Annotated in this window: 48 protein-coding genes, 3 tRNA genes and 1 pseudogene (2 of these 52 cut by a window edge); 21 read left to right on the top strand and 31 right to left on the bottom strand. The window is 72.9% G+C overall.

The window, feature by feature from the left end; all coding sequences use genetic code 11:
• Both ABZ898_RS19145 and ABZ898_RS19140 read right to left on the bottom strand, forming a co-directional pair.
• A protein-coding gene (locus ABZ898_RS19145; RefSeq protein ID WP_361659834.1) for a M4 family metallopeptidase crosses the window boundary here: on the bottom strand, positions 1-1,462 show its 5' portion. Its footprint begins 185 nt before the window's first position; only the first 1,462 of its 1,647 coding nucleotides appear in the window; the start codon lies at positions 1,460-1,462; its stop codon lies beyond the left edge, outside the window.
• 130 nt (positions 1,463-1,592) lie between these two features.
• Positions 1,593-2,312 carry an ElyC/SanA/YdcF family protein gene (locus ABZ898_RS19140; RefSeq protein ID WP_361659831.1) on the bottom strand — a complete coding sequence of 240 codons (720 nt, stop codon included), beginning with the start codon at positions 2,310-2,312 and terminating at the stop codon, positions 1,593-1,595.
• A gap of 165 nt (positions 2,313-2,477) precedes the next feature.
• Here ABZ898_RS19140 and ABZ898_RS19135 point away from each other — a divergent pair, with 165 nt between their 5' ends.
• The 4 genes and pseudogenes from ABZ898_RS19135 to ABZ898_RS19120 form a co-directional block, all read left to right on the top strand.
• Entirely contained in the window at positions 2,478-3,752 is a 1,275-nt protein-coding gene (locus tag ABZ898_RS19135; protein WP_361659829.1) for a deoxyguanosinetriphosphate triphosphohydrolase, read from the top strand.
• Between the two features lie 105 nt (positions 3,753-3,857).
• Positions 3,858-5,123 (top strand): FAD-dependent oxidoreductase, encoded by a 1,266-nt coding sequence (locus ABZ898_RS19130; protein ID WP_361659826.1) that lies wholly within the window; start codon positions 3,858-3,860, stop codon positions 5,121-5,123.
• A gap of 47 nt (positions 5,124-5,170) precedes the next feature.
• The gene (gene dnaG, locus ABZ898_RS19125) at positions 5,171-7,078 is read left to right on the top strand and encodes a DNA primase (protein ID WP_361659823.1); all 1,908 of its coding nucleotides are present in this window, start codon (positions 5,171-5,173) and stop codon (positions 7,076-7,078) included.
• 173 nt (positions 7,079-7,251) lie between these two features.
• Positions 7,252-8,412, top strand: a pseudogene (locus ABZ898_RS19120) (RNA polymerase sigma factor); the annotation flags it as partial.
• 60 nt (positions 8,413-8,472) lie between these two features.
• Here the strand turns inward: ABZ898_RS19120 and ABZ898_RS19115 are convergent.
• The 4 genes from ABZ898_RS19115 to ABZ898_RS19100 all read right to left on the bottom strand — a co-directional run bounded on the left by ABZ898_RS19115 (position 8,473) and on the right by ABZ898_RS19100 (position 14,119).
• Positions 8,473-10,401, bottom strand: a complete 1,929-nt coding sequence (locus tag ABZ898_RS19115; RefSeq protein WP_361659820.1) for an ABC transporter ATP-binding protein — start codon at positions 10,399-10,401, stop codon at positions 8,473-8,475.
• Positions 10,401-12,134, bottom strand: a complete 1,734-nt coding sequence (locus tag ABZ898_RS19110) for an ABC transporter ATP-binding protein (protein ID WP_361659817.1) — start codon at positions 12,132-12,134, stop codon at positions 10,401-10,403. The genes ABZ898_RS19115 and ABZ898_RS19110 overlap by 1 nt, the downstream gene beginning before the upstream one ends.
• Before the next feature lie 127 nt (positions 12,135-12,261).
• Complete coding sequence (locus tag ABZ898_RS19105; RefSeq protein WP_361659815.1) at positions 12,262-13,713, bottom strand: FGGY family carbohydrate kinase; 1,452 nt, start codon at positions 13,711-13,713, stop codon at positions 12,262-12,264.
• 97 nt (positions 13,714-13,810) lie between these two features.
• Positions 13,811-14,119: a YtxH domain-containing protein gene (locus ABZ898_RS19100; RefSeq protein ID WP_361660112.1), complete on the bottom strand. Its 309-nt coding sequence runs from the start codon at positions 14,117-14,119 to the stop codon at positions 13,811-13,813.
• 170 nt (positions 14,120-14,289) lie between these two features.
• Here ABZ898_RS19100 and ABZ898_RS19095 point away from each other — a divergent pair.
• The 3 genes from ABZ898_RS19095 (at position 14,290) to ABZ898_RS19085 (ending at position 14,715) form a co-directional block, all read left to right on the top strand.
• Positions 14,290-14,362, top strand: a tRNA-Asn gene (locus ABZ898_RS19095).
• Between the two features lie 6 nt (positions 14,363-14,368).
• Positions 14,369-14,441 (top strand) — tRNA-Asn (locus ABZ898_RS19090).
• 200 nt (positions 14,442-14,641) lie between these two features.
• Positions 14,642-14,715, top strand: a tRNA-Ile gene (locus ABZ898_RS19085).
• A 49-nt stretch (positions 14,716-14,764) separates the two neighbouring features.
• Here ABZ898_RS19085 and ABZ898_RS19080 read toward each other — a convergent pair.
• Positions 14,765-15,763 (bottom strand): helix-turn-helix domain-containing protein, encoded by a 999-nt coding sequence (locus ABZ898_RS19080; protein WP_361659812.1) that lies wholly within the window; start codon positions 15,761-15,763, stop codon positions 14,765-14,767.
• Between the two features lie 166 nt (positions 15,764-15,929).
• Here ABZ898_RS19080 and ABZ898_RS19075 point away from each other — a divergent pair, with 166 nt between their 5' ends.
• From ABZ898_RS19075 to ABZ898_RS19055, 5 genes are all read left to right on the top strand, one after another.
• Complete coding sequence (locus ABZ898_RS19075) at positions 15,930-16,325, top strand: hypothetical protein (protein WP_361659810.1); 396 nt, start codon at positions 15,930-15,932, stop codon at positions 16,323-16,325.
• Positions 16,326-16,360: 35 nt separating this feature from the next.
• Positions 16,361-16,777 (top strand): hypothetical protein, encoded by a 417-nt coding sequence (locus tag ABZ898_RS19070; protein ID WP_361659807.1) that lies wholly within the window; start codon positions 16,361-16,363, stop codon positions 16,775-16,777.
• 24 nt (positions 16,778-16,801) lie between these two features.
• Positions 16,802-17,542, top strand: a complete 741-nt coding sequence (locus ABZ898_RS19065; RefSeq protein ID WP_361659804.1) for a D-Ala-D-Ala carboxypeptidase family metallohydrolase — start codon at positions 16,802-16,804, stop codon at positions 17,540-17,542.
• 87 nt (positions 17,543-17,629) lie between these two features.
• Positions 17,630-19,180 carry an N-acetylmuramoyl-L-alanine amidase gene (locus ABZ898_RS19060; protein WP_361659801.1) on the top strand — a complete coding sequence of 517 codons (1,551 nt, stop codon included), beginning with the start codon at positions 17,630-17,632 and terminating at the stop codon, positions 19,178-19,180.
• A 73-nt stretch (positions 19,181-19,253) separates the two neighbouring features.
• The gene (locus ABZ898_RS19055) at positions 19,254-19,790 is read left to right on the top strand and encodes a DoxX family protein (RefSeq protein WP_361659798.1); all 537 of its coding nucleotides are present in this window, start codon (positions 19,254-19,256) and stop codon (positions 19,788-19,790) included.
• Between the two features lie 243 nt (positions 19,791-20,033).
• Here the strand turns inward: ABZ898_RS19055 and ABZ898_RS19050 are convergent, their stop codons facing one another.
• From ABZ898_RS19050 to ABZ898_RS19040, 3 genes are all read right to left on the bottom strand, one after another.
• Positions 20,034-21,071: a rod shape-determining protein gene (locus ABZ898_RS19050; RefSeq protein ID WP_361659795.1), complete on the bottom strand. Its 1,038-nt coding sequence runs from the start codon at positions 21,069-21,071 to the stop codon at positions 20,034-20,036.
• Positions 21,072-21,211: 140 nt separating this feature from the next.
• Positions 21,212-22,681, bottom strand: a complete 1,470-nt coding sequence (locus ABZ898_RS19045; RefSeq protein WP_361659792.1) for an acyl-CoA synthetase — start codon at positions 22,679-22,681, stop codon at positions 21,212-21,214.
• Between the two features lie 38 nt (positions 22,682-22,719).
• Complete coding sequence (locus ABZ898_RS19040) at positions 22,720-23,766, bottom strand: MerR family transcriptional regulator (protein WP_361659789.1); 1,047 nt, start codon at positions 23,764-23,766, stop codon at positions 22,720-22,722.
• Positions 23,767-23,916: 150 nt separating this feature from the next.
• Between ABZ898_RS19040 and ABZ898_RS19035 the strand changes: the two genes are divergently transcribed.
• Positions 23,917-24,795 carry a hypothetical protein gene (locus ABZ898_RS19035; protein WP_361659786.1) on the top strand — a complete coding sequence of 293 codons (879 nt, stop codon included), beginning with the start codon at positions 23,917-23,919 and terminating at the stop codon, positions 24,793-24,795.
• Between the two features lie 3 nt (positions 24,796-24,798).
• On the opposite strand, the gene ABZ898_RS19030 is transcribed toward ABZ898_RS19035, so the two are convergent.
• Positions 24,799-25,356, bottom strand: coding sequence for a hypothetical protein (locus ABZ898_RS19030; protein ID WP_361659784.1), 558 nt, complete (start codon positions 25,354-25,356; stop codon positions 24,799-24,801).
• A gap of 145 nt (positions 25,357-25,501) precedes the next feature.
• Between ABZ898_RS19030 and ABZ898_RS19025 the strand changes: the two genes are divergently transcribed.
• Together ABZ898_RS19025 and ABZ898_RS19020 are read left to right on the top strand one after the other, a co-directional pair.
• Positions 25,502-26,275: an IclR family transcriptional regulator gene (locus tag ABZ898_RS19025; RefSeq protein ID WP_361659781.1), complete on the top strand. Its 774-nt coding sequence runs from the start codon at positions 25,502-25,504 to the stop codon at positions 26,273-26,275.
• The gene (locus ABZ898_RS19020) at positions 26,272-27,117 is read left to right on the top strand and encodes an SMP-30/gluconolactonase/LRE family protein (protein ID WP_361659778.1); all 846 of its coding nucleotides are present in this window, start codon (positions 26,272-26,274) and stop codon (positions 27,115-27,117) included. The genes ABZ898_RS19025 and ABZ898_RS19020 overlap by 4 nt, the downstream gene beginning before the upstream one ends.
• Here the strand turns inward: ABZ898_RS19020 and ABZ898_RS19015 are convergent.
• The 11 genes from ABZ898_RS19015 to ABZ898_RS18965 all read right to left on the bottom strand — a co-directional run bounded on the left by ABZ898_RS19015 (position 27,114) and on the right by ABZ898_RS18965 (position 42,722).
• The gene (locus ABZ898_RS19015; RefSeq protein WP_361659775.1) at positions 27,114-28,508 is read right to left on the bottom strand and encodes an FAD-dependent monooxygenase; all 1,395 of its coding nucleotides are present in this window, start codon (positions 28,506-28,508) and stop codon (positions 27,114-27,116) included. The genes ABZ898_RS19020 and ABZ898_RS19015 overlap by 4 nt on opposite strands.
• The gene (locus ABZ898_RS19010) at positions 28,501-29,718 is read right to left on the bottom strand and encodes an MAB_1171c family putative transporter (protein WP_361659773.1); all 1,218 of its coding nucleotides are present in this window, start codon (positions 29,716-29,718) and stop codon (positions 28,501-28,503) included. Before ABZ898_RS19010 ends, ABZ898_RS19015 begins: the two co-directional genes overlap by 8 nt.
• Before the next feature lie 11 nt (positions 29,719-29,729).
• Positions 29,730-30,326 carry a toxin-antitoxin system, toxin component family protein gene (locus ABZ898_RS19005; RefSeq protein WP_361659770.1) on the bottom strand — a complete coding sequence of 199 codons (597 nt, stop codon included), beginning with the start codon at positions 30,324-30,326 and terminating at the stop codon, positions 29,730-29,732.
• Between the two features lie 124 nt (positions 30,327-30,450).
• Positions 30,451-33,420, bottom strand: coding sequence for a beta-galactosidase (locus ABZ898_RS19000; protein WP_361659767.1), 2,970 nt, complete (start codon positions 33,418-33,420; stop codon positions 30,451-30,453).
• A gap of 247 nt (positions 33,421-33,667) precedes the next feature.
• Positions 33,668-35,431 (bottom strand): aminotransferase class I/II-fold pyridoxal phosphate-dependent enzyme, encoded by a 1,764-nt coding sequence (locus tag ABZ898_RS18995; protein ID WP_361659764.1) that lies wholly within the window; start codon positions 35,429-35,431, stop codon positions 33,668-33,670.
• Between the two features lie 118 nt (positions 35,432-35,549).
• Entirely contained in the window at positions 35,550-36,782 is a 1,233-nt protein-coding gene (mmsB, locus tag ABZ898_RS18990; RefSeq protein ID WP_361659761.1) for a multiple monosaccharide ABC transporter permease, read from the bottom strand.
• Positions 36,779-38,308, bottom strand: a complete 1,530-nt coding sequence (gene mmsA, locus ABZ898_RS18985; RefSeq protein WP_361660109.1) for a multiple monosaccharide ABC transporter ATP-binding protein — start codon at positions 38,306-38,308, stop codon at positions 36,779-36,781. The genes mmsB and mmsA overlap by 4 nt, the downstream gene beginning before the upstream one ends.
• Positions 38,309-38,346: 38 nt before the next feature.
• Positions 38,347-39,465: a multiple monosaccharide ABC transporter substrate-binding protein gene (gene chvE / locus ABZ898_RS18980; RefSeq protein ID WP_361659759.1), complete on the bottom strand. Its 1,119-nt coding sequence runs from the start codon at positions 39,463-39,465 to the stop codon at positions 38,347-38,349.
• Positions 39,466-39,524: 59 nt separating this feature from the next.
• Positions 39,525-40,493 (bottom strand): hypothetical protein, encoded by a 969-nt coding sequence (locus ABZ898_RS18975; RefSeq protein WP_361659756.1) that lies wholly within the window; start codon positions 40,491-40,493, stop codon positions 39,525-39,527.
• Positions 40,494-40,572: 79 nt separating this feature from the next.
• Positions 40,573-41,568 carry an alcohol dehydrogenase catalytic domain-containing protein gene (locus ABZ898_RS18970; RefSeq protein ID WP_361659753.1) on the bottom strand — a complete coding sequence of 332 codons (996 nt, stop codon included), beginning with the start codon at positions 41,566-41,568 and terminating at the stop codon, positions 40,573-40,575.
• Positions 41,565-42,722 (bottom strand): mandelate racemase/muconate lactonizing enzyme family protein, encoded by a 1,158-nt coding sequence (locus ABZ898_RS18965; protein ID WP_361659750.1) that lies wholly within the window; start codon positions 42,720-42,722, stop codon positions 41,565-41,567. The genes ABZ898_RS18970 and ABZ898_RS18965 overlap by 4 nt, the downstream gene beginning before the upstream one ends.
• A gap of 201 nt (positions 42,723-42,923) precedes the next feature.
• Here ABZ898_RS18965 and ABZ898_RS18960 point away from each other — a divergent pair, with 201 nt between their 5' ends.
• Both ABZ898_RS18960 and ABZ898_RS18955 read left to right on the top strand, forming a co-directional pair.
• Positions 42,924-43,796, top strand: coding sequence for a hypothetical protein (locus tag ABZ898_RS18960; RefSeq protein ID WP_361659747.1), 873 nt, complete (start codon positions 42,924-42,926; stop codon positions 43,794-43,796).
• 320 nt (positions 43,797-44,116) lie between these two features.
• Positions 44,117-45,274, top strand: a complete 1,158-nt coding sequence (locus ABZ898_RS18955) for a serine hydrolase domain-containing protein (RefSeq protein ID WP_361659744.1) — start codon at positions 44,117-44,119, stop codon at positions 45,272-45,274.
• A 127-nt stretch (positions 45,275-45,401) separates the two neighbouring features.
• On the opposite strand, the gene ABZ898_RS18950 is transcribed toward ABZ898_RS18955, so the two are convergent.
• The gene (locus ABZ898_RS18950; RefSeq protein WP_361659741.1) at positions 45,402-46,424 is read right to left on the bottom strand and encodes an NADP-dependent oxidoreductase; all 1,023 of its coding nucleotides are present in this window, start codon (positions 46,422-46,424) and stop codon (positions 45,402-45,404) included.
• A 94-nt stretch (positions 46,425-46,518) separates the two neighbouring features.
• Between ABZ898_RS18950 and ABZ898_RS18945 the strand changes: the two genes are divergently transcribed.
• Together ABZ898_RS18945 and ABZ898_RS18940 are read left to right on the top strand one after the other, a co-directional pair.
• On the top strand, positions 46,519-46,962 hold the full coding sequence (locus ABZ898_RS18945; protein WP_361659739.1) for a MarR family transcriptional regulator: 444 nt from the start codon (positions 46,519-46,521) through the stop codon (positions 46,960-46,962).
• Between the two features lie 51 nt (positions 46,963-47,013).
• Positions 47,014-47,802, top strand: coding sequence for an EI24 domain-containing protein (locus ABZ898_RS18940; RefSeq protein ID WP_361659736.1), 789 nt, complete (start codon positions 47,014-47,016; stop codon positions 47,800-47,802).
• Between the two features lie 188 nt (positions 47,803-47,990).
• Here the strand turns inward: ABZ898_RS18940 and ABZ898_RS18935 are convergent, their stop codons facing one another.
• Together ABZ898_RS18935 and ABZ898_RS18930 are read right to left on the bottom strand one after the other, a co-directional pair.
• The gene (locus ABZ898_RS18935) at positions 47,991-48,962 is read right to left on the bottom strand and encodes an aldose epimerase family protein (RefSeq protein WP_361659733.1); all 972 of its coding nucleotides are present in this window, start codon (positions 48,960-48,962) and stop codon (positions 47,991-47,993) included.
• 15 nt (positions 48,963-48,977) lie between these two features.
• On the bottom strand, positions 48,978-49,859 hold the full coding sequence (locus ABZ898_RS18930) for an SGNH/GDSL hydrolase family protein (protein ID WP_361659730.1): 882 nt from the start codon (positions 49,857-49,859) through the stop codon (positions 48,978-48,980).
• A 266-nt stretch (positions 49,860-50,125) separates the two neighbouring features.
• Here ABZ898_RS18930 and ABZ898_RS18925 point away from each other — a divergent pair, with 266 nt between their 5' ends.
• Positions 50,126-50,620, top strand: a complete 495-nt coding sequence (locus ABZ898_RS18925) for a DUF3145 domain-containing protein (protein ID WP_361659728.1) — start codon at positions 50,126-50,128, stop codon at positions 50,618-50,620.
• 160 nt (positions 50,621-50,780) lie between these two features.
• On the opposite strand, the gene fabF is transcribed toward ABZ898_RS18925, so the two are convergent.
• From fabF to ABZ898_RS18900, 5 genes are all read right to left on the bottom strand, one after another.
• Complete coding sequence (fabF, locus tag ABZ898_RS18920) at positions 50,781-52,043, bottom strand: beta-ketoacyl-ACP synthase II (protein WP_361659725.1); 1,263 nt, start codon at positions 52,041-52,043, stop codon at positions 50,781-50,783.
• Positions 52,044-52,141: 98 nt separating this feature from the next.
• Positions 52,142-52,390 (bottom strand): acyl carrier protein, encoded by a 249-nt coding sequence (locus ABZ898_RS18915; protein ID WP_030604530.1) that lies wholly within the window; start codon positions 52,388-52,390, stop codon positions 52,142-52,144.
• A gap of 83 nt (positions 52,391-52,473) precedes the next feature.
• Positions 52,474-53,505, bottom strand: a complete 1,032-nt coding sequence (locus tag ABZ898_RS18910) for a ketoacyl-ACP synthase III (RefSeq protein ID WP_361659722.1) — start codon at positions 53,503-53,505, stop codon at positions 52,474-52,476.
• 16 nt (positions 53,506-53,521) lie between these two features.
• Complete coding sequence (locus ABZ898_RS18905) at positions 53,522-54,460, bottom strand: ACP S-malonyltransferase (protein ID WP_361659720.1); 939 nt, start codon at positions 54,458-54,460, stop codon at positions 53,522-53,524.
• A gap of 89 nt (positions 54,461-54,549) precedes the next feature.
• Entirely contained in the window at positions 54,550-55,755 is a 1,206-nt protein-coding gene (locus ABZ898_RS18900) for a helix-turn-helix domain-containing protein (RefSeq protein WP_361659717.1), read from the bottom strand.
• Between the two features lie 118 nt (positions 55,756-55,873).
• Between ABZ898_RS18900 and ABZ898_RS18895 the strand changes: the two genes are divergently transcribed.
• Complete coding sequence (locus tag ABZ898_RS18895) at positions 55,874-56,527, top strand: pirin family protein (RefSeq protein ID WP_361660106.1); 654 nt, start codon at positions 55,874-55,876, stop codon at positions 56,525-56,527.
• On the opposite strand, the gene ABZ898_RS18890 is transcribed toward ABZ898_RS18895, so the two are convergent.
• Positions 56,524-56,932: the end of a serine hydrolase domain-containing protein gene (locus ABZ898_RS18890; RefSeq protein WP_361659714.1), read on the bottom strand. It continues 413 nt past the right edge of the window; the window shows 409 of its 822 coding nt (coding positions 414-822); its start codon lies beyond the right edge, outside the window — the gene reads right to left on this strand; the stop codon is at positions 56,524-56,526. The genes ABZ898_RS18895 and ABZ898_RS18890 overlap by 4 nt on opposite strands.

Here is a 56,932-nt window from a genome sequence, read left to right as displayed (position 1 = left end):
TCACGGTCTTGCCGTTCGCGGTCGGGGAGTCGTACGAGACGCCGTTGATCGTCTTCGCGCCGCTGCCCTCGGCGAGGAGGTACGCGAAGTGGTTGGCGACGCCGGAGGAGTAGTGCACGTCGAGGTCGCCGAGCGAACTGCTCCAGTAGTCGGCGGAGTTGCCGTCCTTCGAGGGCTTGTCCATGAAGCGCAGCGCGGCCTTGCCGAAGCCGGACTTCACGATGCGCTCACCGATGAGGTAGTCGCCCTTGTCGGTGGCGTTGCCCGCGTGCCACTCGACCATCGTGCCGAGGATGTCCGAGGTCGCCTCGTTCAGGCCGCCGGACTCGCCCGAGTACGTCAGCGCGGCCGTCTTGGAGGTGACGCCGTGGGTCATCTCGTGCCCGGCCACGTCGAGCGCGACCAGCGGGCCGAAGGTGGTGCCGTCACCGTCGCCGTAGGTCATGCAGAAGCAACTGTCGTCCCAGAAGGCGTTGTTGTACTTGCTGCCGTAGTGGACGCGGTTGTACGAGCCCTTGCCGTCGCCCGCGATGCCGTTGCGGCCGTGGACGTCCTTGTAGTAGTCCCAGGTCTGGTCGGTGCCGTACTGGGCGTCGACGGCCGCCGAGGCGCGGTCGGCGGTGGCGCCGGTGCCCCAGTGGTTGTCGGTGTCGGTGAACACCGTCGAGGGGGCCCGGCTCAGGCAGATCCCGAGGATGCACAGGTCGGTCTTGTTCGCCGCGTCACCGGTGTAGGTGTTGCCGCGCGTGGCGTCCTTGAGCTGGAACGACGAGCCCGACTGGGTCGTCTGGAGCGGAACCGTGCCGCTGTACAGGGACTTGCCGTCGCCGGCCGCCGTCTCGATGCTGTCCCAGGCGTCGATGCGGGCGCCGGTGCGGGCGTCGGTCAGCACGGTGCGGCCCACCGGGTTGCCGAGGGTGTCCAGGCCGACGGCGTTGGTGCGCCAGGCCAGTCTCGGCTTGCCGTGCAGGGCGTCGACGACCAGCTCCGGCTTGGCCTTGGCCCGCGTCACCTCGCGGGGGGTCGCGGAGCGCAGCGCGTCCACCGCGAGCCCGGCCGCCTTCGGTCCGGTCAGCTTCGGGGTGACCGTGGGCAGCGAGAGCAGGCCGGAAGTGGCCCGGTCGGTGCCGCGGTAGCCGCCTGTGGAGGTCAGGTGGACGACGAAGTCCCCGCCGATCACCGGGAGATGACGGTAGGTACGGTCGTAACGGACGTGCTGGGTGCCGTCCTTGTCGGTCACCACGTCCCGGACACTGGTGTCCTGGTCGGAGGTGAGGCCGAGGTTCGCGGCGTGCGCGACGAGGATCGAGGCCGCGTCGGCGAGGGTGGTGGCGCGGTCGGGCCCGGCGTCGGCCCGGGCGGCGGGGGAGAGGGCGGTGACCAGCAAAGTGGCCGCCGCCGCGGCGGTACCGGCGGTGGCGAGACGACGGGACCCTCGGACGTGCTGCCGTATCCGGCTCATCGGTCTCCTTGGGTGAGGCGCCTGTGCGGCGTGGGGGTGGCGCTGATGATGCCCCTGAGATTTAAGTGGGCATGACATGGCATGTCCATAGCGCCGTCAGGGGGCCCGATGGGGTTCTCGTGGAGATCCCCTACGGGGCGTGACGGCTCGTGGAGATCCCCTGGCGGACCGGTTCCCGGGGAGTGGCCAGCGCCCGCCGCAATCCCGGCTCACGGGGGCCCAGGAAGCGCGGATCGGGCCGGAACGCGGCGTCCAGCGCCGCCTTGCCGGCCGCGAAGACCTCGCGGGTGCCGCCGTAGTACCAGGTCACGTCGTGCTTCGCCCCGACCCCGAGGCCGTACGAGCTGACCCCCGCCGCCTCGCACAGGGCCACCGCCCGGCGGATGTGGAAGCCCTGGCTGATCAGGACCGCGCGGTGGACGCCGAAGACACGGCGGGCGCGGACGCAGGAGTCCCAGGTGTCCAGGCCCGCGTAGTCGCTGACGATCCGTGCGGCCGGGACCCCGTGCCGGCTCAGGTAGGCCCGCATGGCGCTCGGCTCGTCGTAGTCCGTGCGGCTGTTGTCGCCCGTGACCAGCACCGCCTCGATCCGGCCCGCGCGGTACAGCCCGGCCGCCGCGTCCAGCCGGTGCGCCAGGTAGGGGGAGGGCCGGCCGTCCCACAGTCCGGCGCCGAAGACGACGGCGACCTCGGTGTGCGGCACGTCCGCCGCCGTGCGCAGCCGGTCCGCCGTCGAGACGTACAGCCAGGTCGAGGGCAGCAGCGCCAGCACGCACCCCGCCACCACACCCCGCACCAGCCGCCGGCGCCCCCGTACGTCGCGCGGCAGCCGTGGTCGGCTGATCCTCATGCGGCCCCCCTGTGCCCGGTCCCGACCCGGGAGACGTGAAACGGGGACTCCCGGTTCAGCCGCACCCGCGACCGCACCCGCCGGACGGTGACGAACGGGACACCCGTTCCGCGATCACTCGCCCCGACGCCCCACGATGTCGGCACCGGCGCTTACTGTCGAGGCATGGAAGGCACCGCACACCCCTCGGCCTACGATCCGACCTCCGTCGAACGCTGGGCACCCGAACCCGACAAACGCCCCGGCCGCACCGCCTTCCAGCGCGACCGCGCCCGCATCCTGCACTCCGCCGCGCTGCGCCGCCTCGCCGGCAAGACCCAGGTCGTCACGCCGGGCACCCGCACCCAGGCATGGGACGCCAGCCCCCGCACCCGCCTCACCCACTCCCTGGAGTGCGCCCAGGTCGGCCGCGAGCTGGGCGCCGCCCTCGGCTGCGACCCCGACCTCGTGGAGGCCGCCTGCCTGGCGCACGATCTCGGCCATCCCCCCTTCGGGCACAACGGCGAACAGGCGCTGAACGAGTTCGCGGACGACATCGGCGGCTTCGAGGGCAACGCCCAGTCCCTGCGGCTCCTGACCCGCATCGAGCCCAAGCGCTTCACCCCCGAGGGCTCCGTCGGCCTCAACCTCACCCGCGCCACCCTCGACGCCGCGACCAAGTACCCCTGGCCGCGCGGCTCCCACCCCACCGACCCGGAGTCCTCCAAGTTCGGCGTCTACGACGACGACCGCCCGGTCTTCGACTGGTTCCGCAAGGAGGCGCCCGGCACCCGCACCTGCTTCGAGGCGCAGGTCATGGACTGGGCCGACGACGTGGCGTACTCGGTGCACGACATCGAGGACGGCCTGCACGCCGGGCACATCGACCCCAACTGCCTGCACGCCGAACCCGAACGCCGGGCCGTCTTCGATGTCGCCGTCGGCCGCTACGTCCCCGCGGACACCGACCCCGCCGAACTCGCCGCCGCCCTCGACCGGCTCCAGGACCAGGAGTGGTGGCCGCACGGCTACGACGGCACCGCCCACGCCCAGTCCCGGCTGAAGGACGCCACCAGCCAGCTCATCGGCCGCTTCTGCCTGGCCGCCGAGGGCGCCACCCGCGCCGCGCACGGCAACGGCCGCCTCTCCCGGTACGGCGCCGAACTCGTCGTACCCCGCGAGACCCGCATGGAGTGCGCGGTGCTCAAGGCGGTCGCCGACCGGTACGTGATGCAGCGCGCGGAGCAGGAGCTGCTCCGCGCCGACCAGCGCATCGTCGTCGCCGAACTGGCCGAGGCGCTCACCGCCCGTGCCCCCGACGGCCTGGAACCGCAGTTCAGGGCGCTGTTCGACGAGGCGGACGGCGACCACGCCCGCAAGCGGGTGATCGTCGACCAGATCGCCTCGCTGACCGACGCGTCCGCCCGCACGCTGCACGCGAGACTGACAGGGCATATGTAGCGGGAAAATGACCGAGGGCGGCCCGTTTCCGGGCACCCCCTCTTCCCGCACCACGCCGCGTGCGGGACGCTCGCCTGAAGGCGGCACCTTACGAGGAGGCATCAAGTGGTCGACGCGGATCAGACGTTCGTCATCGTCGGAGGCGGTCTCGCCGGGGCCAAGGCGGCCGAGACGCTCCGCGCGGAGGGCTTCACCGGCCGCGTGATACTGATCTGCGACGAACGGGACCACCCCTACGAGCGCCCGCCGCTGTCCAAGGGCCACCTGCTCGGCAAGGAGGAGCGCGACAGCGTCTTCGTCCACGAGCCCGCCTGGTATGCCCAGAGCGACATCGAGCTGCACCTCGGCCAGACCGTCGACGCCGTCGACCGCGAGGCCAGGACCGTCCGCCTCGGCGACGACGGCACGCTGATCCGCTACGACAAGCTGCTGCTCGTCACCGGCGCCGAGCCCCGCCGCCTCGACGTGCCCGGCACCGGCCTCGCCGGCGTGCACCACCTGCGCCGCCTCGCCCACGCAGAGCGCCTCAAGGGCGTGCTCGCCGCGCTCGGCCGGGACAACGGCCACCTGGTCGTCGCGGGCGCCGGCTGGATCGGCCTGGAGATCGCCGCGGCCGCCCGCGGATACGGCGCCGAGGTCACCGTCATCGAACCCGAACCGGCCCCGCTGTACGGCGCCCTCGGGCCCGAGCTGGGCAACCTCTTCGCCGAGCTGCACCGCGAGCACGGCGTCCGCTTCCACTTCGGCGTCCGGCTCACCGAGATCATCGGCCAGGACGGCATGGTGCTGGCCGCGCGCACCGACGACGGCGAGGAGCACCCCGCGCACGACGTGCTCGCCGCCATCGGGGCCGCCCCCCGCACGAGCCTCGCCGAGGCGGCCGGACTGGAACTGGCCGACCGCGCCTTCGGCGGCGGCATCGCCGTGGACGAGCACCTGCGCACCTCCGACCCCGACATCTTCGCCGCCGGGGACGTGGCGAACTTCCCGCTGCCGCTGTTCGGCACCCGGCTGCGCGTCGAGCACTGGGCCAACGCCCTCAACGGCGGCCCCGCCGCCGCCCGCGCCATGCTCGGCCAGGACGTCACCTACGACCGCATGCCGTACTTCTTCTCCGACCAGTACGACCTCGGGCTGGAGTACAGCGGCTGGGCGCCCCCCGGCTCCTACGACCAGGTCGTGCTGCGCGGCGACGCGGGAAAGCGCGAGTTCATCGCCTTCTGGGTGCGCGAGGGCCGGGTGCTGGCCGGGATGAACGTCAACGTGTGGGACGTCACAGAGGACATCCAGCGCCTCGTCCGTTCCGGCGCCGAGGTGGACGTGGAGGCGCTCGCCGACCCGCACGTCCCGCTCGCCGGCCTGGTGCCCTGAGCACCGCCCGAGCGGGGAGCGCCTCCGGACCCCCGTAGAATTCATCCGTGGCAGGACGGATCAACGACGAGGACGTGAAGGCGGTACGGGACGCGGTCCCGATCGACGCCGTGGTCTCCGAGTACCTCCAGCTGCGCAACGCGGGCGGCGGCAACCTCAAGGGCCTCTGCCCCTTCCACGACGAGAAGTCGCCGTCCTTCCAGGTCAGCCCGAGCAAGGGACTCTTCCACTGCTTCGGCTGCCAGGAGGGCGGGGACACCATCACCTTCGTCATGAAGGTGGACCACCTCTCCTTCTCCGAGGCCGTCGAGCGCCTCGCCGGCCAGGCCGGGATCACGCTGCGCTACGAGGAGGGCGGCTACAACCCAGCCCACCAGCGCGGCGAGCGCATCCGCCTGGTCGAGGCGCACAAGATCGCCGCCCAGTGGTACGCCGAGCAGCTCGCCACCAGCCCCGAGGCCGACACCGGCCGGATCTTCCTCGCCGAGCGCGGCTTCGACCAGGCCGCCGCCGTCCACTTCGGCGTCGGCTACAGCCCCCAGGGCTGGGACCACCTCACCCGCTACCTGCGCGGCAAGGGCTTCAGCGACAAGGAACTGATCCTCTCCGGCCTCGCCCAGGACGGCCGCCGCGGCCCCATCGACCGCTTCCGGGGCCGCCTGATGTGGCCCATCCGCGACATCGGCGGCGAGGTCGTCGGCTTCGGCGCCCGCAAGCTCTACGAGTCCGACAACGGACCCAAGTACCTCAACACCCCCGACACCGCGATCTACAAGAAGTCCCAGGTCCTGTACGGCATCGACCTGGCCAAGCAGCAGATCGCCAAGTCCAGCCGGGCCGTCGTCGTCGAGGGCTACACCGACGTCATGGCCTGCCACCTCGCGGGCGTCACCACCGCCATCGCCACCTGCGGCACCGCCTTCGGCGGCGACCACATCAAGATCCTGCGCCGGCTGCTGATGGACAACGGCTCGGCCCGCGTGATCTTCACCTTCGACGGCGACGCGGCCGGGCAGAAGGCCGCGCTGCGCGCCTTCGAGGACGACCAGAAGTTCGCCGCCGAGACCTACATCGCCGTCGCCCCCGACGGCATGGACCCCTGCGACCTGCGCCTGGCCAAGGGCGACGAGGCCGTGGCGGACCTGGTCGAACCCCGCACCCCGCTCTTCGAGTTCGCGCTGCGCCAGATCGTCGCCCGCTACGACCTCGACACCCCGGCGGGCCGAGCGGCCGCCCTGGACGAGGCCGCGCCGGTCGTCGCCCGGATCAAGAACAGCGGCGCCCAGCACGAGGTCGCCGTCGACCTCGCGGGCATGCTCGGCATCCTCGACACCCAGTTCGTCGTCAAGCGCGTCGCCCAGCTCGCGCGCTGGGCCCGCGAACGCGGCGGCAAGGGCGCCCCCGCCCCGCAGGAGCGGTCCCGCGCCCCCCAGCAGGGCTGGGAGGCCGCCCCCCGGCAGGCCGGCGGCCCCGCCCTCACCCTGCGCAACCCGGTCTTCGCGACCGAACGCGAGCTGCTCAAACTCGCGCTCCAGCGCCCGGAGCTGGTCTCGCCCGCCTTCGACGCCTACGGCCTCGACGAGTTCACCGCACCCCCCTACGCGGCCGTCCGCCAGACCATCGCCGAAGCCGGCGGCGCCGAGTTCGGCACTCAGGACCCCCAGGAGTACGTGGTCCGCGTCCGCGACGCCGCCCCCGACGACACCGTCCGGGCCATGGTGACCGAGCTGGCCGTGGAGACGATCATGCGCCGCACGGTCGACGAGACGTACGCGGGCATGGTCCTGGTGCAGATCAGGCGCCGCGCGGTCACCCGCCGCCTCACCGAGCTGCAGAGCACCCTCACCCGCCTCGGCCACTCCGATCCGGCCCAGTCGGCGGCCGTGCAGAACGAGATGATGGTCCTCACCCGCTACGACCGCGCCCTGCAGAACGAGGGCCCCTCGGCCCTGTAGGCCCCAGGACGCCCCGGGGATCACCACGCGGTCACGGACCGGACGCAAAAAGTCACCGCACGCCCCTCGTGGCGGAGATGTGTCGTACCCCACACTGGGTGCGGTGCCCGAGTCCCCGGAGCGCAGGCCGTCGATTCGCGCCCCGCCGCGCCGCTGCCGCACCCCCCCCCGGAGCAGCGATCATCCTGGAGGTCGCCCCCGTGCAGACCCACACCCTCACGCAGTCAGCCCGTGCCGCCCACGGTGGTGCCGAGCCGGGCCTGCTCAGGGCCGTACCCGCGCAGAGCCACGGCGGCGGGCACCCCAAGACGGCCCCGGAACCGGAGGAGACCCCCGAACCTCCCGCCGAGGCGCTGACCGGCGACGGCGACGGCGACGAGCCGGTGAAGCCCGTGCGCGGCGCCTCGCGCACCGAGAGCGGCGGCCCCTCCGCCGACCTGTTCCGCCAGTACCTCCGCGAGATCGGCCGAATCCCGCTGCTCAGCGCCGCAGAGGAGGTGGAACTCGCCCGCCGGGTGGAGGCGGGGCTGTTCGCCGAGGAGAAGCTCGGCAGCACCCCCGACCTCGACTCCGGGCTCGCCCTCGACCTCGACCGGCTCGTCGTCCTGGGGAGAATGGCCAAGCGCCGCCTGATAGAGGCCAATCTGCGCCTCGTCGTCTCCGTCGCCAAGCGGTACGTGGGCCGGGGCCTGACCATGCTCGACCTGGTCCAGGAGGGAAACCTCGGGCTGATCCGCGCGGTGGAGAAGTTCGACTACGCACGCGGCTACAAGTTCTCGACCTACGCCACCTGGTGGATACGGCAGGCCATGTCCCGCGCCCTCGCCGACCAGGCGCGCACCATCCGGGTGCCCGTGCACGTGGTGGAGCTGATCAACCGGGTCGTCCGGGTGCAGCGGCGGATGCTGCAGGAACGCGGGTACGAGCCGACGCCCGAGGAGGTCGGGGCCCACCTGGAGCTGCCGGCCGAGCGGGTGCGGGAGGTGCTGCGCCTCGCCCTCGAACCGGTCTCGCTGCACGCGCCGGTGGGGGAGGAGGACGATGTCGCCCTCGGTGATCTGATCGAGGACGGGGACGCGGCGAGCCCGGTCGAGTCGGCCGCGTTCCTGCTGCTGCGCCAGCACCTGGAGGCCGTGCTGTCGACCCTGGGCGAGCGCGAGCGCAAGGTGGTCCAGCTCAGGTACGGCCTGGCGGACGGCCGCCCCCGGACGCTGGAGGAGATAGGCCGCCTCTTCGGCGTCACCCGCGAGCGGATACGGCAGATCGAGTCGAAGACGCTGAGCAAGCTCCGGGACCACGCCTACGCGGACCAGCTCCGGGGCTATCTGGACTGATCACGCCCGCGCCCACCCGCGCCGCGGTCGGCACGGGTGGGCGCGGGGCGGCGTCCGGGGTCAGTCGACCTCGGCCACCGCCTGGGCGAACTGGGCCCGGTACAGCCGGGAGTAGGCACCCTCGGCCGCCAACAGGTCGGCGTGCGCGCCCTGTTCCACGATCGCGCCGTTCTCCATCACCAGGATCGTGTCCGCGTCCCGGATGGTGGAGAGGCGATGGGCGATGACGAACGAGGTGCGGCCGTCGGCCAGTTTGGCCATCGCCTTCTGGATCAGCACCTCGGTCCGGGTGTCCACCGAACTCGTCGCCTCGTCCAGCACCAGGATCACCGGCTCGGACAGGAACGCCCGGGCGATCGTGATGAGCTGCTTCTCGCCCGCGCTCACCCCGGTGCCCTCGTCGTCGATCACCGTGTCGTAGCCGTCGGGCAGCGTCCGGACGAACCGGTCCGCGTGGGCCGCCCGGGCCGCCTCCTCGATCTCGCCCCGGGTGACCTCGCGCGAGGAGCCGTACGCGATGTTCTCCGCGATGGTGCCGCCGAACAGCCAGGTGTCCTGGAGCACCATGCCGATACCGGCCCGCAGGTCGTCGCGGGACATCTCCCGGACGTCCACGCCGTCCAGGCGGATGCGGCCGCCCGTCACGTCGTAGAACCGCATCAGCAGGTTGACCAGCGTGGTCTTGCCCGCGCCGGTCGGGCCGACGATGGCCACCGTCTGGCCCGGCTCCACCTTCAGCGACAGATCCTCGATCAGCGGCTTCTGAGGGTCGTACCGGAACGACACGTGCTCCAGCTCCACCCGGCCGCGCCGTTCGGCGGGACGCGTGCCCGGCACCGGGTCCGCCTCCTGCTCCTCGGCGTCCAGCAGCTCGAACACCCGCTCCGCCGAGGCGACACCGGACTGCACCAGGTTCGCCATCGAGGCGACCTGCGTCAGCGGCATCGAGAACTGGCGGGAGTACTGGATGAACGCCTGCACGTCACCGATGGACAGCGAGCCCGAAGCCACCCGCAGACCACCGACGACGGCGACCAGCACGTAGTTCAGGTTCGACACGAACATCATCAGCGGCTGCATCACACCGCTGTGGAACTGCGCCTTGAACGCGGCCTCGTACAGCTCGTCGTTCTGCTCGGCGAACTGCTTCGCCGACTGCTCCTGCCGGCCGAACACCTTCACCAGGGTGTGCCCGGTGTACATCTCCTCGATGTGCGCGTTCAGCGTGCCGGTGGTGCGCCACTGCTGCACGAAGTGCGGCTGCGACCGCTTGCCGACCCGCGTCGCCACAACGAAGGACAGCGGCACCGTCACCAGCGCGACCAGCGCGAGGACCCACGAGACGTAGAACATCATCACCAGCACGCCGATGATGGTCAGCACCGCGTTGATCAGCTGGCCCATCGACTGCTGGAGCGTCTGCCCGATGTTGTCGATGTCGTTGGTGGCGCGGGAGAGCACCTCGCCGCGCTGCCGCTTGTCGAAGTAGGACAGCGGCAGCCGTGACAGCTTGGACTGCACCTGCTCGCGCATCCGGTACATCGTGCGGTTCACGGCCCGGTTCACCAGCCGGGTCGCCACCGCCATCAGCAGACCGGCGGCCAGGAAGACACCGAGCGCCAGCAGCAGCACCCGGCCCACCGCGTCGAAGTCGATGCCCTGGCCGGGCACGAAGTCGGTACCGCGCAGCATGTCCGCGACCGAGCCCTGGCCCCGCGCGCGCAGCGAGTCCAGCACCTGCTCCTTGGTCGCCCCGGCGGGCATCCTCCGGCCGACGATCCCGGCGAACACCAGGTCGGTGGCCTTGCCGAGGATCTTCGGGCCGATCACGCTCAGCGCCACGCTGACCACCACACAGGCCAGCAGGCCGTAGATGGTGACCCGCTCGGGCCGGAACTGGGTCACGAGCCGCTTGCCCGAGCCCTTGAAGTCCATCGACCGCTGGTCGGGGCCGCCCCCGGCCATCATGCGTCCCATGGGACCGGCCATCAGGCGGCCTCCGCTTCCGTCAGCTGGGAGAGCACGATCTCCCGGTAGGTCTCGTTGCCCGCCATCAGCTCGTGGTGGCGGCCGGAGCCCACCACCCGGCCCTCGTCCAGCACGACGATCCGGTCGGCGTCCCGGATGGTCGCCACCCGCTGGGCCACGATCACCACCGTGGCGTCGGCGGTCTCCCGGCCCAGCGCCGCGCGCAGCGCCGCGTCCGTGGCGTAGTCGAGCGCGGAGAAGGAGTCGTCGAAGAGGTAGATCTCCGGGCGCTGGACCAGCGTGCGGGCGATGGCCAGACGCTGGCGCTGACCGCCGGACACATTGGTGCCGCCCTGCGCGATCGGCGCCTCCAGGCCGCCCTCCAGACGCTCCACGAACTCCTTGGCCTGCGCGGTCTCCAGCGCCGCCCACAGCTCGTCGTCGGTGGCGTCCGGCTTGCCGTAGCGCAGATTGCTGCCGACGGTGCCCGCGAAGAGGTACGGCTTCTGCGGGACCAGGCCGACGGTACGGGCCAGCAGGGCCGGGTCGGCCTCGCGCACGTCGACGCCGTCCACCAGGACCTGGCCCTCGGTGGCGTCGAACAGCCGGGGCACCAGGCCCAGCAGGGTCGACTTGCCGCTGCCGGTCGAGCCGATCACCGCCGTGGTCTCGCCCGCGCGCGCCACCAGGTCGATGGAGCGCAGCACCGGCTCCTCGGCACCCGGATAGCGGAAGCCCGCGCCCCGGATCTCCAGATGCCCGTGCCCGTGCAGCTCGGTGACCGGCGCGAGCGGCGGCACGACGCTGGACTCGGTCCCCAGCACCTCCTGGATGCGCTCGGCGCAGACCTCGGCGCGCGGCACCATCATGAACATGAAGGTGGCCATCATCACGGACATGACTATCTGCATCAGATAGGCGAGGAACGCGGTCAGGTCGCCGATCTGCATCCCGCCGCTGTCGATGCGGTGCGCGCCGAACCACACCACGGCGATGGACGACACGTTCACCACGGTCATCACGATCGGGAACATCAGCGCCAGCATCCGGCCCGTGGCGAGCTGCATCTCGGTCAGCTCGCCGTTGGCCTGCCCGAACCGCCCGTGCTCGTACTCGTCGCGGACGAAGGCGCGGATGACGCGGTTGCCGGTGATCTGCTCGCGCAGCACCCGGTTCACCGTGTCCAGGCGGCTCTGCATCGATCGGAACAGCGGCCGCAGCCGGCGCACGATCAGCGCCACGCAGATGCCCAGCACCGGCACGACGGCCACGAGCACCGCGGACAGCGGGACGTCCAGCCCGAGCGCCAGCACGATGCCGCCGACGCACATGATGGGCGCCGACACCATCAGGGTGAACGTCATCAGGACCAGCATCTGGACCTGCTGCACGTCATTGGTCGTACGGGTGATCAGCGAGGGCGCGCCGAAGTGCCCCAGCTCCCGGGAGGAGAAGGACTGCACCCGGTCGAAGACCGCGGCGCGCAGGTCCCGGCCGAGGGCGGAGGCGGTACGGGCGCCGTAGTACACGGCACCGATGTTGCAGACGACCTGGACCAGCGAGATGCCGATCATCAGGCCGCCGAAGGACAGGATGTAACCCGTGTCACCCTTCACGACACCGTTGTCGATGATGTGCGCGTTGAGGTTCGGCAGGTAGAGCGTGGCGCTGGTCTGGAGGAGCTGGAGCACCACCAGCAGGGCGATGGGTTTCTTGTAGGGCCTGAGACAGGTCCGCAGAAGTCGTATGAGCACGCTTGTCTCTCGGAGTCGGCGGTCGGGCGATGGACTGCCCATGGCCCTATCGTCGGGCACTCCCCCCGTGTTACCTCAACCGATTAACCCATCGGTGCCCCGCCGGCGCGCCCCGCACGGGGCGCCGCTACCGGAGCGCGCCAGGGTGGGTCTGCTCCCGTACCGCCACGTACTGCTGGCGCACCGCCTGCCCCACGGCCAGGTCCTCGCCGGGCTCCAGCACCTGCGCGGCCGCGCCCTGCCAGGCCGGCGGGGTGCGGGGGTCCAGGGTGCCCCGGGCGGCGCCGAGGGCCCACGCCGCCTGGCGGGCGGCGCCGATCGCGGCGTAGTCCGCGGGCTGCGGCACGACCACCTGCACCCCGAACAGCGAGGGCGCCAACGCCTGTACGGCGGGCAGCTCGGCGGCCTGGCCCAGCAGGAAGATCCGCCGCACCGCCACGCCGCGCCCGCGCAGCACGTCCAGCGCGTCCGCGAGCCCGCACAGCATGCCCTCGAAGGAGGCGCGCGCCAGGTGCTGGGGCTTCATCGACTCCCGCCGCAGCCCGGAGAGGGTGCCCGCGGTGTGCGGCAGGTCGGGGATGCGCTCGCCCTCCAGGTAGGGGAGCAGGACCAGGCCGTGCGAGCCGGGGGTGGAACCGAGGGCCAGCTCGGACAGGGTCTTCAGGTCGGGCACGCCGAGCAGTTCGGCGGTGCCGCGCAGGGCGCGTACCGCGTTCAGGGTGGTCACGACCGGCAGGTGCATGCCGGTGGCGTCGGCGAGGGAGGTGATCATCCCGGACTGGTCGGCCAGCGCCTCGGTGTGCACGGCCATCACCGATCCGGACGCGCCCAGCGACACCACCGCGTCGCCCAGCCCGATGCCGAGGCCGAACGCGGCGGCCATCGTCTCGCCGGTACCGGCGGAGATCAGCAGCCCCTCCGGGGTGGTGCCGGCGGCCTCGGCCGGGCCGATCACCTCGGGCAGCGCCACCTGGTGGCCGAGCGCCATCTCGACGAGGTCGGGACGGTAGGCGCCGGTGGCGGCGGACCAGTACCCGGTGCCCGAGGCGCCGCCCCGGTCGGTGGTCCGGCGGGCCGGGCGGCCCAGCAACTGCCAGACCAGCCAGTCGTGGGCCTGGAGGAGCAGGGCGGTACGGCTCGCGTTCTCCGGCTCGTTCTTCGCCAGCCAGCGCAGCTTGGTCACCGGCCGGGCGGCCTGCGGGACACAGCCGACCGCGTGCGCCCACGCCTCCCGGCCGCCGAGCGCGTCGATCAGGTCGGCGGCGGCCACCTGGGCCCGCTTGTCCGTCCCGGCCATCGCGGGGCGCACGGTGTTGCCCTGCGCGTCCAGCGGGACCACGGCGTTCGCCTGGGTGGAGACGCCGATGGCCTGCACCCCCTCCAGCAGCCCGCCGCCGGCCGCCTCGCCCAGGGAGAGCAGCCATGCCTGCGGGTCGACGTCAGCGGTCCGCGGCGCGCCCTCTGGCACGTTCAGCGGATGCGGGGCGTACCCCTGACGCAGCACGGCCCCCGTGTCCGTGTCGCAGACCACGATGCGAGTGAATGCGGGCGAACTGTCCAGCCCGGCGACTATCCCCATGGCTCAAATTCTGCCGCAGCGCGGGGGCTGCTCCGGCCGGGTACGCCTGTGCCCCCTGAGGCCGCAGGTCAGGGGGCACATGGAGGGGGTGGCCGGTTCAGGGGTGGCTGGTGCCCCAGTCGTCCTCGGCCGGGCGCCCGTGTCCGTTGCGCCCGCGCAGCGAGCGGACCCGGTCGGCGAAGGACTCGGGGACGTGGTCGCCCACCTTCTCGCCGACCGTGTGCAGCGCCTTGCCCGCGTAGACCCGGCCCTGGTGGGCGGCCGTCTCGGCGGTGTTGCGCACGGCGGGGTTCTGCGCGACCCCGCGAGCGGCCTTCTTGAGCTGCTCGTAGCGCTGCTGACCGGCGCGTGCGCCGAGTACGTATCCGACGGCCAGTCCGGCGACGAACGTGAGCCGGTAGCGCATGTCGGCCACCCTTCCTCGATTGGTCCCTGACGGGGGTCTGTGGTGCCGGGCGGGGCCGGGAGGGCACCGATTGGCGGAGCACCCCCCTGCTTGCGCTAATGTATGTGTCGCAGCGACCGCCCGCCCCCTGGCGAATACCCAGGTGGATGCGTTCGATGCAGACGAAGCGATCCCCTGTAGCTCAATTGGCAGAGCAGCCGGCTGTTAACCGGCAGGTTACTGGTTCGAGTCCAGTCGGGGGAGCTTCGGTCCCCTGTAGCTCAATTGGCAGAGCAGCCGGCTGTTAACCGGCAGGTTACTGGTTCGAGTCCAGTCGGGGGAGCGCGTTGAACCAGGACCCTCCGGGGTCCTTTTTCATGTCCGGTTCCGCCTCCGGCCGCCGTGCGGGGGAACTGCCGGGGGCCCGGGGGAAGTCCTCCAGGTCAGGGAAGCAGCGCGGAAGCCGACCATCCGAAGCAGGAGATCGTATGAGCGGCTATGCTGCGGCAGACGGCGCGCACAGTTGTACGCGACACGCCGCGAGGGGCGGTAGCTCAGCCGGTTAGAGCAGCGGACTCATAATCCGTCGGCCGTGGGTTCGAGTCCCACCCGCCCCACCTCAGTCGGACCGCGAGGACACACACCCGCGGTGCCCGGCACGGAAGTTCAGTGGACCCTCGGCCGTCCGGGCCGGTCCGGATTCCGGTTCACCATCGTCGCCCCCAGCAGGGTCAGTGTGTGGATCACCGTGTTGCCGTGCCGGTGACTGGTGATGAGCCCCGCGTCCCGCAGCGCCGTGGTGTGGTGGGTCGCCGTGGCGGGGGTCACACCGGCCCGGTGGGCCGCCTCGGTGGTGGTGGCGCCCGCGGCGGTCGCGCGCAGGACCGCGGCCCGCGCACGGCCCAGCAAGACCTCCAGGGAAGGCGAGCCGGGAGCCGCGCGCGGCGGCTCGTGGTGGAGCGAGCAGGTGAGCACCGGGGGCAGGCCGGGATCGGCGAGCGTGACCGGGCCCTTCCAGCAGAAGTAGGACGGGATCAGGAGCAGCCCGCGCCCGGCCAGGCGGACTTCCTGGTGCGCCGGATAGGTGCCGATCTCCAGCCGCGGGTGCCGCCAGCGGACCGCCGGGCCCAGTCCGCCGAGCAGACCCTCGGTGCCGCCGTCGAGCAGGCGCCGGGCCAGCCGCACCCGTTCGGCGTGGACGCTCTCGTGCATCCAGTCCTCGTGGGGCTCGATCACCGCGCGGTGGTAGGCCCGCAGCACGCCGACCAGTTCGGTGCGGGCCGCCCGCTCCGGCAGCCGGGCGAGGTGGGGCGGTACGCGTCTGATCCGGGCCAGGGCCGCGAGTTCCGCCGTCACCCGGTCGGCGGGCGTCGCCAGGATCGCCTGCAGGCCCGCCTCCAGCCCGGCCGCGCCCTCCAGCGGGGTGAGGAAGTCCGGCCAGTAGGACGCGCGTGGATACAGCGGGAGCAGGACCTGCCGCACCGCGCTCTCCAGCCCCGCCTCCCGTAACCGCTCGCGGGCCGTGCGGTACCAGTGCGCGTAGGCCCAGCGGCCCGCGGGGGTCTGGAAGCGGTGGAGGCTGGCGGCGATCTCCCACAGGGCGTGCGGAGCGGCGGCGACCCGTGTCCTGGCCAGATCCTCAGCCGAGAAATGAAAGCGAAGCACGCTCAACACCCTCTCCACCGGCGTCATTTCACCTCGTTCGAATGAGCATGACAGCCGAAAGCGCACGCCGGACCATGAACTCGCTCCGCCGCACCGATCCCCGAGACATCACCCGCACCTTCCGCATGTCCCCGGTCATGGAACGAACGGACACCGAAGGAAACCGATGGCGAAGATCCTCACCCACCCGGCCGCCGCCGCGGCCCTGCTCGCCGCCCTCGCCGTGTCGGTGCCCACCACCGCGTCGGCCGCCCCCGCCCCCGTCGCGGCGGCCACCTGCTACGGCGGAGCCGTCACCGTGAACTACGGCGACGCCGCCGAGTTCGGGCCCTACACCACCACCTCCCGCTGCGCCGACATCAACCTCCGCATGACCGGCGGCGACGCCGAGTTTGTCTGGGCCTGCGTGAAGTTCGTCCGCGTCGGCGCCTGCAACTACTGGACCAAGGTCGGCCGGAGCTGGAAGACCATCGCCACCGACGTCAAGGACGGCAGCGCGTTCACCGTGCCCCTCGGCGTGGACCTCGAAGGCTCCTCCGCGCGCGTCCAGATCGCCTTCTGACATCCGTGACAGCCCCGCCCGCGAACGGAGTTCCGATGACCCGCACCCGGAGAACCGCGGCCGTCCTCGCCGCCGCCACCGCCCTCCTCGCCGCCGGCGCCACCGCGCCCGCCGCCGCCCAGCCGGAGCGGGCGGCCACCTCCTGCTACGGCGGAGCCAAGTCGCTCACCTACCGCTACTCCACCGCCGCGGTCGAGTTCGGCACCTACACCACCACCTCGCGCTGCGGCGACATCAACATCAAGCTCAGCAGCTCCGCCACCGGCTTCCTGGACGCCTGCATCGTCTTCGTGGACCACACCTCGCTGTGCAACCACGACAACACCTACTCGACGTTCGGCCCCCAGTGGGCCACCGTCGCCACCGACGTCAAGGACGGCACCCGCTTCAAGCTGCGGGTGCACGCCTACGACACCGACGCCCAGGTCGTGCCGTTCCAGCTCGCCTTCTGACCCCACCCACAAGGGAGTTCCCCCATGACCTTCTCTCCGGACCGCCGCACGATCCTGCGCGGCACCCTCGCCGCGACCGCCGGAATCTTCGCCGGGCCCGTGCTCCTGTCGGGCAGCGCCTCCGCCTACAACTGGACGCGCACCATGAACCAGGGCGCCACCGGCGCCGACGTGACGGAGCTCCAGATCCGGGTCGCCGGCTGGGCCGCCGACTCCGCCTCCCAGACGCGGGTGAGCATCGACGGCGACTTCGGACCGGGCACGGCGGCCGCGGTACGCCGCTTCCAGGCCGCCTACGGACTCTCGGCCGACGGCAGCGCCGGTCCCGCGACCCAGGCGCAGCTCAACGCCCTGGAGCAGTCGGACGGTTCGACCGCGCACTTCAACTGGAGCGAGTTCTACGACCGTTCCAGCGGCAACTTCAACGGCGGCAAGGTGAGCGCGGCGGCCGTCAAGGAGAACGCCCGCCGGGCCATGTACAAGCTGGAGGCGCTGCGCAAGAAGCTCGGCAACGTGCCGATCACCGTCAACTCCGGCTTCCGCAGCATCGCGCACAACGCCGAGATCGGCGGCGCCAGCGACAGCATGCACCTCTACGGCACCGCGGCCGACCTCGACGTGCCCGGCGTCGCCAACCGCACGGTCTACCAGAAGGCGGAGACCTGCGGCTTCTCCGGCCTGGAGCGGTACGACGTCGACCACCAGCACGTCGACAGCCGCGCCGACCTCGGCCGCTCCTGGTGGTGGGAGAGCGGCACCATCTGAGCCGCCGCGGCCCGGGGCCGGGGACGACCGCACGAGGTCCCCGGCCCCTCCCGCATCCACCACCCCCACCCGGAAGGCCACACCCCCATGCCCCGCACACCCCTGGGCCGCGCGGCCCTCGCCGGTCTCGGCACCCTGGCCGTGATCGCCGCCGCCGTGCAGCCCGTCAGCGCCGCACCCCGCACCGACAGATCCGAGGGCCCCGTCGCCCACGCCTTCAGCGGCGCGGCGGCCGAGTACGGCGTCCCGCGCGACCTCCTGATCGCCCTCGGCTACAGCGAGACCCACCTCGACGGCCACCACGGCCTGCCCAGCCAGGCGGGCGGCTACGGCGTGATGCACCTGGTCAGCAACCCCGACCAGCACACCCTGGAGCTGGCGTCCCGGCTGACCGGCGACACCGCCCGCGAACTGCGCACCGACACCGCCGCCAACATCCGCGGCGGCGCCGCCGTGCTGCGCTCCTACGCCGACCACGCCGGACTCAGCCGGGCCGAGCGGCGCGACACCGACACCTGGTACCCGCTCCTCGCCCGGTACGGCGGCGCCACCGACCCCGCCACCGCCCGGCTCTACGCCGACACCGTCTACACCTTCCTGGCCAAGGGCGTCACCGCCCGCGCCGAGGGCGGCGAGCGGCTGACCCTGCCCGCCCGGAAGGTCGCCCCCGAACGCGGCGCCTACGGATCGGCCCTGGCTCCGGCCGCGCAGAGCCCCGACTACCCCTCCGCCCTCTGGGTCCCGGCCAACTCCGCCAACTACGCGGTCGGCCGCACGGCCGCGATCAGCAAGGTCGTCATCCACGTCACCCAGGGCTCGTACGCCGGGACGATCAGCTGGTTCCAGAACCCCTCGGCGCAGGTCAGCGCGCACTACGTGGTGCGCTCCTCGGACGGCCAGATCACCCAGACGGTGCGCGAGAAGGACACCGCCTGGCACGCCCGCTCCGGGAACGCCTCCGGCGTCGGCATCGAGCACGAGGGGTACATAGACAACCCCAGCTGGTTCACCGACGCGATGTACCGCTCCTCCGCCGCGCTGACCGCCTCCATCTGCGCCCGCTACGGCATACCCAAGGACCGCGCCCACATCGTGGGCCACTCCGAGGTGCCGGGCAACGACCACACCGACCCCGGGCCGAACTGGAACTGGACCTACTACATGCAGTTGCTGGGCGGCAGCACCGGCGGCGGCGAGGTCCAGCTCAGCTTCCCGTCGTACGACACCCTGCGCTCGGGCTCCTCGGGCGCCCAGGTGTCGGCCGCGCAGTCGCTGCTCAACGCGCAGGGCTTCGACGCGGGCACCGTCGACGGCAGCTTCGGCACCAAGACGGCCTCCGCCGTGACCGCCTTCCAGAAGGCCCGCGGTCTCGGCGCCGACGGCGTGGTGGGCGCCCGCACCTGGACCGCGCTGCTCTCGGCCGGCACCACGCCCGCCCTCAGCCAGGGCAGCACCGGCGCCGCCGTCCAGCGCCTGCAGCGGGCCCTGACCGCGGCGCTCGGGCGGACCGTCTCGGCGGACGGCGACTTCGGCTCGGGCACCCAGCAGGCCGTACGCGACTACCAGACCAGCCGCTCGCTGGGCGTGGACGGCCAGGTCGGGCCCGCGACCTGGGGCGCGCTGCAGGCCGGACGCTAATAGCCTGGAAGGTGTGCAGGGGGGAGGCCCGTACCTTCCGATCGAAGCGGGGGGCTCTTCCGGAGCATCGCCCATGACGACAACGCGCACCTTCCGACCCGCCCGCACCGAGGACCGCGCCGTGTTCGGCTCCGCCGCCGACTGGGGGCTGCTGCTCATCAGAGTGACCTTCGGGCTGCTGATGGCGGCCCACGGGGCGCAGAAACTCTTCGGGATCTTCGGCGGCCAGGGGCTCACCGCGACCGGCAAGGGGTTCGAGGGCCTCGGCTACCGGCCGGGCAAGGTCTTCGCCACCATCGCGGGACTGTCCGAACTGCTCGGCGGCCTCGGCCTGGCCGTCGGCCTGCTGACGCCCCTGGCCTGCGCCGCGCTGCTCGGCGTCATGATCAACGCGATGGCGCTGGTCACGGCGCCGAACGGCCTGTGGGCCTCGGACGGCGGCCTCGAATACACCATGTGCATCGCCGCCGTCGCCGTGGGCGTCGCCGCCACCGGCCCCGGCCGGCTCGCCCTCGACCGGTTCTTCCCCTGGGGCCGGGGCGGCTGGTGGTCGGCCGCCGTGGCCCTCGGGCTCGGCGGCCTCGGCGCGGGGATCACCCTCAGTCTCTAGCCTTCAACCGACGGGCCGGGGAACGGGGTGATCGCATTCTTTTCGCCGTCCGGGCTTGGGGCGGCCGCGTTCTGGGCACCGTCCTCCTACCGGTGTTCGGTGTCGGCTGGGAGGAGGGTGACGTGGAGCGTCAACTTCGGGTACGGATCGTTCGGCGGCCCGCGGCTCCGCGGGGCCAGGAGATCGACCGCAGGACGCCCTCGGGGCGCGTCCTGCCCTACTGAGACCGGCGCGGGCCGTCCGTCAGGCGGCCAGCGGCGTCAGCACGAGCGGGGCGATCCGCCCCTCCAGCATGTCGCCCAGGCCCTGCACGGCGCACACGTCGGGCCGTTCCGCGATGTGCACCGGCATGCCGGTGGCCTCGCCGAGCATCTGGTCCAGGCCCGGCAGCAGGGCCGTGCCGCCGACCATCATGATGCCGCGGTCCACCAGGTCGGCGACCAGGTCCGGCGGGCATTCCCGCAGCACCTTGCCGATGCCGTCGAGGACGGCCAGCAGCGGGGTGTGGATCGCCTCGCGCATCGCCGCCGTGTCCACCCGCACGCTGCGGGCCAGGCCCGTGGCCACGTCCCGGCCGTGGATCTCGGTGGACACCGGGCCCTGCGGGGTCAGCCCGTTGTCCGACAGTGCGATCTGCAGCGGCCGTACCGACTGGCTGGGCAGCATCAACTCGTGCTCGTGCCGCAGGTGTTGCACGATCGCCCGGTCCACCGCCTCGCCGCCCACCGGAATGCGCTCGGCGGTGACGATCGACCCCAGCGACAACACCGCCACCTGGGTCGCCGCCGCGCCGCAGACCATGATCATGGTGGCTTCGGGGCGTTCCACCGGAAGCCCGCAGCCCACGGCCGCCGCGATCAGCGTGTCCACCAGCTCCACCCGCCGCGCGCCGAGCCCGACCAGCGTCTCGATGGTCGCCCGCTGCGCCAGCGGGTCGGCCTCGTGCGGGGTGCACGCCGCCGCGCGCAGCCGGGGCCGGCGGCGCAGGGCCCGGCGCATCTTGTCGCCGAGCAGGTGCCGCAGCATGCGCTGCGCCATCTCGATGTCGACGACCGTGCCGCCGGAGACCGGCCGCACCACGCGGATGTACTGCGGGGTGCGCCCCGTCATCTGCTCCGCGAAGTCACCGACCGCGATGAGCGCGCCGGTACGGGTGTTCACCGCCGCCACCGAGGGCTGGTCGACGACGAGTCCGGCGCCCTTCACATACACACGGGTGCGGGCCGCGCCGAGGTCGACGGCGAAGTGGCAGCGGCTCAACTGCTCCAGGCTGACGGTCACGGCAGTTCCTCCCGAGTGCGCTGACCATGGGCGGGCCGCCCGTTCCGGCGGGCCTCACTGGAATCCTGCGCGGGCGGCGGCGGGGGTGCCTTCTGGAGGGGGCCGGGCGGGGCGCCGCTGAATGGGGGGTTTCGGTGCCCTCAGGCCGTGTCGGGCTCGCCTTCGGGGTCCTGGACCGTCAGCGCCCGCTTCATGATCTTGCCCATGTCGTTGCGGGGGAGCGCCGGAAGCAGGTTCAGCACACGGGGCCGCTTGTGCGGGGCCAGCCGCGCGGCGACATGATCGGCCAACTCCGCGAGCGCGGGCGGGCTTTCCGGGTCGGCCGGCACCACCCACGCCACCACCCGCTCGCCCAGGTCCGCGTCCGGTTCCCCGGTGACCGCCGCCTCGGACACCGCCGGGTGCTCCAGCAGCGCGTTCTCGATCTCGCCCGCCCCGATCTTGTAACCCCCGCTCTTGATCAGGTCGGTGGCCTTCCGGCCGACGATCCGGACGTACCCGTCGGCCTCCCGTACCGCCACGTCCCCGGTGCGGAACCAGCCGTCGGCCGTGAACGCGGCGGCGGTCGCGTCGGGCCGGTTCAGGTACCCGGTGAACAGGTTCGGGCCGCGCACCTGGATCTCGCCCACGCTCTGACCGTCCCACGCCCCCACCTCCGTGCCGTCGTCCTCCACCAGTCGCAGCTCTACCCAGGGCAGCGGCACGCCCACGGTGCCCGCGCGGGCCTCGCCGTCGACGCGGACGGAGGTGTTCATCAGGGTCTCCGTCATGCCGTACCGCTCGATCACCCGGCGTCCGGTCGCCGCCGCGATCCGCTCGTGGTCGTGCACGGGCAGCGCGGCGGAACCCGAGACCAGCAGCCGGGCCCGGCCGAGCGCCTCCGCCAGTCCCGGATCACCGGGCAGCGCCTCGGCCAGCCGGTGGTACATCGTGGGCACGCCGAACAGCATGGTCGCGCCGTCGTTCAGTTCCCGGGCCGCGCCCTCGGGGGTGAAGCGGCCCAGGTGGCGGACCGAGCCGCCGCGCCGGAGCGGGCCGAGGACGCCCAGGACGAGTCCGTGCACATGGAACAGGGGGAGCCCGTGCACCAGCACGTCGTCGCCGGTCCACCCCCAGGCGTCCGCCAGCGCGTCCAGGGTCGCGGCGAGCGCGCGGCGCGGGACGACTGCACCCTTCGGCGGGCCGGTGGTGCCGGAGGTGTAGACGATCAGCGCCGGGTCCTCGTCCCCGTGGGTGTCCTCCGGGACCCGGCCGGTGCCGGAGACCTCCAGCCGGGGCAAGTCCACCAGCACGGGCGGGAGTTCGGCGCCCGGCGCGGTCAGCAGCAGCGCCGGGTCGCTGTCGGCGAGGATGTGCGCCAGTTCCGCTTCCCCCGACTTCGGGTTGAGCGGCACGGCGGCCGTCCCGGCGAGCAGCGCCCCGGTCACCGCCACGGCGGTCTCCAGTTCCGGCGTGGCCCACACCGCGACCCGGTGAAGGCCCCGCAGCTGCCCGGTCACCGCCCCGGCGGCGGAGGCGAGTTCCGCGTACGACAGCGACCGGGCGCCGAAGCGCAGCGCCGTCCGGCCGGCAGTCGCGGGGTCCGTCAGGGCGGGGAACAGGGAGGACACGCGGGACTCCTTCGCTGCCGGGGTACGACAGCTCCTTCCTACCCCACGTCACCCACCACGCAGCTCACGTTGTCCGGACCGCCCGCCGCGTTGGCCGCGTCGACCAGCGACCGCACGGCCGTCTCCGGGTCCGGGGCGGCGGCGAGCAGGTCCCTGATCCGGTCGTCGGGGACGACACCGGTCAGGCCGTCCGAGCAGAGCAGGTAGCGGTCGCCGGGGAGGGCCTCGTGCAGCCGGAGGTCGGGGTCGGGGTCGGCCCCCAGGGCCTTCAGCAGCATCGACCGCTGCGGGTGGCTCTCTGCCTCCGCCGGGGTGAGGCGGCCCTCGTCCAGCAGGGACTGGACCACACTGTGGTCGTGGGTGATGCGGAACAGCCCGCCCTCGCGCAGCAGGTAGGCCCGGCTGTCCCCGATGTGTGCCAGGGCCAGCCCCGACCCCGTCCACAGCAGCGCGGTCAGTGTGGTGCCCGCGTCCCCGTCCCCCTCCGTGACGTCCCGTACGGCATCGCCCGCGCCCCGCACGGCGTCGGCCAGCAGGTTCAGCACGTTGCCCGGCCGCACCCCGTCCCCCTCGTCGAGGAACCGCAGCGCCTCGACGGCGGCCCCGCTGGCGGGCGCCCCGGCCGCGCCGAAGCCGTCGGCCACCGCGAGCAGCCTGCGGCCCGCGTACACGGAGTCCTGGTTGGCGGGGCGGACGTGCCCCCGGTCGGAGTGGGCGGCACAGCGCAGTTCCAGCATGGTGGTTCCCTCTCTCGGTGCTTCGGTCAACTCCGTCACGAGGAACGCGGCGAGATCCCGCCGTACGGCCGTCTCCGCCTCGACGCGGGCCCAGTACGCCCGGACCTCGCGTGCCGCGTCCGCCCCGGTCAGGGCGGACACCGCGCGGATCTGGGCCAGCGGCATCCCGAGCCGCCGCAGCCACGCCACCAGCCGGGCCCGCTCCAGCTGGGCGACGGCGTAGTGGCGGTAGCCGGTGTCCGGGTCGACCCGGGCGGGGCGCAGCAGGCCCAGCTCGTCGTAGAGCCGCAGGGCCTTCGGGGAGAGCCCGGACGCCCTGCCGAACGCGCCGATGGTCAGCAGATCCATGTGAACTCCGGCTCCTCGAAGGCCATTTCCTCGCTCCGCCACCGATGCTGGGGCTTCACCGAAGGGGAAGGTCAACAGGGGTGTGCCGGTTCCGGGGCGGTTGCTAGCCTCGCGAGCACCGAGCCGACGCAGACGACCAGGGAGCCCGCCGTGCCGCGTATCGCCCTCGCCACCTACGACCCCGGCACCGAGCCCAGCAAGGACCCCGATCTGGCCGGTCTGGTCGCGGAGTTGCGGGCGGCGGGCGCCGACGCGGAGGCCCCGTTCTGGGACGACCCGGACGCCGACTGGGCCGCCTACGACCTCGTCCTCATCCGCTCCACCTGGGACTACGCCTGGCGCACCACCGAGTTCCTGGCCTGGGCGGACCGGGTCGACGCGCTGACCCGGCTGCTCAACCCGGTGGACGTGGTGCACTGGAACGTCGACAAGCGCTACCTCGGGGAACTGGCCGACGCGGGCGTGCCGACCGTCCCCACCCGCTACCTCCCGCCCGGCGCCGAAGCGGACCTGCCCACCGGGCACGAGTACGTGATCAAGCCCGCCTCGGGCGCGGGAGCCCGGTACGCGGCCCGGTACACCCCCGAGGAACGAGAGCTGGCAGTACGGCAGTTGGTGCACATGCACGCCGAGGGGCTGACCGCGATGGTGCAGCCGTACATGCGGAGCGTCGACCGGCATGGCGAGCGGGCGCTGCACTTCTTCGGCGGGCGCCTGCTGCACGCCAGCCGCAAGGGTGCCGTCCTCGCCTCCGGCACGCCCTTCGACGCCGTCAAGACCGCGCATCCGAGGCTGGAGAAGTGGCAGCCCACCGCCACCGAACTGGCCGTGGCCGAGCGGGCGTTGGCGGCGGTGCCCGGCGGTGCCGAGCGGCTGTTCTACGGCCGGGTCGACCTCGTCGACGGCGATGACGGGGAGCCCTGCGTGCTGGAGCTGGAGCTCATGGAGCCCCACCTCTTCCTCGAACTGCACCCGGAGTCCCGGCCTCGCGTCGCGCAGTTCATCATCGAGGCAGCCAAGGGCAGTTGAGGATCAGTCCCGCAGCGCCGTCCGCTGGAGCAGGCCCCACGTGAACTCGGCGGCCATCTCGTGCCGTATCCCGTCCCGGTTCGGCGCGGTGAAGGCGAGCGCCTGGCGGCTCGGGGCGGTGCCCTGGATCGGGCGGGCCGGGGCGAAGGCGGCGGCCACCTCCTCCAGCGTGCAGGACCACGGGGTGAGGTCCTCCAGCGTGCGCAGCTCGGGAGCCGGGGCGTCCGGGGCGCGCACCAGCCACTCGTTCCACACCGCCCCGCCCTGCCCGACCAGTACCTCGAAGCGCAGGTCCGGCCAGAGGGGCAGCTTCCACCGCCATGCCTCGCACTTCAGGTCGCCGACCCGGCGCGGTTCCACCGACTCCGGCTCGCCCAGCACCGCGCGATAGCGGGTGGCGGCCGCCCGTGACCTGGGCGAACGGGCCATCGCCTGCCAGCGCTTGTTCGCCTCCCGCATCTCGGTGGCGGAGGCGCCGAGCCGCCTGCGGGCGTCCTCGGCCAGCTCCGGGTTGTGGTCGGCCATGCGGCGCAGAAGTACCAGGGAGAAGTCGAGAGCCATGCGCCCCATGGTGCCCGGCGCGCGGCCGACCGTTGCCCGCGCGACCCGCGCTGACTAGCCTGTGTTCGCCCCACCGGCCGACGGTCGGGGTATCGAACACGGGTGGCGGACCGCCGCGGCCCGGACGCAGGCAAGGAGGCCGGACGTGGGACGCCTCGTGCCCGCCGTGACGCGGGCCCTCGACATCCTGGAACTCTTCCTCGACGGGGACGGCACGCTCTCCGCGCCCGACATCGTGCGCAGACTCGGCCTCCCGCGCACCACCGTGCACGAGCTGGTCACCACCCTGGCCGCCCGCTCCTACCTGGTGCAGGTGCCCGGGCAGCCCGGCCGGTACCGGCTCGGCGTGCGCCCCTACCAGCTCGGCAGCCGTTACGCCGAGCAGCTCGATCTCGCCGCCGAGGGCCGGGAGGTGGCCCGCTCCGTCGCCGAGACCTGTGACGAGACGGTCCATGTGGCGCTGCTGGAGGACACCGACGTCATCTACGTCGCCAAGGTCGACTCCACGCACGCCGTCCGCATGGTCTCGGCGGCCGGGCGCAGGCTGCCCGCGCACTGCACCGCGGTCGGCAAGATGCTGCTGGCCTCGCTGCCCGAGGCGGAGCTGGCCGCACGGGTGCCGGACGGCGCCGAGCTGGCCGCGATGACCCCTCACTCCCTCACCGATCCCGGCCGCCTGCGCGACGCCCTCGCGGAGATCCGGCGCCGGGGCGTCGCGGTGGAGCGCCGGGAGTCCAACCCGGACGTGAGCTGCGTGGCCGCCCCGGTCCGCGACCGCACCGGGCGGGTCGTCGCCGCCCTTTCCATCTCCGTGCCCACGGTCCGCTGGAGCGAGGAACGCCGCACCGAACTGGAGGCGCTCGCCGTCCGGGGCGCCGCCGAACTCTCCGGTCGGCTCGGCCACCGGGAGGCGGCGTGAGCGGCTACGAGGTCGCCGTCGCGGCGCGGGCCGAGCTGGGCGAGGGCCCGACCTGGGACCCCGCCACCGGCCGGCTGCTGTGGGTGGACGTGCTGGCGAGCCGCGTGCACACCTACGACCCCGCCACCGGCCGCCGCACGGTCCGCGCCACCGGCCAGCACGTCGGCGCGGCCAAGCCCCGCGCCCGCGGCGGCCTGGTGCTCAACCTCCGTGACGGCGTCGGACTCCTCGACCCCGACGGTGCCTTCCGCTGGCTGCACCGCGACCCGGTGCCGGACCGCCGCGCCAACGACGCCGCCGTCGCCCCCGACGGCTCCCTCTGGGCCGGCACCATGCGCTACGACGAGGCCACCGGCGGCGGCACCCTGACCCGGCTGACCGGCGACGGCACCGCCGACCCGGTCCTCACCGACGTCACCGTGAGCAACGGCATCGGCTGGAGCCCGGACGGCACGCGGATGTACTACGTCGACAGCCCCACCCGGCGCGTCGACGTCTTCGACCTCGACGGCGGGAGCGTCACTGACAGGCGCCCCCTGGCGGTCATCGAGGAGGGCGCGGGCTTCCCGGACGGGCTGACGGTCGACGCGGCCGGCTGTGTCTGGGTGGCCCTGTGGGACGGCGGAGCGGTCCGCCGCTACACGCCCTCCGGCACGCTGGACCGGGAGATCCGGCTCCCCGTCCCGCGCACCACCGCCTGCGCCTTCGGCGGCCCCGGTCTGACCGACCTGTACGTCACCACCGCCCGCGTCGGCCTCACCGCCCCCACGCCCCTCGCGGGATCGGTGCTGGTGGTTCCGGGCGCGGGCGAGGGACTGCCGCAACCGCCCTTCAAGGGCTAGTCGATCCCCGCCGCCTTCCGCTCCCCGGCCGTCAGCGGCGGTCCGGGCAGCGGCGGGTGCAGCGGGCCCACGGCGGCCGCCAGCAGCATGCGCGGGGCGAGCAGCGCCTCCGCGCCCGCCTCCAGCGAGGTGACGTCGGTGACCCGGCGGGCCACCCGGCCGTTGCCGGTGGCGGTCAGCAGCAGCCGGCCGACGTACGCGGCGACCATCCGCTCCCGGACCGTGGGCCCGGTCGGGGTGGCGCCGGGGTAGAACACGTCGGCGCCGATCGCCAGGTCCCAGGCGGTCCGCACCGTACGGCCCACCGCCTTCTGCGCCTGCCGGGCCAGCCCCGGCGTACCGAGACCGCCCCGCCCGAGGACCGTGTCCCGCAGGGCCACGGCCGACCGCGCAGCCACCGACATGCCGTGCCCGTACACCGGGTTGAGGGCGCACAGCGCGTCGCCCATGACCACGAGCCCGTCCGGCCAGCGGCGCGAACGCTCGTGGAAGAAGCGCCGGTTGGCGGTCGTACGGGTGACCGTGACGCCGGTCAGCGGCTCGGCCCGGCGCAGCAGCTCACCGATCAGCGGATGCGGCAGCCCCTCACGCGCGTACCGGAGGAACTCCTCCCCGGTGGACGGCGGTTCGTCCGTGCGGGCGCAGATCAGGGTGACCAGCCACTTGCCGTCCTCCACCGGCAGCAGCACCCCGCCGTGCCCGAGACGCGCACCCTCCTGTCCGGGCTCGATGTTGACCACCGGGAAGCCCTCCCGCGCTCCCTCGGGCGCCCGGAACAGCCGGCTGGCGTACGTCAGCCCCGAGTCGACCTCCCGGCGCTCCGGTTCGGGTAGGCCCAGCCGCGTCAGCCAGTGGGCGGCGCGGGAGCCGCGCCCGGTGGCGTCCACCACCAGATCGGCGTCCAGGGTGCGTTCGGTGCCTGCGGCGCGCACCCGTACCCCGGTCACCGCGCGGGCGGTGCCGGTCAGGGCGAGGGCCTCGGTGCGGTCCAGCAGCTCGATCGCGCCGTCCGCCCGCACCAGGTCCCGGACCACCCGGTCCAGCAGGTCCCGCCCGGCCGGGAGCATGAACGCCGACTCCGGCCAGCGCCGGTACCAGCCGTGTGCCGACAGCGCGACCATGTCCGTGGTCACCGGCACCCGGCGCACCCCGGCCGCGGCCAGCGCGGCCCGCGCCCCCGGCAGCAGTTCCTCCAGCGCGCGGGCGCCGCCCGACCACAGCTGGTGGACGTGGCGCGCCTGCGGCAGCCCCTTGCGCGGCTCGGCCCCCGAGGGCAGCAGGTCCCGCTCCACCACCGTGACGCGGGCCCCCGCCGAGGCCAGGGCACGGGCCGCGAGGAGCCCGGCCAGGGAGCCGCCGAGCACGACGGCGGTGGGCTTCAGTTCACTCATGTACGGCAACGCTCTCTGCTGGGTCGGCGGCCGCACGGGCACGGACCGCCGCGATGTCGTCGGGACGCCGGAGGACTCGGGAGACGGCCCCGATCTCCTGGAGCAGGTTGGTGGTGTCCGGCGCGGCCGCCGTGCCGGACGGCTCGGGCGTACGGGCCTTGGCCTCGACCGCGTCCAGGATGGTCACCGCCGAGGCCAGCGCGCTCGCCCGTCCGGGCGCGTGGCCGAGGTCCAGCGCGGCCTCGTACGCCCGGGCGCCGAGCGCGGTGTCGACGTGCCGGGCCAGCGGCAGCAGCACGTCCCGGATGAACGTCTCGCGCCGGGTCAGCCGCAGCTCCGGCGTCGCCCGCAGCACGAACGGCACGCCCTCCCCGGCCGAGGTCCGCATCAGCACGTACAGCGGGCGCAGTTGGCGGTGCGCGAGGCGGACCCGCCAGCGGTCGCTCGCGTACTGGCCGGCGTGCGGCAGGATGAAGCCGACCGCGATCAGGATGGCGGACAGCGCGGCGACCGGCGGCGCGAGGTCGGTGCTCAGCCAGTCCAGGTCCCGCCCCGCCCAGCGCGCGCCGACGGCGGCCAGCTTGACCGCGTCGAAGATCAGGTTGAGGACGTAGCCCGCGCTCAGCAGCTTCAGCCCCCAGCGCAGCCAGGCGTCCAGCCCCTCGGCGCGCACCCAGTTCCACAGCAGCCGCGAGGTGATCAGGCAGGCCAGGGCGTGCGCGCAGAGGTAGAGCAGGATCTCCTCGCGCATGAACGGCGTGGTGGCGTAGTAGGTGTCCAGATCCCGCAGCCGCTCCACCGGCACGTCGGCGAGCCAGAACAGCACCCACAGGACGGCGATCACCCCGCTGTACACCGACACCACCCGGCGCCGGGCCCGGCGGGTGACGGCCGAGCGGTCGGCCGGGCCGTTGCGCCAGGTGATGATCAGCAGCAGGCAGGAGCCGCAGAACGCCGTGAGCAGCGAATAGCACCAGGGCGCCGAGATGTTGGGCACCCCGGCCAGCCGGTTCACCCGGGCGATGGTGGACGGCGAGCAGAACACGAAGACGGCGCAGGCCAGCAGCAGCAGGCCGCCGACCGCGCGCAGCAGCGGGTCCCGCCAGAGCCGGATGATGGTGGGCAGCTTGATCACCAGCGCGATGCCCAGCACCGCCGTCGGTATCCAGAAGGAGATGGAGAAGTCCCGCAGGGTGGCCGCGGGTTCCATGACCGGTGGACTCACCGCGCGGACCCGCCGCGGCCGCGGTAGCCGAGGGAACGTTGCACGGGGTCCAGAGGCCCGGCCGCGCGCCCGAGCCGGGAACGGAACAGGGTGGCCAGGCGGTGCCCGAAGTCCTCGGCGGCGGCCTCGTCGGCCTCACGGGAACCGTCACGGGCGGCCACCGTCAGCGCGGTCCCCTCCCAGCCCGCGCCGTCCGCGAGGGCCAGGGTGGCCGGTACGAGCGGCGGATGGTGCCGGTGTCCCGCGTGCAGATGCCACAACTCGTGTCCCAGGATGACCAGTTGCTGTACGGCCTCGGCCCGCTCCTCCACGATGACCAGGTCGAAGTCCTGGAACTCCACCCACAGCCCCGTGACCTCGATCTCGTCCGGGAAGCGCTCGAACCGCAGCTCCACCCGCCGCCCGCCCCGCCGCGCGCTCATGGCCGCGCACAGGGCCCGGCACACCTCGCGCACACCGGTGGGCGGCGGCGACAACTGGTCTATTTCAGCGGCGAGTTCCCTGGCCAGTCCGCGCATGGCGTGTCCCGGCCGGGAGGGACGCAGCCGGGCGGCCAGCCTTACCGCTCGCGCCCGTGCGTCCGCGCTGACCATGTGCCGCCTCTCCTCCCGCCCGCCCGATGGCCGGACCGTCCGAGCGTACGCGCACGGGTGTGTCCACGTCATGCGGATCAGCGGCCCTCGTTCAACCGAGAACCACCCGTGCGCGCACCGGCGTTCAGCGGCCGGGGGAGGGGACCGCGGTCACCGGGACGCCGCCGGCGGCCGCGCCCAGCAGGGACAGGCTGACCTTGCCCGGCCCGGACAGCGTGGTGAACTCCGACAGCACCGCCAGCGCCAGTGTGTTGGTGCCCCGTGTGCGCAGGATGCCGTTCGGCAGCACGAAGGTGTGCTGCGGACCCACGTTGTTGATGTACTGCCCCATGTTCCAGCCGTTGAGGAAGATCTGCGCCCGGTAGGCCCGGTACGGATCGTCCTCCAGCCGCAGCCCCACCGAGGCGTCCACGTCGCCCGGCACCGACAGCCGGAACGTGGTGCGGTACCAGGTCACACCCTGCCGCCGCTCCTGTCTCGGGAAGGCGACCCGCTCCCAGTCCCGGTCGGGGAAGCCGGGCAGGTGCCAGCCCTCCCGCTCCCCGTACAGCCCGCCGGTGTTCAGCGGGCCGCGCACCGGGTCCGTGCCCCGCTCGCCCTGGAGCCGCCAGGACACCTTGGGCGCCGCGCCCCTGAAGGACACCGAGGTCAGCCCGCGGGCCGCCTTGTGGGTGTCGTCGCCCTTGCCGTCCTGGTCGTGCTGCATGCGCCGCACCAGCACCGACAGCACGTGGCGGCCGGGCGAGCGCAGCTCCGGGCGGACCGGGAACGCGGCCGTCGCCTCCCAGGTGCCCTTGCGGATCGTGGTCGTCTTGTCCGGCACCGGCAGCCGGTGGGTGCCCAGCGGCTCCCCGTCCAGCCAGGCCATCAACAGCCCCTGGGTGCCGGAACTGTAGGAGAGGGAGACCTCCTCCATCCCGGAACTCCCGCTGAACGCGCCCCGGTACCAGACGTCCCCGTAGTGGAAGCCGTAGTCGTCGGCGAACAGCACCGGGCCGCCCCGGGGAACCGGGGTGGTGCTGTGCAAGGAGGTCCGGTCGGCCCGGCGCCACGTGGAGTCGTCGAAGCCCGGCCCCGCCTCCGGGTTCTCGGTGCGCGCCCGCCAGCCGGTCAGCTCCGGGAGCTCCACCTCGGGCACGCCGGGCAGCGGGGCGGTCGTCATCAGGCTGCCGGACAGGGTGACCCGGGCCGGCACCCGGCGGCCGTTCCACACCAGGGTGTCGGCGCCGCGCGGACCCCACACCTCGATCACCGACGCGCCGTCCAGATCACCGGTCAGCCGTACCTCGGAGCCGTGCACCTCGGCGTGGCGCAGCAGCGAGGGGCCGTACACCACGAGGGTCCCGGAGGCGGTGTCGTGGGGGAAGATCCGCATCGAGGTCGCGTCGTCCGCGAAGAGCAGCACCAGCGGCGGCTCCGAGCCCTCCCCGCCGACCAGCACCCGGCTCAGCCCGGCCTGCCCGAGCGGGGCGCTGACGTGCAGCTCACCCAGCTCGTACGCCCAGCCGGCCTCCGGGTCCAGCCGGGTGACGACCGGCTCCCGCGGGCATGCGAGCACCAGGTCGGCCATGTCGCCCTTGCGGCCCGCGAACACCGCGACGTCCCGCCTGCCCGCCGTCACGCACATCACCGGCTGCGCGGTGCTGTGCTTCATCGTGCGCCTGCCGAGCCGCAGCCCGGTGGCCAGCATCCGGGCGTCGCGCGGGGGCACGGTGATCCGCAGCTTCCCCGCGTCGGTCGGCAGATCGGCGGTGACCGGCCCGGTGCCGTCGTTGCGGGTGACGTACACGTGCGCGCCGGTGTCCGGGTTGACCAGGTGGTAGACCTTCAGCCCGGCCACCTTCACCTCCGCCGCCCGGTCCAGCCGCGCGAAGTCCGGCATCCGCTGGAACAGATGGCCGAGCTGGTGCATCGGCGCCATCTTCGCGGTGACGTTGCGGGCCTCGTCGATGGCCGCGCCGTAGTCGTAGGAGGTGTAGACGACCGGCGCGGGAAGCCAGCCCCAGCTGGTGCCGCCGAAGGCCATGTAGACGTTGTGCAGGGTGAGGCCGTTGGCCAGGTTGGTCAGGTAGAAGCGGCGCTCGTAGGCCGAGTCGCGGGTGCGCCGCGCCTCCGCGTACCCCTTGCCGCCGAACCAGGCGCCGCCCCACGGGTCGAACCAGCCGCCCCCGAACTCCGGGGTGAAGCCGGGGGTGCGCGGGGAGGCGGTGGACCCGCCGGTCGGGCCGCCGGCACCGAACTTCCCCCAGTCCGGCGGGTTCTGGGACGGCGAGGGGTAGCCGTCGAAGCCGTACAGCCAGCCGCCCTCCTCCCCGCCGGTGTCGAAGGAGCCCGGCGTCCAGTAGCCGTTGCGGCCCTTGTCGTTGTGGAAGAGGGGCACGTCGATGCCGTCCGCCCGCACCTTCCGGTACAGGTGGGCCATGTACTCCCGGCCGGTCGCCTCGGTGACGTGGGAGTCGTACTCGTTCTCGATCTGGTAGAGCAGGACCGTGCCCCGCCCCTGGGTGAACAGGTGCCTGCGGGCGATCCGGTCGACCTGCGTCAGCCACTCGTCCACATGGCGCAGATAGCCGGGGTCGGCCGTGCGGGCGGTGCCCTCGGTGGTCGTCAGCCAGCCGGGGAAACCGCCGCCGTCGACCTCGGCGTTGATGTACGGGCCGGGGCGCAGGATGACGTACAGGCCCGTCTCGGCGGCCGTGCGCAGGAACAGGTCCAGGTCCCGCACGCCGGTGAAGTCGTAGGTGCCGGGCGCGGGGGAGTGGTAGTTCCAGGAGACGTACACGCTGACCGCGTTGAAGCCGTGCGCCCGCATCTTCTGGAGCACGTCCCGCCACAGGGACGGGCTCGGCAGCCGGAAGGGGTGCATCTCGCCCGACCACACCACCAGCCGCCGCCCGTCGACCAGCAGCGAGTACGGGTCGTACCCGATCGTGTGGCGGCGGCCGTCGGCGCGCGGCGGGGCGGGCGGGGGACCGGTGGGCACGCTCCGTGCCGCGAACGCCGAGGGCGCTCCCGGACCGCCGCTGCCGCCCATGGCGAAGCCGAGCGCGGCACAGCCGGTCAGGGCACTGAAAGTACGTCTGCTGAGCGCCAAGGAATCCTCCGGTCGACCCCATAACGAGCGTGGGTCCGGCCATTGTCCACGCCCCGTCCGCCCGGGGCCGACCCAAGGGGGCCCCGCCGGGGGTGAATCACCCGGTACGGGGGGACGGCGGTCCGGTGAAGCGGGCGGGAACGGGACGGCCCGCCCACCCGCGCGCCCGCCGGTGTTGGCACGGCGCGTTGCCCGGCGGGGCGGCCGCGCGCCCCCGGTGAAGTGGTGGGGATCGGAGGGCCTCTCCCTAACCCATCTGGCCCACCGGGGCCGCGCCCGCCGCGTTCGGCCAGCTCTGCGCGTTGGGCCAGCCGGTCGCGCCCGCCGGGGCCAGGCCCGGCGTGGCGGGGGCGGGCGTGGCGGGGGCGGGCGGGGGCGCGGTCATCCCGCGCACCTGGGCGGCCGTCAGACCGCCGCGCGCGGGGACGCCGGGCGGGGTGGGGCCGAGCGCGGCGGCGGGCGCGGGAACGGGTGCGGCCATGGGCGCGGGGGCGGCGGCCGCGGCGGCCGGCGCCTGTGCCGGGTAGGGGGAGGCCGGGGCGGGCGCGGGCGGCGGTGCCATGGCGGCGGCGGGCGCCATGGGCGCCGGCTGCGGCGGCGGGGCGGGGGCCCGCTGCGGCACCGGCTGCTGCGGCACCTGCCGCGGGGGCGCCACGGGGGACGCGGGGCCCGGCTGGGCCGCCGGTACCTGCATCCCGCCGCCCGGTGGGGGCGTGGCGGCGGGGAGCGGCATGCCGGTACCGGCGGCCAGGGCGGCGGCGATCACGGGCGAGCCGGAGGCGGCCGGCGGGGCCAGCCTCGCTCCGGCGCCGTTGGTCTCGCCGACCAGCCGGTCCACCGCCGCCGTGCCCGAGCTGTAGCTGGTCCCGGCGCCCAGCTCGGGTACGGCGGCTTCCTTCCTGGGCTCGTAGAGCACCTGCTCCAGACCGGCCACCAGACGGCGGACGTCGGTCTCGGGGCGCACCACGAGCCGCAGGAAGCGGCTGGACGAACCGATCTTGTTCCCGCACTCGCGGACGAGAATCCGGTGCTCGGTGAGCAGCCGGTCGCGGACCACGGTGCCCTCGGCGCCGAGCGGGAGGCGCACGAAGAGGAAGTTGCCCTGCGAGGGGTAGACCGTCAGCCCCGGCAGCGCGGACAGCTGGCTGGCCATCTCCAGCCGGTCGCGCCGCACCTGGAGCAGGCTCTGCGCGTACTCGGTGCCGTGCTCCTTGAGCATGAACACCACGTGCTCGGCGAAGGAGTTGAGGTTCCACTTGGGCAGCATCGAGCGGACCTTGTTCGCCAGGCCCGGATTGGCCACCAGATAGCCGAAACGGATGCCGTGCAGGCCGAAGTTCTTGCCGAGGCTGCGCAGCACGATCACGTTGGGTCTGAGCATCGCCTCCTGCACCACGCTCGGCTCCGCCTCGGCGTCGGCGAACTCCAGGAACGACTCGTCGATCACCACCAGGTCCAGGTCGGCCATCGCGTCCATGAACTGCACCACCGACTGCCGGGGCACGAAGCCGCCGTCGGGGTTGTTCGGGTTGCAGATGACCGCCACCCGCGTGCCCCGCGCCCGGATGAACTCCGCGTACCGGCCGAGGTCGAGGGCGAAGCCGTTGGCCTCAGGCAGCGGGAACATGTCGACCCGTTTGCCGGTCTCCATGGGCTGGTCGGTCCAGCGGCCGAAGGTGGGCACGGGCACCGCGAGGGACTCGCGGACCAGCAGATGGTCGATCCAGGTGATCAGCTCGGTCGAGCCGTTGCCCATCGCCACGCACTGCGGGGGGAGCTGGAGCAGCCGGCACAGCTCGGCCGTGATGGTGTCGGCGCCGCTCGGGTAGTACGTGATGATCTCCCGCAGCCCGGACGCCATCTCCTCGAACATGGCCGGGGTCGGGAAGTAGGGGTTGCACGGGATGCAGAAGTCCACCGGGCCCGTACCGTCGCTCTCCCGCGCCAGCGCCGCCATCGAAGGGCTGTGCGCGGCGGTGCTGCGGAACAACGAGGTGACGTTGTCGGGCAAGGGGACCTCCGTGGACGGGTGGCCCGCGCGGGGGACGCGGGCCATCCATGCATACGGAGGACTCCGGGGTGGTGTTCAACTCGCCCCGCATGTGAGTCACTTCACTCGCGGGCGGGCCTCACGCGCCCGACCTGCGCTTGTTCCACACATCGAAGCCGACGGCCAGCAGCAGCGCGAGCCCCTTGATGACCTGCTGCCAGTCGGTGCCGACGCTCAGCAGGTTCATGCCGTTGTTCAGCACGCCGAGGACGAGCCCGCCGATGATGGCGCCCAGGACCGTGCCGACCCCGCCGCTCATGGAGGCGCCGCCGATGAACGACGAGGCAATGGCCTCCAGTTCGAAGTTGACGCCCGCCTTCGGCGAGGCCGCGTTCAGCCGGGCGGCGACCACGAGTCCGGCCAGCGCCGCGAGGACGCCCATGTTCAGGAAGACCAGGAAGGTGACCTTCTTGTCCTTCACCCCGGACAGCTTCGCCGCGGGCAGGTTGCCGCCGATCGCGTACACATGGCGTCCGAAGACCGCGTTGCGCATGACGTAGCCGTAGCCGACGACCAGCGCGCCGAGGAGGATCAGGATGATCGGGGCGCCCTTGTAGCTGGCGAGCAGCAGGGTCAGGGCGAGGACCGCGGCGACGAGCGCGGCCAGCTTCAGCGCGAACAGCCTCAGCGGCGGCACCAGGAGCGCGAACTCCCGCTGCCGGCGCCGCCCCTGGACCTCCTGCCAGACCACGGCCGCGATCAGCGCGAGGCCCAGCAGCAGGGTCGGGTTGTGGTAGTCGGTGTCGGGGCCGAACGCGGGCAGGAAGCCGTTGCCGATCTTCTGGAGCCCCTCCGGGAACGGCCCCAGGGTCTGCCCCTTCAGCAGGATCTCGGTCAGCCCCCGGAACAGCAGCATCCCGGCGAGGGTCACGATGAACGACGGGATGCCCAGATAGGCGATCAGATACCCCTGCACCGCCCCTGCCGCCGCGCCCACCAGCAGACACAGCACCAGCGCCAGCGGCCAGGGCACGTCGTGCCGGACGCTCAGCACCGCCAGGAACGACCCCACGAAGGCGGTCAGCGAGCCCACCGACAGGTCGATGTGCCCCGAGATGATCACCATCATCATCCCGATCGCCAGCACCAGGATGTAGCTGTTCTGGAGCACCAGGTTGGACACGTTGCGCGGCAGCAGCAGGTCGCCGTCGGTCCACACCGCGAACAGGGCCACGATCAGGCCGAGCGCGATCACCATCCCGTACTGGCGCATGTTGCGGCGCAGGCCGTCCAGCATCAGCCTCAGCACACCCGGCCCGGCGGGCGGACCGTCGCGCTCCGGCGGGGCCGGGGCCGTCACGTCCGCGCTCATGGCGTCACCTCTTCGTCTCTGGTCATCAGGCGCATCAGCGCTTCCTGCGTGGCCCCGGCCCGCGGCACCTCGCCGGTCAGCCGCCCGGCGGCCATGGTGTAGATCCGGTCGCACATGCCGAGCAGCTCGGGCAGTTCGGAGGAGATGAAGACGACCGCCCGGCCCTCGGCCGCGAGCCGGCCGATCACGGTGTAGATCTCGTACTTGGCGCCCACGTCGATGCCCCGCGTCGGCTCGTCCAGGATCAGCACGTCCGGGTCCGCGTAGATCCACTTGCTGAGGACGACCTTCTGCTGGTTGCCGCCCGACAGCCGGCCGACCGGCTCCAGCACGGTCGGCGCCTTGATGTTCATGGCGGTGCGGAACCCCTCCGCCGCCCGCCGCTCGGCGTGCTCGTCCACGATCCCGCGCCGGGCCACCTTGCCGAGCGCGGTCAGCGAGATGTTGCGGTGCACGGTGTCGATGAGGTTGAGCCCGTAGTGCTTGCGGTCCTCGGTGACGTACGCGATCCCGTGCCCGACCGCCTCCGCCACGGTCCGGGTGCGGATCTCCCGGCCGTCCTTGAACACCGTGCCGCCCGCGTACCGGCCGTAGGACCGGCCGAACACGTTCATCGCCAGCTCGGTGCGGCCCGCGCCCATCAGCCCGGCGATGCCGACGATCTCGCCCCGGCGCACCTCGATGGACACGTCGTCGACGACCTTGCGCTGCCGGTCGATGGGATGCCGCACGGTCCAGCCGCGCACCTCCAGCGCCGGGGCCGCGCCCGCCTCCGCGTGGTGCGGCGGGCGTTCGGGGAAACGGTGGTCGAGGTCGCGGCCCACCATGCCCGCGATGATCCGTTCCTCGGTGGTCTCCGGCGCCCGCACGTCGAGGGTCTCCACCGAGCGGCCGTCGCGCAGCACGGTCACCGAGTCGGCGACCCGGCGGATCTCGTTCAGCTTGTGCGAGATCACGATGCAGGTGATGCCCTGGGCCTTCAGCTCCAGGATGAGATCCAGGAGTTTGCCGCTGTCCTCGTCGTTGAGGGCGGCGGTCGGCTCGTCCAGGATGAGCAGCCGTACCGACTTCGCCAGCGCCTTGGCGATCTCCACCAACTGTTGCTTGCCGACGCCGATGTCCGCGACCCGGGTCTCCGGATGCTCGTCCAGGCCGACCCGGCGCAGCAGCTTCGTGGCGTGCCGCAGGGTCTCCGTCCAGTCGATCAGACCGCGCCGGGCGTGCTCGTTGCCGAGGAACAGGTTCTCCGCGAGAGAGAGGTAGGGCACCAGCGCCAGCTCCTGGTGGATGATGACGATGCCCTGCCGCTCGCTGGCCCGGATGTCCCGGAACCGGCACTCCTCGCCCTCGAAGCGGACCTCGCCCTCGTAACTGCCGTGCGGATGGACCCCGGAGAGCACCTTCATCAGGGTGGACTTCCCGGCGCCGTTCTCCCCGCAGATGGCGTGCACCTCACCGGGCCGGACGGTCAGGGTGACGTCGGAGAGGGCCTTGACGCCGGGGAACGTCTTGACGATCGAGCGCATCTCGAGCACGGGGCCGGCCGTGCTGGGGGAGTCGGCCCTCACTTGAGCTGGGACTCGGTGTAGTAGCCGCCGTCGACCAGCACCTCGCGGTAGTTGCCCTTGTCGACGCTGACCGGCTGGAGCAGGTAGGCGGGCACGACCTTGGCACCGTTGTCATAGGTCTTGGTGTCGTTGACCTCGGGCTTCTTGCCCGCGAGGGCGGCGTCGACCATGTTCGCGGCGACCTCGGCGAGCTTGCGGGTGTCCTTGTAGACCGTCTGCGTCTGCTCGCCCGCGATGATCGACTTCACCGACGCCAGCTCCGCGTCCTGCCCGCTGACGACCGGCAGCGGCTTGCCCTTGCCGCCGTAGCCGTCCGACTTCAGCGCGGACAGGATGCCGATGGAGATGCCGTCGTACGGGGAGAGCACCGCGTCGACCCGGCCGGAGCGGTAGGCGGAGGTCAGCACGTCCTCCATGCGGTGCTGGGCGGTGGTGCCGTCCCAGCGCAGCGTGGTGACCTGGTTGAGCGCGGTCTGCCCGGACCTCACCACGAGCTGCTTCTTGTCGATGTACGGCTGGAGCACCTTCATCGCGCCGCCGAAGAAGTACTTGGTGTTGTTGTCGTCGTTGGACCCGGCGAACAGCTCGATGGAGAAGGGCCCCTTCTTGCCGCTGTCCAGCCCCAGCCTGTGCGTGATGTACGTGCCCTGCAGCTCGCCGACCTTCTCGTTGTCGAAGGAGGCGTAGTAGTCGACGTTCTTGGTGCCGAGGATCAGCCGGTCGTAGGCGATGACCGGGATGTGGGCGTCGGACGCCTCCTGGAGCACGTTGTTCAGGGACTTGTTGTCGATGGCCGCGACGACCAGGCCCTTGACGCCCTGGGTGATGAGGTTCTCGATCTGGGCGACCTGGGTGTCCGGGTCGTCCTCGCCGTAGACCAGCTTGGTCTTGAACCCCTTGGCGCGCAGGTTCTTGACGACGTTGGCGCCGTCGGCGATCCAGCGCTCGGAGGACTTGGTCGGCATCGCGATGCCGATCGTGCCGCCCTTGGCGTCGCCGCCCTTGTCCTCGGACCCGCCCTCGCCGCTCTGCCCGCAGGCGGTCAGCGTGAGGGCGAGTACGGCGGTCGCGGCGAAGGCGACTCTCGCGGGGCGTGCGGTGTACCGGTCGCGCATGGGGAACCGTCCTTGTTCGTCTCGGCGTTGAGCGGGTCGGGCCGTGCGGTGGTGCGGGGTCAGTCCGTCGTCGGGAAGCGGTGCAGGGGGCCGGGGAGACGGGTGCCGAGTGGGGCCATGCCCTGGTCGGCGCCGTGCCGGGCGAGCAGGTCCAGCGCCAGCCGGCCGCGCCGCACCCGCTCCCGCGCGGTGTCCAGCGCCACGGCCCTGAGATGGGCGCCCGAGGGGTAGATGCCGGGCGCCCTGGACAGGCCGAACTTCAGATACAGCGGGGCGCCGCGCCGGATCAGCTCGGCCACCTCGTACATCCGCACCTGGCCGCCGAGGTCGTCCGGCGACTCGATGTACATGTCCATGGGGGCGCCGGACACCCGCCGGATCTCGGTGAGATGGGCGAGGGTGAGATCGCCGGGCACGTTGATCGAGTCGGCGCCCAGCCGCTCGAACACCGCGTAGGAGACCGGGTTGACCGGGCCGATCAGCGCGGACACCTTGAGCGTGGTGTCCGCCGGGAGCACCCCCGACTCCCGCGCCCGGTGCAGCGCCCACAGCACGCCCTCGTCGGCCACCAGCAGGCAGCGCACGCCCAGTTCGGTGGCGCGCACCGCGTCCTCGACGCAGCCGGCCACCGCGTCGTGGCCCCGGGCGCGCGGGCCGCCGCCGCGCGAGTCGGAGCGCACCGCGCCACCGGTGTCCCAGGTGCCGCGCGGCCCGGTGAACAGGCACAGCTCGATGCCGCGTTCGCGGGTCGCCCCGGCCATCTCGGTGATCTCGGCGTCCGTGAGCATCCAGACGCCGCTGCCCTGGCTGATCCGGTGCACCGGCACGTCCAGCCGTGCCGCCTCCGCCAGCACCACGGCCAGCGCCTCTGGCCCCTCGCACGACGGGATCTCGGTACGCCAGCTCCCGCCGCCCGGGAAGCGGTGCGGGGACGCGTCGGCGGGGTCGGGGGCGGGCGCGGCCAGCCCCAGAGCGGCGAGCGCCCGCTCGCCGGGCCTGCGGACTGCCGGAGCGGAAAGGTCGGTCACGGGCTGCCTTTCGTGTTCGGTATGCCGGACAGGGTTCGGATCGTCGGGCGGGAGAATCCCCGGGGCCGGTACGCGCGGGTCAGGGCAGCAGCAGCACCTTCCCGGCGCCCGTCCCGGCGAGCTCCACCGCCCGCGCGAACTCGGTCAGCGGCAGCCGGTGCGCCACCAGGGGCAGCGGGTCCAGCAGCCCGGCGCCGAACAGCCGCACCGCGTGCGCCCAGGCGGCCGGGGGAGCCCCGAAGACCGTGCGCACCTCCAGCCGACGTACGACCAGGCCGGCCGGGTCCAGCCCTGCCGCGCCCGGCGCCGGGATGCCGGTCAGCACCAGGCGTCCACCGCGCCGGAGCAGGGCGGCGGCCGTGCGCGCTGCCTCGGCGGAGCCCGCGGCCTCGATCACCACGTCGTACCCGCCGGGCAGCCCGGGGCCGCTCACGGCGAAGTCCGTGGCGCCGAACTCCTTCGCCAGCGGCTCGCGTTCACGGTCGAGGCCCACCAGCAGCAGCTCGCCGGGGGAGATCGCCGCGAGGAACCGCACCGCGAGCATCCCGAGCGTGCCGGTGCCGACCACCGCGACCCGCTCGCCGGGCCGGGCGCCGGCCAGCAGGGCGGCGGCCGCGACACAGGCGGCGGGCTCCAGCAGGGCGGCCGCGGTGAGGTCGGCGCCGTCGGGCAGGGGGTGCAGCAGCCGGGCCGGCAGGGTGAGCGTGGGTGCCATCGCGCCGGGCCGGGTGAAGCCGGTCTCCTCGTACCCCGCCTCGCACAGCGTCGTCTCGCCCGCGTGACAGCGCGCGCACACCTGGCAGTTGCGGAACCCCTCGCCGACCACCTTGCGGCCCACCAGCCGCTCGGGCACCCCGGAGCCCACCGCGCGGACCGTGCCGGACCACTCGTGGCCCGGCACCACCGGGTAACGCACGTACTCCGCAGGCCGGTTGCCCCGGTACAGCTCGCGGTCGCTGCCGCAGACGCCCACCGCGTGCACCGCGACCAGGGCCTCGCCCGGGCCGGGTTCGCGCGGGGTGTGCGGCTCCAGCCGGTGCGTGCCCGGCGCCTCGACCACCACCTGGACGCTCACTTCGTCCCCTTCGGCCGGCGCCGCTCCCAGCCCTCGGCCCACAGGTCGAACCGGGCCTGCTGCTGCGGGAACTCGGCTGCCGCGTCGGTGTCCAGCTCCACGCCGAGACCGGGGGCCTCGGAGAGGTGGAAGTAGCCGTCGACCACCTCGGGCGCTCCCTTGACGACGTTCTTGATCTCGGCGTCCGCGAAGTCGTTGAAGTGCTCCAGGATCTTGAAGTTCGGTGTCGTGAAGCCGACTTGGAGCGAGGCGGCGGTGAGGACCGGGCCGCCCACGTTGTGCGGGGCGAGCAGCGTGTAGTGGGTCTCGGCGGTGGCGGCGAGCTTGCGGGTCTCCCAGATGCCGCCGATGTGGCCGACGTCCGGCTGGATGATGTCCGCCGCCTGGCTCTCGAAGAGTTCCCGGAACTCGATCCGGTCGTGCATCCGCTCCCCGGTGGCGATCGGGATGTCGACCTTGGCGGCCACCTTCTCCAGCGCCTTGAGGTTCTCCGGCGGCACCGGCTCCTCCAGCCACGCCGGGTCGAAGGGCGCGAGTTCCCGGGCGAGGCGGATCGCGGTGGCGGGGGAGAAACGGCCGTGCATCTCCAGCATCAGCTCGGTGTCCGGCCCGATCGCGTCCCGTACGGCCTCGATCAGGGAGACCGCGTACCGGGTGCGCTCGTGGTCCAGCTCGAAGTGTCCGGTGCCGAACGGGTCGATCTTCAGGGCCCGGTAGCCCCGCGCCACGACCGCGCGGGCCGCCTCGTGGTACGCCTGAGGGGTGCGCTCGGTGGTGTACCAGCCGTTCGCGTACGCCTTGACCCGGTCGGTGACCTTCCCGCCGAGCAGCTGCCACACCGGTACGCCGAGCGCCTTGCCCTTGATGTCCCAGCAGGCCGTCTCGACCACCGCGATCCCGGACATCACGATCTCGCCGGCCCGCCCGAAGTCGCCGTACTTCATGCGGCGCACCAGGTCCTCCACGGCGAACGGGTCCGAGCCCGCGATGTGGTTGGCCTCGGCCTCCCGCAAGTACCCCAGCAGGGCATCGGTGTGACCGAGCATCCGGGTCTCCCCGACCCCGGTGAGCCCTTCGTCCGTGTGGACCTGCACATAGGTCAGATTGCGCCACGGTGTGCCGACCACATGGGTGCTGATTCCGGTGATACGCACGCCCGTCCACCCCTCGGTGTTCGAAATTTCGTCATGCGTTCGAAATGCTGGCGTGACAGTAGGGAGGGCGTGCGGGGGGTGTCAATGGGGCGAACACGTAACGGTTCCGGCACGGGGATGCGCGGAACTCACGGTCCCGCACGAAACCTTCACAGCGGCACCTAGGAACGTGACCGGGGTGGAATCTAGTCTTCCCGCGTCATGGACTACTGCCACCCGTGCCGACGGCACCTCAACGGCGCCCTGGCCTGCCCCGGCTGCGGCGCGCCCGCCCTGTCGGCCGTCGCGCCGGTCGCCCACACCCCGGCGGGCACGGTGGCGGACCCCTACGGCCAGAGCGCTCCCGCCGCCCCCGCCCCCGCCGCCCCGGCACCCGGCCCCGCGGCGACCGCCCCGCAGCCGAGGGTGCCCCAGCAGGCCGACCGACGCGGGACGCACGAGCCGCCCGCCGAACCCGTCGCCCCCGCGTACGAACAGCCCGCGTACGACGAGCCCACGTACGACGAGCCCTCCTACGACGAGGCGGACGACCCGGACCCCGCCGGACCGGACGACGGCGTCCCCGACGGCAGCAGACGCGACCGCAAGGCCGCCGCGCACCGCCGCCGCAGACGCCGCACGCTGATGCTGGTGACCGGCTTCGTCCTCGCGGCGGGCGCCCTGAGCCTCGCCGAACTGGGCACCGACGCCCCCTTCTCCTTCGACCGGCCCGCCGCCTCCGGCGACGCCTCCCCGGACGGCGGCGCGGCCTCCGTCGCGCCGGACCCGAGCGGCGCCCCCTCGGGGACCGCCTCCGCCGAGGCGACCAGCGCCCGCAGCGCCTCTGCCTCGCCGTCCGGCTCGTCCTCCGCCTCGCCGTCGCAGTCCGCCTCGCAGACGGCCTCCGAGTCCCCGTCGGCCGACCCCGCCACCCGGCGTCCCGCCACCACCCCCCGGGACTCCGCCCCGGCCGCCGGCCGGCCGGCCCCCGCCAAGCCCACCCCCACCCCGACCGCGGCCCCCACCACGTCCGGCCCGGCCCCCCAGCCCTCCCCGACCAAGAACTGCGACCGCTTCCTGTGGTGGTGCACCTGACACCCTGGCGTCCTCCGCCCCGCCCGGCGGGACGCCCCCCGGGCGCCCGCCGCGGAAGCGCGCGCCCCCTGGTGACCCGCGTCCGCCGCCCCGAGCAGGGCAGGCGCACACCCTGAGACCCGGCCGCCCGTCCGTGCCCCGGTCGCCGCCGTACGAACCCCCGTGCCATCCGCCATCCGGGGCAACGGTGACACCAACCGGGCCCCGAGGCTGTTGAGTCGAACAGGTACATCTCGCCGTACACGACCTCGGAATGCGCCGGCCGGACCCGGCGCCGTGCGAGGAGGAGCAGCGAGCAGCGGCTCAGTTGAGGAGAACGGATGAGTCAGGACAGCACCGTCCAGGGCACGGTCGCCGAGGGGTTCGAGGCGGTGCGCGAGGAGTTCGCCGCGTTCGTCTCCGGAGAACAGCCGGACTACGAGGGCCAGTTGTGCGCCTACGTGGACGGACGCCGGGTCGTCGACCTGTGGGCGGGTGAGGATGCCGACGGCGACTCGCTGTACGGCGTCTTCTCCTCCACCAAGGGCGCCGCCCATCTGGTCGCGGCACTGCTGGTCCAGGACGGCACTCTCGAACTGGACCGCAAAGTCACCTACTACTGGCCCGAGTTCGGCGTCGAGGGCAAGGGCGCCCTGACCCTGCGCGACCTGCTCGCCCACCGCGCCGGACTCGTCGGCACCGACACCGGCTTCAGCGCGGCCGAGCTGGCCGACGACCGCGCGCTCGCCGAACGCCTCGCCGACCAGCGCCCGTTCTGGCGGCCCGGCACCGCCTTCGGCTACCACGCGCTCACGATGGGCGCCCTCACCGGCGAGGTGGTCCGCCGGGCCACCGGCCACACCGTCCAGGAGCTGTACGAGGAGCGGGTCCGCGCCCCCTACGGCCTCGACTTCTTCCTCGGCCTGCCCGCCTCGCGCGAGCCCCGCTTCCGCGACACCCTGCCGATGGTGCCGACCCCGGCCCAGCAGGCGGAGGCCGAGCTGCGCCGCGGCGGCCCGCACACCCTGCCCTCCATCGCCCGCAACCAGCACGCCCCGCGCCCCACCGACCTCCAGGCGCTGCCGAACGACCGCGCCGTCCGCGCGGCCGGCCAGGCGTCCATCGGCGGGGTCGCCTCGGCGCGCGGCCTGGCGGGGATGTACGCGGCGATGATCGGCGAGGTGGACGAGAAGGCGCCGCTGCTCAAGGGCGACACGCTCGCGGAGTTCGGGCAGCCGCACTCGGCCGGGCACGACCTGGTGACCCGCGCCCACGGGGTGTTCGGCCTCGGCTTCGAGTGCACGTCCGAGGTCTGGCACCCCTTCCTCGGCGCGGGCACGGTCGGCCACTGCGGCGCGTCCGGGTCGCAGGCGTTCGCCGACCCCCGCGGCCACCTCGCCTACGGCTACACCCGCCGCCGCTGCGCCCACCCCGGCGGCGCGGCCCCGGAGAACGACCGCCTGGCGGCGGCGGTGCACCGGGCGGCGCTGGGCGGCTGAACCGGGCATGGCGGAGGCCGCACCCCACGTCCAGGGATGCGGCCTCCGACAGGTGCAACGACCGGAACCGGCTCACGTCACCGGCGAGTTCCGGATCGGTGACCTCCGCACCGGAGCCCGGCGATCGTCAGAGCTTGACGATCATCTTTCCGGTGTTGTCGCCGCGCAGTACCCCGAGGAACGCCTCCAGCGTGTTCTGGATGCCGTCCGCGACCGTCTCCCGGTACTTCAGCTCGCCCGAGGCGACCCACGGCCCTACCTCGCGGACGAACTCCGGCTGGAGGTCGTAGTGGTCGCCGACGAGGAAGCCCTCGATGCGGCCGCGGGTCTGGATCAGGCGGGTGAGGTTGTTCGGGCCGGGTGCGGGCTCGGTGTTGTTGTAGACCGAGATCATGCCGCAGATCGCGATGCGCCCGTGCAGGTTCAGCTCGGCGATGGCGGCCTGGAGGTGGTCGCCGCCGACGTTGTCGAAGTACACGTCGATGCCGTCCGGGGCGGCCGCGCGGAGCTGCTCGCCCACCGGGCCGTCCTTGTAGTTGAACGCGGCGTCGAAGCCGTACTCGTCGACCAGCAGCCGCACCTTCTCGTCGGACCCGGCCGAGCCGATGACGCGCGAGGCGCCCTTCAGCCTGGCGAGCTGACCGACCTGGCTGCCCACCGCGCCGGCCGCGCCGGAGACGAAGACGACGTCGCCCTCCTTGAACCCGGCGACGCGCAGCAGACCGGCGTACGCGGTCAGGCCCGTCATGCCGAGCACACCGAGGTACGTCGACAGCGGCGCGGCGTCCGGGTCGACCTTGACGGCCCGCTTCGCGTCCACCGCCGCGTACTCCCGCCAGCCCGCGAAGTGCAGCAGGTGGTCCCCGGCCTCGATGCCGTCGACGTCGGAGGCGACGACCACGCCCACCGCGCCGCCCTCCATCGGCTCACCCAGGGCGAACGGGGCGGAGTAGGACTTCGCGGCGCTCATCCGGCCGCGCATGTACGGGTCCACCGAGAGGTATTCGTTGCGCACCAGCACCTGGCCCTCGCCGGGGACCGGCATCGGCGCCTCGACGAGCGCGAAGTCCTCGGGCTCCGGCCAGCCGACCGGACGGCGCAGCAGGTGCCACTCGCGGCTGACCGCGGGAAGGGTGGGGGAGTCGGACATGGGGGCGACCTTCTTCCTCAGAAAGCTTCAGTACCTGAAATAACAATGAGCCTGAATATTTAAAGATGTCAAGTAAGCGGGTATCCTGGAGCGCATGTCCACCCCGTCCGCGCACCACCGCCGCGCTGTCGACCCCCTGACCATGGAGGTCGTCGAGCTGATCGGCGACGTCGTGTCCCGCTTCTACGCGGACTACGAGGAGGCCGCGGCCACCCACGCGCTCACCGGCCCCCAGGCCCGGCTGCTCAGCCTCCTGGCCCTGGAGCCGCTGCCCATGCGCAAGCTCGCCCAGCGGCTGAAGTGCGAGCCCTCCAACGTGACCGGCATCGTGGACCGGCTGGAGTCGCGCGGCCTGGCCGAGCGCCGCCCCGACAGCGCCGACCGCCGGGTCAAGCTCGCCGCCGCCACCGAGGAGGGCCTGCGGGTCGCCCGGGACCTGCGCGAGGGCCTGCGCTTCGCCCGCGAGCCCCTCGCCGGCCTCTCCGCCGCCGAACGCGGCTCCCTGCGCGACCTGCTGCGCCGCATGCTGGACTCCTGAACCGCCGACCGCCCGGCCGTCCCCCGCGCCGCGCCGGGTAGAGTCCCCGGCATGCGTGACTTCGGGGTGGGCTTCCGTCATCTCCTCAGCGGCCAGCGGTGGGTGGCCCGGCACGGACGGCAGTACGGCTTCGGCCTGCTGCCCGGCCTGATCACCCTCGTCCTCTACGTGGCGGCGCTCGTCGCGCTCGCCCTGTGGGGCTCCGACGCCGTCTCCTGGGCGACCCCGTTCGCCGACGACTGGTCCAGCCCCTGGCAGGGCGTCTTCCGGGGCTTCCTCACCGTCGTCCTGTTCGCCCTCGCCCTGCTGCTCGCGGTCCTCACCTTCACCGCCGCCACCCTGCTGATCGGTCAGCCCTTCTACGAGAGCCTGTCCGAGCGCACCGACGCCGACGTCTCGCCCGACGGCACCGCGCCCAGCTCCGACCGGCCGATGTGGCGCGACCTGTGGATCTCCGCCCGCGACAGCCTGCGCATCCTGCTGCGCGCCTCGGTGTGGGGCGTCCTGCTGTTTGCGCTCGGCTTCCTGCCCGTCGTCGGCCAGACCGTCGTCCCGGTCGTCGGCTTCTTCGTCACCGGGTTCTTCCTCACCGAGGAACTGACCGCCGTCGCCCTCCAGCGCCGGAATGTCGACCTGCGCGCCCGCCTCACCCTGCTGCGCTCCCGCAAGACGCTGGCCTGGGGCTTCGGCGTCCCGCTCGGCCTCGCTTTCCTGGTCCCCGTCGTCGCCGTGTTCCTGATGCCCGGCGCGGTCGCCGGGGCCACCCTCCTGACCCGCGACCTGCTCGGCGAGCCCCTCGCCGAGGAGCAGCCGGAGAGCGACGAGGCGGTCACCGCCTGATCCCCCCGGGGCGCCCGACGCGGCGAACTCGTGACCCGCGCGTGAAGGGTTCGTACGAGAAGCGGCCCGGACCCCCGATCCGTCGCCCCGGGCCGCCCCGCGCCGATTAACGTCGACACCAGCCCCGGTCCCGGAACCTGACACCCGGACCGGGGCTGAATACTGTCCGGCGACCCCGGCGCGGATGTCTAACGGACCCCGAAGCCGTACACCGTCTGAGAGCGGTACACCTCGCCCGGCTCCAGCCGGGTGGTCGGGAAGTCCGGGCGGTTCGGTGAGTCCGGGAAGTGCTGGGTCTCCAGCGCGATCCCCTCGCCCGGCGCGAACGGGGCGCCCAGATGGTCGGCGGTGTAGAGCTGGAGGCCCGGCTCGGTCGTCGCCACCGTCAGCACCCGCCCGGACGCGGGGTCGTACAGCTCGGCGACCTCAGCGGCCGCCTCCGACACCCCCTTGTCCAGCACGTAGTTGTGGTCGTACCCCGAGCCGATCTTGCGGGCCGCGCGGAAGTCGAAGCGCGAGCCGGTCACGTCCAGCGGCTCGCCCACCGGGATCAGACCGTCGTCCACCGGGGTGTACCGCGAGGCGTCCAGGCGCAGTTCGTGGCCGCCCGCGTGGCCCGAGCCGCCCAGGTTCCAGTACGAGTGGTTGGTCAGGTTCACCACCGTCGGCGCGTCCGTCACCGCCTCGTAGGCGATCCGCAGCGCGCCCGACGCGTCCAGCGTGTACGTCGCCGACACCTCCAGCCGGCCCGGGAAGCCCTCCTCGCCGTGCGGGCTGACCCGGCTCAGCCGCAGCCCGTGCTCCACCGGCTCCGCGTCCCACACGTACCGGTCGAAGCCGCGCTCGCCGCCGTGCAGCGAGTTGGGCCCGTTGTTCGGCGCCAGGGCGTAGGTCCGCCCGTCCAGCGGGAAGCGGCCGCCCGCGATGCGGTTGGCGTACCGGCCCACCAACGCGCCCAGATACGGCCTCGGATGCTCGACATAGCCCTCCAGGGAACGGAATCCGAGCACCACGTCCGCCGTGCGCCCCTCCCGGTCCGGCACCTCGGCCGACTGCACGATCCCGCCGTACGACAGCACCCGGACCCGCACACCACCGCGCTCGAGCGTCCAGCGGTGCACCTGGGTCCCGTCGGAAAGTGTGCCGAAAAGTTCGCCCATGTGGGAAACCTTAGGTCACCGGCTGCGCTCCGTGACCTTCCGGTACGCGATCTCGGCGAGCCTGGCCTGACCGTCCCGGCTCGGATGGAACCAGTCCCACCTGCTCAACTGCCCGGTGCCGAAGCGGTAGTCGAAGACCGCGTTGCCGTCGGAGCGGCAGCGCTCGTCCTTCGCGCACACCTCGGCCAGCACCGTGTTGTACGCCTCCACGCGCCGCTGGACCTCCTGCCGGCGCACCGTCGCCGCCGCGGTCAGATCGTCCGCGCCGCGCAGCATCGACGGGCAGATGCCCAGCTTCCACACCTCCTTGCCCAGCGGGTCCGCCCGCCCCTGCGACCACAGCCGCAGCAGGTTCGGCACGCTCGCCACGTACACCTGCGTCCTCGGCAGCCTCGCGCGCAGCGTGGCCATCGACCGCTCGAAGTCCGCGCGGAAGTCCGCCACCGGGGTCATCGCCGACACCGAGGAACGGCAGGCGTCGTTCGCCCCCACCATCACCGTCACCAGCTCCGGGCGGCGGGTCACCGCCCGCGCCAGCTGGTCCGGCAGGTCGGCCATCCGGGCGCCGGTCTCCGCGTAGTTCCAGCCCCGCTCGGCCGCGCCCCGCCTGCCCAGCAGCCGCACCGCGAGGCTGTCCACCGACGCGTCGCCGCCGGTCGCCCAGGAGACACCGGGGCAGTCCGAGAGCACCTGGCACGCGTCGAAGCCGCGGGTGATCGAGTCGCCCACCGCCGCGATCGAGTCTGGGCTCGCGTCCCACGCCGGCGACGCCTTCGGGGACGGCCGGGACACGCCCGTACCCACGCCGTCACCCCGGATGGAGTCACACCCGCTCGCCAGCACGGCCGCCGCCAGCACGGCGAGGGCGGCCCGCGCCCGGTGGCCTGGTCTCCGCATCCCCGCAGGTCCCCTCGCTAGTCGGCGCACCGCCCGCCGGTGCGTCCCCCCATCACAACGCGGGAGGGTTCCCGTACCGCCGAGCCGGAACGGCACACCCCCGTACAAGCGTCCCCCTGGGTGAATGGCGGAGGTTTCCTGGCACCCGGACCGACGGTACGTCACACTCCTTGCATCCCCGCAAGGTAGCCTCGCCATCAGTGCGGCCTTCGCGTCAACGCCGCATCGCCAGTCCGCAAGATGTCCCGCTCAGCCCGGAGGTTCCGGTGACGACACGTGGAGTTCTGTACGTGCACTCCGCGCCGCGCGCGCTGTGCCCGCATGTCGAGTGGGCCGTAGCCGGGGTGCTGGGCACACGCGTCAGCCTCGACTGGATCAGGCAGCCCGCCGCCCCGGGCACCTGGCGCTCGGAGTTCTCCTGGCAGGGCGAGGCGGCCACCGCCTCCAAGCTCGCCTCCGCGCTGCGCGGCTGGCAGCTGCTGCGCTTCGAGGTCACCGCCGAGCCCTCCGCCCGCGCCGAGGGGGAGCGCTACAGCTGCACCCCCGACCTCGGCATCTTCCACGCCGTCACCGGCATCCACGGCGACATCCTCATCCCCGAGGACCGGCTGCGTGCCGCCCTCCAGCGCGGCAGACAGGGCGAGACCGACCTCGAGGCCGACATCTCCAGGCTCCTCGGCAAGCCCTGGGACGACGAACTGGAACCCTTCCGCCACGCGGGCGAGGGCGCCCCGGTCCGCTGGCTCCACCAGGTGGTGTGAGCGAGCCTTCTCAACGGGGTCAAGGGCAGCCGACCCCAGGGGCGCGGGGAACCGCGCGACAAGCCACGACGCACCCGCACCCGGCGACGACAAGCACCACCAACGGCGAATGGCCCGGCCTCCACCGAAGGAGACCGGGCCATCACGGCGTTACGCCGGCTCAGACCGACCGGAACGCCAAGACCACATTGTGGCCGCCGAAGCCGAACGAGTCGTTCAGGGCGGCGATCCGGCCCTCGGGGAGCGCGCGCGGCCCGCCGACGACGACGTCCGCGTCCACCTCGGGGTCCAGCTCCGAGACGTTGATGGTCGGCGGAGCGGTGCGGTGCACCAGGGCCAGGACGGACGCGACGGTCTCGATACCGCCCGCGCCGCCCAGCAGGTGACCGGTCATCGACTTGGTCGCCGAGATCGCCATGTGGTCGACGTCGTCGCCGAAGACCTTGCGCAGCGCCTTGATCTCGGCCACGTCGCCCTGCGGCGTCGAGGTCGCGTGCGCGTTCACGTGCACGATCTCCGCCGGCTTCAGGTCGGTCGAGTCCAGCAGGTTCTGCAGCGCCTGCGCGATGCCGTTGCCCGAGGGCTCCGGCTGCGTGATGTGGTGCGCGTCCGCGGAGACGCCCTGGCCGATGGCCTCGGCGTAGATCCGGGCGCCGCGCGCCTTGGCGTGCTCCTCGGACTCCAGCACGATCACACCGGCGCCCTCACCGAGCACGAAGCCGTCACGGCCCGAGTCGTAGGGGCGGGACGCGCCCTCGGGGTCGTCGTTGTTCTTGGACATCGCCATCATGTTGCCGAAGGCGACGATGGGAAGCGGGTGGATGGCGGCCTCGGTACCACCGGCCACGACCACGTCCGCACGCCCGGTGCGGATCATCTCGATCGCGTACCCGATGGCCTCCGCGCCCGAGGCGCAGGCCGAGACCGGGGTGTGCACACCGGCGCGGGCACCCAGCTCGATACCGACGTTGGCCGCCGGGGAGTTGGGCATCAGCATCGGCACGGTGTGCGGGGAGACGCGGCGGACGCCCTTCTCCTTGAGCACGTCGTACTGGTCCAGCAGGGTCGTCACACCGCCGATGCCGGAGGCGATGACCGCCCCGAGCCGGTCGGGGTCGACGGCCTGGTCCTCGCCGGCCCTGGCGGTGAAACCGGCGTCCTGCCAGGCTTCCTTGGCCGCGATCAGCGCGAACTGTGCCGAGCGGTCCAGCTTGCGGGCCTGCGGGCGGGGGAGGATCTCACCGGGCTCGACCGCGACACGCGCGGCGATCTTGACCGGCAGCTCCTGCGCCCAGTCCTCCTGAAGGCGGCCGACACCGGACCGGCCGGCGAGCAGGGCCTCCCAGGTGGAGGGCACGTCGCCACCCAGCGGTGTGGTTGCGCCGATACCGGTGACGACCACGGTGCGATTGGTCGGGCTCACGGGAATTCTTTCTCCAACGATGCGGGAATGTACGGCGCCACCGCCGGGTGGCGGGGCCTTGCGGTCTCAAGGCCTTACGGCCTCGAGACCCACGAGTCTCAGGCCTGGTGCTTGAGGATGTAGTCGGTGGCGTCACCGACGGTCTTGAGGTTCTTGACGTCCTCGTCCGGGATCTTCACGTCGAAGCGCTCTTCGGCGGCGACGACGACCTCGACCATGGACAGGGAGTCGACGTCGAGGTCGTCCGTGAACGACTTGTCGAGCTTGACGTCCTCGACGGGGATGCCGGCGATCTCGTTCACGATCTCGGCAAGGCCGGCGACGATCTCTTCCTGGGTGGCGGCCATGTCAGGCGCTCTCCTTCTTCGATGTTCAGACGGTTAAGCGGCAATTCTCCCCGCATCGGACCGGATGGTCCGGCACGGAGTGCCTAGGGGAGGGTAACGACCGTGGCGGCGTAGACCAGACCCGCCCCGAATCCGATGACGAGCGCCGTGTCGCCGCTCTTGGCCTCGCCGGTCGCCAGAAGCCGCTCCATCGCGAGCGGGATCGACGCGGCCGAGGTGTTGCCGGTGGTGCGGATGTCACGGGCGACCGTGACATGCTCCGGCAGCTTCAGAGTCTTCACCATCGAGTCGATGATCCGCACATTGGCCTGGTGCGGGATGAAGACGTCCAGGTCGTCCGAGGAGATCCCGGCCGCGTCCAGCGCCTGCTGGGCGACCTTCGCCATCTCGAACACGGCCCAGCGGAACACCGCCTGGCCCTCCTGCGTGATCGCGGGGAACTTCACGTTGCCCGCGCTGTCCAGGGGCAGCTGGGAGACGTCGCCGACGGCGAAGCGGTCCCACGGCACCGTCTGCTTGATGGTGCCGGCCTTGTCGCCCTCGGAACCCCAGACGGTCGGGCCGATGGCGGGGTCCTGCGAGGGACCGACCACGACCGCGCCCGCGCCGTCGCCGAACAGGAAGGCCGTCGCGCGGTCCTCCAGGTCGGTCAGGTCGCTCAGCCGCTCCACGCCGATGACGAGCACGTAGTCGGCGGAACCTTCCACCACCATGCCCTTGGCGAGGGTCAGGCCGTAGCCGAAGCCCGCGCAGCCCGCCGAGATGTCGAACGCGGCGGCCTTGTCGGTGCCCAGCTTGTCCGCGATCTCCGTGGCCACGGCCGGGGTCTGGCTGAAGTGCGAGACGGTGGAGACGACCACGGCGCCGATCTGCTCGGCGTCGATGCCCGCGTCGGCGATCGCCTTGCCCGCGGCCTCGACCGACATCGCGGCGACCGTCTCGTCCGGTCCCGCCCAGTGCCGGGTCTCGATCCCGGAGCGGGACCTGATCCACTCGTCGGAGGAGTCGATCGTCTCCAGGATCACCTCGTTGGGCACCACCCGGGTCGGGCGGTAGCCGCCGACCCCGAGGATGCGCGCGTACGGGGCGCCCTTGCTGGGCTTGATCTTCGCCATTGGCATGGGCTCCTTGTCAGGCGCCGGCCGCGTCAGCGGCAGGAGTCGCGGTCTCGGCGATGAGCGCGCGCGCCGCGTCGAGATCCTCGGGGGTCTTCAGGGCGAGCGTCCGTACACCGGGCAGCGCGCGCTTGGCCAGACCGGTCAGCGTGCCGCCGGGGCACACCTCGATCAGCGCGGTGGCGCCCAGTTCCTTGAAGGTCTCCATGCACAGGTCCCAGCGGACCGGGTTGGCGACCTGGCCGACCAGCCGCTCCAGGACCTCGGCGCCGGACGCGACGGTCCGGCCGTCCTTGTTGGAGACGTAGGTCAGCTTCGGGTCCGCCGGAGCCAGCTCGGCCGCGGCCTTGGCCAGCGTCTCCACGGCGGGCGCCATGTGGCGGGTGTGGAAGGCGCCGGCCACCTTCAGCGGGACGACCTTGCGGACGCCCTCCGGCTTGTCCTCCAGCAGGGCCGCGAGCTGCTCCATCGTGCCCGCGGCGACGATCTGGCCCGCGCCGTTGATGTTGGCCGGAGTCAGGCCCAGCTTCTGAAGGTGCGCGACGGAGACCTCCGGGTCGCCGCCCAGCAGCGCCGACATGCCGGTCTCGGTGATCGCGGCGGCCTCGGCCATGGCCAGACCCCGCCTGCGCACCAGGTTCAGGGCGGAGATGTCGTCCAGCACGCCCGCGAAGGCGGCGGCGGTGATCTCGCCGACGCTGTGGCCCGCGACCGCGCCCGGCGCGATGTCACCCAGTGCCGCGGCGGACAGCAGCCCGGCCGCGACCAGCAGCGGCTGCGCCACGGCGGTGTCGCGGATCGCGTCCGCGTCGGCCTGCGTTCCGTAGTGGACGAGGTCCAGTCCGATGGCGTCGGACCACGCGGCGACGCGGTCGGCGGCACCGGGGAGTTCGAGCCAGGGGGTCAGGAAGCCGGGCGTCTGGGCGCCCTGGCCGGGAGCGACGAGTACGAGCACTCTCACACTCTCTCTTGGAGACGGCCGGAGCCGCCCGTGGGGACAGGGACGAAGAACATGGAAGGCTTTTGTGGGCCCCCGACAAAAGACTAGGGCTGGGACTCGCCGTCGGTGAGCCGCCCGAGGATCAGGGCGATCCGCAGCGTGAAGGCGGATCGTACATCGGAGGGCGACCAGCCGGTGACGTCAGTCACACGTCGGAGCCGGTACCGCACGGTGTTCGGGTGAACGAAGAGCATCCGCGCCGCGCCCTCCAGACTGCTCGCCTGCTCCAGGTAGACACTCAGGGTCTCCAGGAGCGCCGACCCCGCCTCCTCCAGCGGTCTGTAGATCTCCTCCACCAACTGCTCGCGCGCAGCGGGATCACCCGCGATCGCGCGCTCCGGAAGCAGATCGTCCGCCAGCACCGGCCGGGGCGCGTCCTGCCAGGCGGTGCACGCCTTCAGGCCCGCGGCGGCGGCCTGCGCCGACCGGGTCGCGGCCAGGAGATCGTTCATGACCGGCCCGGCGACCACCGGTCCCGGCGCGAAGGGGCCGATCAGCGACCTGGCCACGCTCAGCGGCTGCGAGCTGCCCCCGGCGATCACCACCAGTCGGTCCCCGAGCACCCCGGTGAGCACCTGGAGCTTGGCGTGCCGGGCGGCCCGCCGGATCGCCTCCACGGTCAGCTCGCTGTCGCCGTCCGGGGCGGTGCCGAGGATCACGCACACGTGCTCCGGCGAGTTCCAGCCGAGCGCGGCCGCCCGGCTCAGCGCCCCCTCGTCGGCCTCGCCGCTGAGCACAGCGTTCACCACCAGCGACTCCAGCCGGGCGTCCCAGGCGCCGCGTGCCTCGGCGGCCTGGGCGTAGACCTGGGCGGTGGCGAAGGCGATCTCCCGCGCGTAGACGAGCAGCGCCTCGCGCAGCACCCGCTCGTCGCCGGGCGCGGCCACCTCGTCGATGGCGCTCTCCATGACCTCGATGGTGGTGCGCACCATCTCCACGGTCTGGCGCAGCGTGATCGCGCGGGTCAGCTCACGGGGCGCCGTGCCGAAGACGTCGGTCGAGATGGCCTGCGGCGCCTCGGGGTGCCGGAACCACTCGGTGAAGGCGGCGATGCCGGCCTGGGCCACGAGCCCGATCCAGGACCGGTTCTCCGGGGGCATGGCCCGGTACCACGACAGGGTGTCGTCCATCCGCGCGATGGCCTGCGCGGCGAGACTCCCGGAGGACTTCTCCAGCCGCCTCAGGGTCGCCGAGTGCGGGTGGGCGGCGTGTACTGCGGGTTCGCTGGGGTGGGATTCGGGTTCGGGCACGTGGACAAGACTGCCTTATCGGGACGCGCGCATGTGCCGCCGGGTCCGTCCAGCGCCTCCGCACCGGCCGGTACATGCCTGCGGCACGGGCGCCGCGCGCATTACCGTGGGGTGCGTGATGGAGGTACGGCGCGCGGCCGAGCGCTACCGCGGAGGAGACCCGGAGGCGGGCATCGAGTCCCGGCACGCCTTCTCGTTCGGGCCGCACTACGACCCCGGGAACCTGCGCTTCGGCGCGGTGATCGCCTGCAACGAGGAGCGGCTCGCGCCCGGCGCCGGCTTCGACGAGCACCCGCACAGCCACACCGAGATCGTCACCTGGGTCGTCGAGGGCGAGCTGACCCACCGCGACTCCGCCGGCCACGAGAGCGTGGTCCGCCCCGGCGACGTGCAGCACCTGAGCGCGGCCGCGGGCGTGCGGCACGTCGAGCGCAACGACCGCGCCGCCCCGCTGACCTTCGTGCAGATGTGGCTGGCCCCGCTGGAGCCGGGCGGCGAGCCGTCCTACGAGGTCGTGCCGGGGATCGCCGACTCCACCCCGTACGCCCTGCCCGGGGCGGGCGCGATGCTGCACGTGCGGCGGCTGGCGGCCGGGGAGCGCACGGCGGTCCCGGACGCGGCCCACCTCTACGTCCATGTGGTGCGCGGCGAGGCCGAGCTCGGCGGACAGACGCTCGGCCCCGGCGACTCGGCCCGGATCACCGGCGCCGAGGGGCTCTCGGCGACCGGGGTGACGGCGGCCGAGCTGCTGCTGTGGGAGATGGGCGCCTAGCCGCGGACCTCGGCCAGCACGGCGTCCGTGAGCGCCGGCCACGCCTCGACCGCCCAGGGGCCGAAGGCCCGGTCGGCGAGGGCGACGGCGGCGACCCCCGCGTCCGGGTCGGCCCACAGGAAGGTGCCGGACTGGCCGAAGTGGCCGAAGGTGCGCGGGGAGGAGGAACTCCCGGTCCAGTGCGGGGACTTGCCGCCCCGGATCTCGAAGCCGAGGCCCCAGTCGTTGGGGTTCTGGTGCCCGTACCCCGGCAGCACGCCCTTGGTGCCCGGGTACTGCACGGTCATCGCCTCCGCGACCGTCCTCGGGTCCAGCAGCCGGGGCGCCTGCAGCTCCGCCGCGAAGCGCAGCAGGTCCGCCACCGTGGACACCCCGTCCTTGGCGGGCGAGCCCTCCAGCGAGGTC

It is taken from the genome of Streptomyces sp. NPDC046860 (genome assembly GCF_040645115.1).
GTDB lineage: Bacteria > Actinomycetota > Actinomycetes > Streptomycetales > Streptomycetaceae > Streptomyces.
Note: the sequence above shows the minus strand (reverse complement) of the source record. Positions and strands in the feature narration are given on the sequence as shown.

What these genes read in the sequence shown, in the direction of transcription:
- ABZ898_RS19100 (WP_361660112.1), bottom strand. Translation starts at nt 14,119, where the DNA reads ATGCGCTACCGGCTCACGTTCGTCGCCGGACTGGCCGTCGGATACGTA.
- ABZ898_RS19140 (WP_361659831.1), bottom strand. Translation starts at nt 2,312, where the DNA reads ATGAGGATCAGCCGACCACGGCTGCCGCGCGACGTACGGGGGCGCCGG.
- ABZ898_RS19040 (WP_361659789.1), bottom strand. Translation starts at nt 23,766, where the DNA reads ATGGATCTGCTGACCATCGGCGCGTTCGGCAGGGCGTCCGGGCTCTCC.
- ABZ898_RS19115 (WP_361659820.1), bottom strand. Translation starts at nt 10,401, where the DNA reads ATGGCCGGTCCCATGGGACGCATGATGGCCGGGGGCGGCCCCGACCAG.
- ABZ898_RS18930 (WP_361659730.1), bottom strand. Translation starts at nt 49,859, where the DNA reads ATGCGGAGACCAGGCCACCGGGCGCGGGCCGCCCTCGCCGTGCTGGCG.
- ABZ898_RS18950 (WP_361659741.1), bottom strand. Translation starts at nt 46,424, where the DNA reads ATGTCCGACTCCCCCACCCTTCCCGCGGTCAGCCGCGAGTGGCACCTG.
- ABZ898_RS19060 (WP_361659801.1), top strand. Translation starts at nt 17,630, where the DNA reads ATGCCCCGCACACCCCTGGGCCGCGCGGCCCTCGCCGGTCTCGGCACC.
- ABZ898_RS19070 (WP_361659807.1), top strand. Translation starts at nt 16,361, where the DNA reads ATGACCCGCACCCGGAGAACCGCGGCCGTCCTCGCCGCCGCCACCGCC.
- ABZ898_RS19105 (WP_361659815.1), bottom strand. Translation starts at nt 13,713, where the DNA reads ATGGGGATAGTCGCCGGGCTGGACAGTTCGCCCGCATTCACTCGCATC.
- ABZ898_RS18960 (WP_361659747.1), top strand. Translation starts at nt 42,924, where the DNA reads ATGGACTACTGCCACCCGTGCCGACGGCACCTCAACGGCGCCCTGGCC.
- ABZ898_RS19075 (WP_361659810.1), top strand. Translation starts at nt 15,930, where the DNA reads ATGGCGAAGATCCTCACCCACCCGGCCGCCGCCGCGGCCCTGCTCGCC.
- mmsB (WP_361659761.1), bottom strand. Translation starts at nt 36,782, where the DNA reads ATGAGCGCGGACGTGACGGCCCCGGCCCCGCCGGAGCGCGACGGTCCG.
- ABZ898_RS18955 (WP_361659744.1), top strand. Translation starts at nt 44,117, where the DNA reads ATGAGTCAGGACAGCACCGTCCAGGGCACGGTCGCCGAGGGGTTCGAG.
- ABZ898_RS18940 (WP_361659736.1), top strand. Translation starts at nt 47,014, where the DNA reads ATGCGTGACTTCGGGGTGGGCTTCCGTCATCTCCTCAGCGGCCAGCGG.
- ABZ898_RS18915 (WP_030604530.1), bottom strand. Translation starts at nt 52,390, where the DNA reads ATGGCCGCCACCCAGGAAGAGATCGTCGCCGGCCTTGCCGAGATCGTG.
- ABZ898_RS18935 (WP_361659733.1), bottom strand. Translation starts at nt 48,962, where the DNA reads ATGGGCGAACTTTTCGGCACACTTTCCGACGGGACCCAGGTGCACCGC.
- ABZ898_RS19030 (WP_361659784.1), bottom strand. Translation starts at nt 25,356, where the DNA reads ATGGCTCTCGACTTCTCCCTGGTACTTCTGCGCCGCATGGCCGACCAC.
- ABZ898_RS19065 (WP_361659804.1), top strand. Translation starts at nt 16,802, where the DNA reads ATGACCTTCTCTCCGGACCGCCGCACGATCCTGCGCGGCACCCTCGCC.
- ABZ898_RS19015 (WP_361659775.1), bottom strand. Translation starts at nt 28,508, where the DNA reads ATGAGTGAACTGAAGCCCACCGCCGTCGTGCTCGGCGGCTCCCTGGCC.
- ABZ898_RS19005 (WP_361659770.1), bottom strand. Translation starts at nt 30,326, where the DNA reads ATGGTCAGCGCGGACGCACGGGCGCGAGCGGTAAGGCTGGCCGCCCGG.
- ABZ898_RS19010 (WP_361659773.1), bottom strand. Translation starts at nt 29,718, where the DNA reads ATGGAACCCGCGGCCACCCTGCGGGACTTCTCCATCTCCTTCTGGATA.
- ABZ898_RS18945 (WP_361659739.1), top strand. Translation starts at nt 46,519, where the DNA reads ATGTCCACCCCGTCCGCGCACCACCGCCGCGCTGTCGACCCCCTGACC.
- mmsA (WP_361660109.1), bottom strand. Translation starts at nt 38,308, where the DNA reads ATGCGCTCGATCGTCAAGACGTTCCCCGGCGTCAAGGCCCTCTCCGAC.
- chvE (WP_361659759.1), bottom strand. Translation starts at nt 39,465, where the DNA reads ATGCGCGACCGGTACACCGCACGCCCCGCGAGAGTCGCCTTCGCCGCG.
- ABZ898_RS19135 (WP_361659829.1), top strand. Translation starts at nt 2,478, where the DNA reads ATGGAAGGCACCGCACACCCCTCGGCCTACGATCCGACCTCCGTCGAA.
- ABZ898_RS18895 (WP_361660106.1), top strand. Translation starts at nt 55,874, where the DNA reads ATGGAGGTACGGCGCGCGGCCGAGCGCTACCGCGGAGGAGACCCGGAG.
- ABZ898_RS19055 (WP_361659798.1), top strand. Translation starts at nt 19,254, where the DNA reads ATGACGACAACGCGCACCTTCCGACCCGCCCGCACCGAGGACCGCGCC.
- ABZ898_RS18910 (WP_361659722.1), bottom strand. Translation starts at nt 53,505, where the DNA reads ATGGCGAAGATCAAGCCCAGCAAGGGCGCCCCGTACGCGCGCATCCTC.